Source organism: Streptomyces sp. NPDC036984, assembly GCF_055607665.1.
The window spans coordinates 42,012-97,102 of sequence record NZ_JBVJRL010000013.1 but is presented as its reverse complement, the minus strand read 5'-3'; the positions used below and the strand labels follow the sequence as shown (position 1 = coordinate 97,102).

The 55,091-nt window shown below is 72.7% G+C and carries 53 protein-coding genes, 3 pseudogenes and 1 riboswitch (1 of these 57 only partly in view); of the genes and pseudogenes, 32 read left to right on the top strand and 24 right to left on the bottom strand.

All coding sequences use genetic code 11. The features are described 5' to 3' along the window. The 4 genes from ACZ7DL_RS23490 to ACZ7DL_RS23475 all read right to left on the bottom strand — a co-directional run. Window positions 1-425: the 5' portion of an SMP-30/gluconolactonase/LRE family protein gene (locus ACZ7DL_RS23490; RefSeq protein ID WP_470776675.1), read on the bottom strand. It extends 535 nt beyond the left edge of the window; the window shows 425 of its 960 coding nt (coding positions 1-425); its start codon is at window positions 423-425; the stop codon falls past the left edge of the window. Between the two features lie 128 nt (window positions 426-553). After that, complete coding sequence (locus ACZ7DL_RS23485) at window positions 554-841, bottom strand: helix-turn-helix domain-containing protein (protein ID WP_470776673.1); 288 nt, start codon at window positions 839-841, stop codon at window positions 554-556. Window positions 842-1,030: 189 nt separating this feature from the next. Further along, a complete protein-coding gene (locus ACZ7DL_RS23480) occupies window positions 1,031-2,593 on the bottom strand; it encodes a glycoside hydrolase family 53 protein (RefSeq protein ID WP_470776671.1) in 1,563 nt (520 codons plus the stop codon). 107 nt (window positions 2,594-2,700) lie between these two features. After that, window positions 2,701-4,722: a beta-galactosidase gene (locus ACZ7DL_RS23475; protein ID WP_470776670.1), complete on the bottom strand. Its 2,022-nt coding sequence runs from the start codon at window positions 4,720-4,722 to the stop codon at window positions 2,701-2,703. Window positions 4,723-4,958: 236 nt separating this feature from the next. Between ACZ7DL_RS23475 and ACZ7DL_RS23470 the strand changes: the two genes are divergently transcribed. Genes ACZ7DL_RS23470 through ACZ7DL_RS23455 form a run of 4 tightly spaced genes read left to right on the top strand, consistent with a single transcriptional unit; the run spans window position 4,959 to window position 9,179 of the window. Then, the gene (locus tag ACZ7DL_RS23470) at window positions 4,959-6,275 is read left to right on the top strand and encodes an ABC transporter substrate-binding protein (protein ID WP_470776668.1); all 1,317 of its coding nucleotides are present in this window, start codon (window positions 4,959-4,961) and stop codon (window positions 6,273-6,275) included. After that, window positions 6,272-7,249 carry a carbohydrate ABC transporter permease gene (locus tag ACZ7DL_RS23465; protein WP_470776666.1) on the top strand — a complete coding sequence of 326 codons (978 nt, stop codon included), beginning with the start codon at window positions 6,272-6,274 and terminating at the stop codon, window positions 7,247-7,249. Before ACZ7DL_RS23470 ends, ACZ7DL_RS23465 begins: the two co-directional genes overlap by 4 nt. Then, window positions 7,246-8,151 (top strand): carbohydrate ABC transporter permease, encoded by a 906-nt coding sequence (locus tag ACZ7DL_RS23460; protein WP_470776664.1) that lies wholly within the window; start codon window positions 7,246-7,248, stop codon window positions 8,149-8,151. The genes ACZ7DL_RS23465 and ACZ7DL_RS23460 overlap by 4 nt, the downstream gene beginning before the upstream one ends. Then, window positions 8,148-9,179 carry a LacI family DNA-binding transcriptional regulator gene (locus ACZ7DL_RS23455; RefSeq protein ID WP_470776662.1) on the top strand — a complete coding sequence of 344 codons (1,032 nt, stop codon included), beginning with the start codon at window positions 8,148-8,150 and terminating at the stop codon, window positions 9,177-9,179. The genes ACZ7DL_RS23460 and ACZ7DL_RS23455 overlap by 4 nt, the downstream gene beginning before the upstream one ends. Here the strand turns inward: ACZ7DL_RS23455 and ACZ7DL_RS23450 are convergent. From ACZ7DL_RS23450 to ACZ7DL_RS23440, 3 genes and pseudogenes are all read right to left on the bottom strand, one after another. Next, the gene (locus ACZ7DL_RS23450) at window positions 9,160-9,876 is read right to left on the bottom strand and encodes a hypothetical protein (protein WP_470776660.1); all 717 of its coding nucleotides are present in this window, start codon (window positions 9,874-9,876) and stop codon (window positions 9,160-9,162) included. The genes ACZ7DL_RS23455 and ACZ7DL_RS23450 overlap by 20 nt on opposite strands. A 43-nt stretch (window positions 9,877-9,919) precedes the next feature. Next, a pseudogene (locus ACZ7DL_RS23445) lies at window positions 9,920-10,635 on the bottom strand (response regulator). Then, window positions 10,632-10,835 carry an ATP-binding protein gene (locus tag ACZ7DL_RS23440; protein ID WP_470776658.1) on the bottom strand — a complete coding sequence of 68 codons (204 nt, stop codon included), beginning with the start codon at window positions 10,833-10,835 and terminating at the stop codon, window positions 10,632-10,634. Before ACZ7DL_RS23440 ends, ACZ7DL_RS23445 begins: the two are co-directional and overlap by 4 nt. Before the next feature lie 28 nt (window positions 10,836-10,863). Here ACZ7DL_RS23440 and ACZ7DL_RS23435 point away from each other — a divergent pair, with 28 nt between their 5' ends. From ACZ7DL_RS23435 to ACZ7DL_RS23425, 3 genes are all read left to right on the top strand, one after another. Beyond that, entirely contained in the window at window positions 10,864-11,307 is a 444-nt protein-coding gene (locus ACZ7DL_RS23435) for an ABC transporter permease (protein ID WP_470776656.1), read from the top strand. 58 nt (window positions 11,308-11,365) lie between these two features. Further along, the gene (locus ACZ7DL_RS23430) at window positions 11,366-11,716 is read left to right on the top strand and encodes a VOC family protein (protein ID WP_470776654.1); all 351 of its coding nucleotides are present in this window, start codon (window positions 11,366-11,368) and stop codon (window positions 11,714-11,716) included. Between the two features lie 73 nt (window positions 11,717-11,789). Next, window positions 11,790-12,188 carry a MarR family winged helix-turn-helix transcriptional regulator gene (locus ACZ7DL_RS23425; RefSeq protein WP_470776652.1) on the top strand — a complete coding sequence of 133 codons (399 nt, stop codon included), beginning with the start codon at window positions 11,790-11,792 and terminating at the stop codon, window positions 12,186-12,188. On the opposite strand, the gene pqqB is transcribed toward ACZ7DL_RS23425, so the two are convergent. The 6 genes from pqqB to ACZ7DL_RS23395 all read right to left on the bottom strand — a co-directional run bounded on the left by pqqB (window position 12,185) and on the right by ACZ7DL_RS23395 (window position 16,594). After that, the gene (gene pqqB, locus ACZ7DL_RS23420) at window positions 12,185-13,081 is read right to left on the bottom strand and encodes a pyrroloquinoline quinone biosynthesis protein PqqB (protein WP_470776650.1); all 897 of its coding nucleotides are present in this window, start codon (window positions 13,079-13,081) and stop codon (window positions 12,185-12,187) included. The two genes, ACZ7DL_RS23425 and pqqB, sit on opposite strands and share 4 nt — an antisense overlap. Window positions 13,082-13,225: 144 nt before the next feature. Next, a complete protein-coding gene (locus ACZ7DL_RS23415) occupies window positions 13,226-13,624 on the bottom strand; it encodes an SseB family protein (RefSeq protein ID WP_470776648.1) in 399 nt (132 codons plus the stop codon). Window positions 13,625-13,947: 323 nt separating this feature from the next. Continuing rightward, window positions 13,948-14,499, bottom strand: a complete 552-nt coding sequence (locus ACZ7DL_RS23410) for a cysteine hydrolase family protein (protein ID WP_470776646.1) — start codon at window positions 14,497-14,499, stop codon at window positions 13,948-13,950. Beyond that, the gene (locus tag ACZ7DL_RS23405; RefSeq protein WP_470776644.1) at window positions 14,496-16,001 is read right to left on the bottom strand and encodes a purine-cytosine permease family protein; all 1,506 of its coding nucleotides are present in this window, start codon (window positions 15,999-16,001) and stop codon (window positions 14,496-14,498) included. The genes ACZ7DL_RS23410 and ACZ7DL_RS23405 overlap by 4 nt, the downstream gene beginning before the upstream one ends. A gap of 110 nt (window positions 16,002-16,111) precedes the next feature. After that, complete coding sequence (locus ACZ7DL_RS23400) at window positions 16,112-16,435, bottom strand: DUF2795 domain-containing protein (RefSeq protein WP_470776642.1); 324 nt, start codon at window positions 16,433-16,435, stop codon at window positions 16,112-16,114. A 9-nt stretch (window positions 16,436-16,444) separates the two neighbouring features. After that, on the bottom strand, window positions 16,445-16,594 hold the full coding sequence (locus ACZ7DL_RS23395; protein WP_470776641.1) for a hypothetical protein: 150 nt from the start codon (window positions 16,592-16,594) through the stop codon (window positions 16,445-16,447). Between the two features lie 176 nt (window positions 16,595-16,770). Between ACZ7DL_RS23395 and ACZ7DL_RS23390 the strand changes: the two genes are divergently transcribed. Continuing rightward, complete coding sequence (locus ACZ7DL_RS23390; RefSeq protein WP_470776639.1) at window positions 16,771-16,965, top strand: DUF2795 domain-containing protein; 195 nt, start codon at window positions 16,771-16,773, stop codon at window positions 16,963-16,965. Here the strand turns inward: ACZ7DL_RS23390 and ACZ7DL_RS23385 are convergent. Further along, the gene (locus ACZ7DL_RS23385) at window positions 16,937-18,175 is read right to left on the bottom strand and encodes an MFS transporter (RefSeq protein ID WP_470776637.1); all 1,239 of its coding nucleotides are present in this window, start codon (window positions 18,173-18,175) and stop codon (window positions 16,937-16,939) included. The genes ACZ7DL_RS23390 and ACZ7DL_RS23385 overlap by 29 nt on opposite strands. Window positions 18,176-18,229: 54 nt before the next feature. On the opposite strand from ACZ7DL_RS23385, the gene ACZ7DL_RS23380 reads away from it, so the two are divergent. Beyond that, the gene (locus ACZ7DL_RS23380) at window positions 18,230-19,015 is read left to right on the top strand and encodes an AraC family transcriptional regulator (protein ID WP_470776912.1); all 786 of its coding nucleotides are present in this window, start codon (window positions 18,230-18,232) and stop codon (window positions 19,013-19,015) included. A 21-nt stretch (window positions 19,016-19,036) separates the two neighbouring features. Here ACZ7DL_RS23380 and ACZ7DL_RS23375 read toward each other — a convergent pair whose 3' ends face one another. Together ACZ7DL_RS23375 and ACZ7DL_RS23370 are read right to left on the bottom strand one after the other, a co-directional pair. Further along, window positions 19,037-20,827, bottom strand: a complete 1,791-nt coding sequence (locus tag ACZ7DL_RS23375) for a sigma-70 family RNA polymerase sigma factor (RefSeq protein ID WP_470776635.1) — start codon at window positions 20,825-20,827, stop codon at window positions 19,037-19,039. Between the two features lie 186 nt (window positions 20,828-21,013). Next, entirely contained in the window at window positions 21,014-21,721 is a 708-nt protein-coding gene (locus tag ACZ7DL_RS23370; RefSeq protein WP_470776633.1) for a DUF4232 domain-containing protein, read from the bottom strand. Window positions 21,722-22,048: 327 nt separating this feature from the next. Between ACZ7DL_RS23370 and ACZ7DL_RS23365 the strand changes: the two genes are divergently transcribed. Beyond that, window positions 22,049-23,122 (top strand): NAD(+)/NADH kinase, encoded by a 1,074-nt coding sequence (locus ACZ7DL_RS23365; RefSeq protein WP_470776631.1) that lies wholly within the window; start codon window positions 22,049-22,051, stop codon window positions 23,120-23,122. Between the two features lie 25 nt (window positions 23,123-23,147). On the opposite strand, the gene ACZ7DL_RS23360 is transcribed toward ACZ7DL_RS23365, so the two are convergent. Together ACZ7DL_RS23360 and ACZ7DL_RS23355 are read right to left on the bottom strand one after the other, a co-directional pair. Beyond that, window positions 23,148-23,747, bottom strand: coding sequence for a chloramphenicol phosphotransferase CPT family protein (locus ACZ7DL_RS23360; RefSeq protein ID WP_470776629.1), 600 nt, complete (start codon window positions 23,745-23,747; stop codon window positions 23,148-23,150). Between the two features lie 9 nt (window positions 23,748-23,756). Continuing rightward, entirely contained in the window at window positions 23,757-24,425 is a 669-nt protein-coding gene (locus ACZ7DL_RS23355) for an O-methyltransferase (RefSeq protein ID WP_470776627.1), read from the bottom strand. 107 nt (window positions 24,426-24,532) lie between these two features. On the opposite strand from ACZ7DL_RS23355, the gene ACZ7DL_RS23350 reads away from it, so the two are divergent. Further along, window positions 24,533-25,426 carry a winged helix-turn-helix transcriptional regulator gene (locus tag ACZ7DL_RS23350; RefSeq protein WP_470776625.1) on the top strand — a complete coding sequence of 298 codons (894 nt, stop codon included), beginning with the start codon at window positions 24,533-24,535 and terminating at the stop codon, window positions 25,424-25,426. 245 nt (window positions 25,427-25,671) lie between these two features. Further along, a complete protein-coding gene (locus ACZ7DL_RS23345; RefSeq protein WP_470776624.1) occupies window positions 25,672-26,172 on the top strand; it encodes a peptidylprolyl isomerase in 501 nt (166 codons plus the stop codon). A 62-nt stretch (window positions 26,173-26,234) separates the two neighbouring features. Here the strand turns inward: ACZ7DL_RS23345 and ACZ7DL_RS23340 are convergent, their stop codons facing one another. Next, a complete protein-coding gene (locus tag ACZ7DL_RS23340; protein ID WP_470776622.1) occupies window positions 26,235-27,014 on the bottom strand; it encodes a thioesterase II family protein in 780 nt (259 codons plus the stop codon). Between the two features lie 242 nt (window positions 27,015-27,256). On the opposite strand from ACZ7DL_RS23340, the gene ACZ7DL_RS23335 reads away from it, so the two are divergent. From ACZ7DL_RS23335 to ACZ7DL_RS23320, 4 genes and pseudogenes are all read left to right on the top strand, one after another. After that, the gene (locus tag ACZ7DL_RS23335; RefSeq protein ID WP_470776910.1) at window positions 27,257-27,904 is read left to right on the top strand and encodes a helix-turn-helix transcriptional regulator; all 648 of its coding nucleotides are present in this window, start codon (window positions 27,257-27,259) and stop codon (window positions 27,902-27,904) included. Window positions 27,905-28,003: 99 nt separating this feature from the next. Further along, a pseudogene (locus tag ACZ7DL_RS23330) lies at window positions 28,004-28,212 on the top strand (DSD1 family PLP-dependent enzyme); the annotation flags it as partial. Window positions 28,213-28,294: 82 nt separating this feature from the next. Then, the gene (locus tag ACZ7DL_RS23325; RefSeq protein WP_470776621.1) at window positions 28,295-29,263 is read left to right on the top strand and encodes a threo-3-hydroxy-L-aspartate ammonia-lyase; all 969 of its coding nucleotides are present in this window, start codon (window positions 28,295-28,297) and stop codon (window positions 29,261-29,263) included. Between the two features lie 279 nt (window positions 29,264-29,542). Further along, window positions 29,543-33,325: a CHAT domain-containing protein gene (locus tag ACZ7DL_RS23320; protein ID WP_470776620.1), complete on the top strand. Its 3,783-nt coding sequence runs from the start codon at window positions 29,543-29,545 to the stop codon at window positions 33,323-33,325. Window positions 33,326-33,363: 38 nt separating this feature from the next. Here ACZ7DL_RS23320 and denD read toward each other — a convergent pair whose 3' ends face one another. Then, window positions 33,364-34,365, bottom strand: coding sequence for a D-erythronate dehydrogenase (gene denD / locus ACZ7DL_RS23315; protein ID WP_470776618.1), 1,002 nt, complete (start codon window positions 34,363-34,365; stop codon window positions 33,364-33,366). A 317-nt stretch (window positions 34,366-34,682) separates the two neighbouring features. Between denD and ACZ7DL_RS23310 the strand changes: the two genes are divergently transcribed. The 5 genes from ACZ7DL_RS23310 (at window position 34,683) to ACZ7DL_RS23290 (ending at window position 41,133) form a co-directional block, all read left to right on the top strand. Next, window positions 34,683-35,606, top strand: a complete 924-nt coding sequence (locus tag ACZ7DL_RS23310) for an endonuclease/exonuclease/phosphatase family protein (RefSeq protein WP_470776616.1) — start codon at window positions 34,683-34,685, stop codon at window positions 35,604-35,606. A 158-nt stretch (window positions 35,607-35,764) separates the two neighbouring features. Next, the gene (locus ACZ7DL_RS23305) at window positions 35,765-36,739 is read left to right on the top strand and encodes a trypsin-like serine peptidase (protein ID WP_470776615.1); all 975 of its coding nucleotides are present in this window, start codon (window positions 35,765-35,767) and stop codon (window positions 36,737-36,739) included. A gap of 226 nt (window positions 36,740-36,965) precedes the next feature. Beyond that, entirely contained in the window at window positions 36,966-37,520 is a 555-nt protein-coding gene (locus ACZ7DL_RS23300) for a DoxX family protein (RefSeq protein ID WP_470776614.1), read from the top strand. A 169-nt stretch (window positions 37,521-37,689) separates the two neighbouring features. Then, window positions 37,690-37,913, top strand: a riboswitch (cobalamin riboswitch). A 153-nt stretch (window positions 37,914-38,066) separates the two neighbouring features. Then, on the top strand, window positions 38,067-40,385 hold the full coding sequence (metE, locus tag ACZ7DL_RS23295) for a 5-methyltetrahydropteroyltriglutamate--homocysteine S-methyltransferase (protein WP_470776612.1): 2,319 nt from the start codon (window positions 38,067-38,069) through the stop codon (window positions 40,383-40,385). Window positions 40,386-40,551: 166 nt separating this feature from the next. Continuing rightward, window positions 40,552-41,133, top strand: a complete 582-nt coding sequence (locus ACZ7DL_RS23290) for a histidine phosphatase family protein (protein ID WP_470776610.1) — start codon at window positions 40,552-40,554, stop codon at window positions 41,131-41,133. Between the two features lie 136 nt (window positions 41,134-41,269). On the opposite strand, the gene ACZ7DL_RS23285 is transcribed toward ACZ7DL_RS23290, so the two are convergent. From ACZ7DL_RS23285 to ACZ7DL_RS23270, 4 genes and pseudogenes are all read right to left on the bottom strand, one after another. After that, entirely contained in the window at window positions 41,270-42,019 is a 750-nt protein-coding gene (locus ACZ7DL_RS23285) for a CbtA family protein (protein ID WP_470776609.1), read from the bottom strand. Window positions 42,020-42,041: 22 nt separating this feature from the next. Then, the gene (locus tag ACZ7DL_RS23280; RefSeq protein WP_470776607.1) at window positions 42,042-42,263 is read right to left on the bottom strand and encodes a CbtB domain-containing protein; all 222 of its coding nucleotides are present in this window, start codon (window positions 42,261-42,263) and stop codon (window positions 42,042-42,044) included. A 403-nt stretch (window positions 42,264-42,666) separates the two neighbouring features. Beyond that, the gene (locus ACZ7DL_RS23275) at window positions 42,667-43,752 is read right to left on the bottom strand and encodes an enoyl-CoA hydratase/isomerase family protein (RefSeq protein WP_470776605.1); all 1,086 of its coding nucleotides are present in this window, start codon (window positions 43,750-43,752) and stop codon (window positions 42,667-42,669) included. After that, a pseudogene (locus ACZ7DL_RS23270) lies at window positions 43,749-43,859 on the bottom strand (acyl-CoA dehydrogenase family protein); the annotation flags it as partial. The gene ACZ7DL_RS23275 and the pseudogene ACZ7DL_RS23270, both read right to left, overlap by 4 nt. A 199-nt stretch (window positions 43,860-44,058) precedes the next feature. On the opposite strand from ACZ7DL_RS23270, the gene ACZ7DL_RS23265 reads away from it, so the two are divergent. From ACZ7DL_RS23265 to ACZ7DL_RS23215, 11 genes are all read left to right on the top strand, one after another. Then, window positions 44,059-44,271, top strand: coding sequence for a DUF2997 domain-containing protein (locus ACZ7DL_RS23265; protein WP_470776604.1), 213 nt, complete (start codon window positions 44,059-44,061; stop codon window positions 44,269-44,271). Window positions 44,272-44,278: 7 nt separating this feature from the next. Then, window positions 44,279-44,893 (top strand): 4Fe-4S single cluster domain-containing protein, encoded by a 615-nt coding sequence (locus ACZ7DL_RS23260; RefSeq protein ID WP_470776602.1) that lies wholly within the window; start codon window positions 44,279-44,281, stop codon window positions 44,891-44,893. Then, a complete protein-coding gene (locus ACZ7DL_RS23255; RefSeq protein WP_470776600.1) occupies window positions 44,890-46,431 on the top strand; it encodes an AAA family ATPase in 1,542 nt (513 codons plus the stop codon). Before ACZ7DL_RS23260 ends, ACZ7DL_RS23255 begins: the two co-directional genes overlap by 4 nt. Before the next feature lie 63 nt (window positions 46,432-46,494). After that, complete coding sequence (locus tag ACZ7DL_RS23250; RefSeq protein ID WP_470776598.1) at window positions 46,495-48,966, top strand: hypothetical protein; 2,472 nt, start codon at window positions 46,495-46,497, stop codon at window positions 48,964-48,966. A 53-nt stretch (window positions 48,967-49,019) separates the two neighbouring features. Further along, on the top strand, window positions 49,020-50,636 hold the full coding sequence (locus ACZ7DL_RS23245; protein WP_470776597.1) for an Hsp70 family protein: 1,617 nt from the start codon (window positions 49,020-49,022) through the stop codon (window positions 50,634-50,636). Window positions 50,637-50,646: 10 nt separating this feature from the next. After that, complete coding sequence (locus tag ACZ7DL_RS23240; RefSeq protein ID WP_470776595.1) at window positions 50,647-51,057, top strand: DUF1257 domain-containing protein; 411 nt, start codon at window positions 50,647-50,649, stop codon at window positions 51,055-51,057. Between the two features lie 350 nt (window positions 51,058-51,407). Then, window positions 51,408-51,716 (top strand): hypothetical protein, encoded by a 309-nt coding sequence (locus tag ACZ7DL_RS23235; protein WP_470776593.1) that lies wholly within the window; start codon window positions 51,408-51,410, stop codon window positions 51,714-51,716. Between the two features lie 449 nt (window positions 51,717-52,165). Next, on the top strand, window positions 52,166-52,900 hold the full coding sequence (locus ACZ7DL_RS23230) for a hypothetical protein (RefSeq protein ID WP_470776591.1): 735 nt from the start codon (window positions 52,166-52,168) through the stop codon (window positions 52,898-52,900). 306 nt (window positions 52,901-53,206) lie between these two features. After that, window positions 53,207-53,545, top strand: coding sequence for an antibiotic biosynthesis monooxygenase family protein (locus tag ACZ7DL_RS23225; protein WP_470776590.1), 339 nt, complete (start codon window positions 53,207-53,209; stop codon window positions 53,543-53,545). Continuing rightward, window positions 53,542-54,429, top strand: a complete 888-nt coding sequence (locus tag ACZ7DL_RS23220; protein ID WP_470776589.1) for an NAD(P)-dependent oxidoreductase — start codon at window positions 53,542-53,544, stop codon at window positions 54,427-54,429. The genes ACZ7DL_RS23225 and ACZ7DL_RS23220 overlap by 4 nt, the downstream gene beginning before the upstream one ends. Then, window positions 54,426-55,091 (top strand): amidohydrolase family protein (locus tag ACZ7DL_RS23215; RefSeq protein ID WP_470776588.1); only part of this gene is annotated, 666 nt, incomplete at its 3' end. The genes ACZ7DL_RS23220 and ACZ7DL_RS23215, both read left to right, overlap by 4 nt.

The following is a 55,091-nucleotide window of genomic DNA, read 5'->3' as shown; positions in this document are numbered from 1 at the left end:
GTGTGTTCGACGATGTCCCCGATCCACTGGTCCAGGAGGTAGCGACGGCTGGACACGGTGACGTACACGGTGCCGTCGGGCAGGGCGACGGCGTTGCTGGCGAAGCGGAGCCGCTCCCCCGCCACCGAGTCCGCGAGGACCCGGACGGTGCCGTCGTCCGGGCTCACGCGCAGCAGGCCGCGTGCGGCGTCACACACCAGCAGGTCTCCGTCAGGGAGGAGTTCGAGCCCGAGCGGACGGCCGCCGGTCTCGGCCAGCACCTCCACGCGGGCCGTGAGCGGGTCGTCGAGCCGGTGGACGCGGAGAATGCGCCCGTCCGCCACTCCGGTCAGCACGCGCCCGTGCGCATCGGCGACGACGTCCTCGGGGCCGCGGGCGCCCAGGGAGACATAGTGGAGCGGCACGAGTGCCGTGGCTCGGTCCATATACGGTCCCTTCTCCATGGGGTCGGCCCGTCCTGGCAGCCGGGTCGCGCGCGTACCGGCCCGTCGGGCAGCGCCCCGCTCTGCAGGGGGCACCCGCCGGCGGACTTCCCAGCCCGCGGCCGGCTGCGTCACCACCCCTTCTCGAACATCCGGGCCACCTCGGCGATACGGATCTCGTCGCGGCGGTAGTAGGTGCGGCAGCGGACCCGGCGGGTGCGCAGGACGCCGAGGCGGGTGAGGAAGTCCAGGTGGGCTATGGCGGTCCGGCGGGGCACGCCGAGCTTGGCGGCGACGGCCCGGGCGGTGACACCGGTATCGGCGGGTTCCCGGGGGCGCGAGGCCGGGAAGTGGGCCTCGGGGTCCTTGAGCCATTCCAGGATGGTCTGCCGCATCCGGCCCGAGGGAGTTCCCATCATCCGTCCGCCCTCCGTCCCCGGCCTCCTCGTATGCAGTGTTCCCACTGTGGCGGCGGCGACGCGGTCACGTCCGGGACTCGGCATCCCTTGTCCGGTACCGAACGGCCGTGCGACCGAGGACCGGTGCCGGGGCCCGGAATACGGCGGGGGCCCGGTCGCAGTGTGCGAGCGGGCCCGGGTACGCGGGGTTCAGCGGTGGCTGAACCACGTCATCGAGGAGAGCGCCTTGTCGTCGTAGCCGAACAGGGCCTGGTTCTCCCAGCCGTTGCCGGAGGCGGCGTCGGTCGGGTCCCACCCGTTGCCGGTGACGGCGGTCCAGGTGGCCTCCCAGTAGAAGACGCCGAGACCGCGGCCGTTCGGGACGGCCTCCACGATGCTCGCCACGTCGTTCATCCACTTGGTCTGCCCGGCCGCGGTCGCCGGGTAGCCGGAGACGAGTTCTCCGGTGGTGTCGATCTGGTTGGTGAGCGAGTCGTCGCTGTCCAGGCGGAAGGGGTAGGCCGTCTCGGCGACGAACACCGGCTTGCCGTAGCGGGAGGCCGCGTCGTCCAGGGTGGTCTGGAAGTCGGAGAGCGGGCCGTGCCAGTAGCCGTAGTACGACAGCCCGATCGCGTCGAACTTCACCCCGCCCGCGACCGCGTTGTCGAACCACCACTCGGTGGCGGACCTGTCCCCGCCCCTGGCCAGGTGCAGCGCGACGAGGGTGGACGAGTTGACCGCCTTGACGGCGTTGTAGCCGGAGTTGATCAACCCTGCGAGCTGGGTCCAGTTGTCCGTTGATCCCTCGGACCACAGCATGCCACCATTGATCTCATTGCCCACCTGGACCATGTCGGCGGTGGTGCCTTGAGCCTTCAAGGCGCTCAACACGTCGTACGTGTGGTTGTACACGTCCGTCTTGAGTTGACTGTATGTATGACCCGTCCAAGCGGCCGGCTTGGTCTGCTTGCCCGGGTCGGCCCAGCTGTCCGAGTAGTGGAAGTCGACCAGGAGCTTCATGCCCTGCGCCTTGACGCGCTTGGCCGTCGCGAGGACGTGCGCCTTGTCGTTGAAGCCGTCGGCCGGGTTCACCCACACCTTCAGGCGCGCGTAGTTCATGCCGTACGACTTGAGGATGGAGACGGCGTCGCCGGTGGTGCCGGAGCCGGTCCGGTACACGCCGCCCTTGGCCTCGCTCTTGGCGAGGGAGGAGATGTCGGCGCCATGGATGGATGTACCCGTGGTGCCGGATGTGAAGGTGAGATCGTCAACATTGATCCAGTTGCCGGCCTTGGCATCACTGTTGATGCTGATGGTGCACTGGTTGTTGGTCACCTTGATCGGCGTGACGATCCGGATCCACCCACTGGACGAGATCGGCAGGTCCGTGCGCTGTTCGGAGCTGCCGCAGTTCTTGAGCGCTATGTACGCCGCGTTCTGCCCGCCGCTGGACCGGACCCACGCGGTCAGCGTGTAGTTCCCGTTGGTCAGCCCGGACAGGTACTGGTACGTCTCCACCTTGTAGGCGGAGGACGCGTAGTGGCTGAGGCGGTGACTCCCGCTGTGGCCGCCGGACTCGGTGTACGAGGCGCCGGTGTCGCCGTACTCGGACCAGCCGGCGGGCGTGGCCACGCCCGCACCGTCGGACTCGAAACCGCCGTTGGTGAGGGTGCTCGCGGCCTGGGCGGTCTGGGCGGGCAGGGCGGTGAGGGCGAGCCCGGCCGCGAGCGGCAGCAGCAGGGCTCTGATGGTGCGTCTGGGATGGAACTTCATCGTCCGTCGTCCCTTCGACGTAACTGGGGAGGGGGCCTCCAGTGGGGCTGGAGGAGAACCCCTCCGCCCACGGCTCTCGTGGCACACGCGGGCGGAGGGGAGCCGGCTCAGCCGTCGAGTCGGACGACCCGGACGGCCCCCGCGGGAACCGCCAGGCGGCTCGCGGCGCGTTCGCCCGTCAGCAGCTCGGTGCCGGGCGTGTCCAGCGGCACCTTGGTGTCGCCGGCGGTGTGGTTGATGACGAAGAGGTAGCTCCCCGACTCGCCTCGACGGCGCACGACCTCGACATCGCGCGGCAGGCCGGCACGCGGGGCGAGCCCGGCGTCGTCGGCCGCCCAGCCGATCAGCGCGTCCAGGCCGTGGGCGGCGAGGCGGGTGGAGACGTACCAGGCGGTGCCCCGCCCGAACCGGTGCCGGGTGATGGCCGGCCGGCCCGCGGTGAGCCCGTCGGCGTACGTCCACACGGTCTCGGCTCCGCGCGGGACGACGAACTCCGTCCACACGTCGCCGGTCAGCTCGGAGCCGTCGGGACCGGTCAGCCGCACGCGCTCGTCGCGCAGCAGCGGGGAGAACTCCTCCACGGTCAGGCCGAGGACGTCCCGCAGCGCGCCCGGGTAGGCCCCGTCGTGGACGGCGTCGTGCTCGTCCACGATGCCGGAGAAGTACGACACCACGAGCGTGCCGCCGTTCTCCACGTACTCCCGGACGTTGTCCCCCGCGGTCTGCGTCATCAGGTACTGGGCCGGCACGACCACCAGGTGATAAGCCGACAAGTCGGCTTCCGGGTGGGCGAAGTCGACCGTGAGGTGGCGGTCGTAGAGGGCCTCGTAGAAGGAGTCGGCGCGCTCTCGCGGGTCGTGGTCCTCGCTGGGGTGCCAGGCGAGGTTCTGGGCCCACCAGGACTGCCAGTCCCACAGCATGGCCGCGTCGGCCTGGGTGCGGGTGCCGCGGATCTCGCTCAGCGTGTCGACGGCGGCGCCGAGTTCGACCACCTCGCGCCACACCCGGGTCTCGGTGCCGCCGTGCGGCAGCATCGCCGAGTGGAACTTCTCGGCGCCGCGCCGGGACTGGCGCCACTGGAAGAACATCGCGCCCTCGGAGCCGCGCGCCACGTGCGCGAGGGAGTTGCGGGCCATCTGGCCGGGTGCCTTGGCCGGGTTGCGCGGCTGCCAGTTGACGCCCGAGGTGGAGTGCTCCAGCAGCAGCCAGGGGGCGCCGCCGGCGACCGAGCGGGTGAGGTCGGCGGCCATCGCGAGGTTGACGTGGGTGCGGCGGCCGTCGGTGATCAGGTAGTGGTCGTTGGTGACCAGGTCGACCTCGCGGCCCCAGGCCCAGTAGTCCATGGAGTCGCACTGGCTGAGGGCGGTCATGAAATTGGTGGTGACCGGGACGCCCGGCGAGAGGCGGTGCAGGATGTCCCGCTCGGCGCGGAAGTTCTCCCGGATGGTGGCGTCGGCGAACCGCTTGTAGTCCAGCGCCTGGCCCGGGTTGCCGACGGTCGGGGTGGCCCTGGGCGGGTTGATCTGGGCGAAGTCCGCGTAGCGCTGGCCCCAGAAGGCCGTGCCCCATGCCTCGTTGACCGCGTCGACCGTGCCGTAGGTGTCGGCGAGCCAGCGGCGGAAGTGGGCCGCGCATGAGTCGCAGTAACACGCCGAGACCGGGACGCCGTACTCGTTGTGGACGTGCCACATCGCGAGGGCCGGATGGTCGCCGTAGTGCTGGGCGAGCCGGGTGGTGACGGCCGCGGCGGCGGCGCGGTAGTCGTGGTTGCTGTGGCAGATCGCGCCGCGTGAGCCGAACTCGTAGCGCATGCCCTCGGCGGTGACCGGGAGGGCCTCGGGGTGCGCCCGGTAGAACCACGCGGGCGGCGCCACGGTGGGCGTGCCGAGGTCGACGCGGATGCCGCTCGCGTGCAGCAGATCGATGACCCGGTCGAGCCAGCCGAAGTCGTACTCCCCCGGCGCCGGCTCCAGCAGGGCCCAGGAGAAGATCCCGACGCTCACCATCGTGACGCCGGCCTCGCGCATCAGCCGGACGTCCTCCTGCCAGACGTTTTCCGGCCACTGCTCGGGGTTGTAGTCCCCGCCGAAGGCGAGCCTGGTGAGGTCCCTGGGGCCGGTGTCCGGCATGGATGTCTCCCGTGAAATCGATCATTTGGGAACGTGCACACACAGCGGAGGCGGTGCAAGCCCAACATAACCGCACAGCAACAACCATTGACAAGTGTCCGGGATGTTTCTCTACTGTGAACGCTCACAGAAGCATGGCAGGGACTTCCGTCAGGTGAGCGCCCAGGTCATGTGAACGTGCACATCTGCATGGCAGGTCCCCGCAGCGGGCGGGGACCCAGGTCAGGGGAGAAACCATGCCGCACACGAAGCGCCGCCGCCTCGTGACAACCGCCGTCGCCGTCTCTCTCGGCGCCACCGCCCTCGCCGCCTGCGGTTCCGAGGACGACAGCAAGGCCGAGTCGGGTCCGGTCTCGCTGACGTACTGGACCTGGACACCCGGCATGGACAAGGTCGTGGACCTGTGGAACAAGGGGCCGGGCAAGAAGGACCAGATCACCGTCACGGTGAAGAAGCAGGCGTCCGGCGACACACTGGTCACCAAGATCCTCACCGCGCACAAGGCGGACAAGGCCCCGGACCTGGTGCAGGCCGAGTACCAGGCGCTGCCGACGCTGGTCAGCAATGACGCGCTGGCCGACATATCCGGGGAAGTCGGCGACGCCAAGGGCAAGTTCGCCGAGGGCGTCTGGCAGCAGACCACGCTCGGCACGGACGCGGTCTACGCGGTGCCGCAGGACATCGGCCCGATGATGTTCTACTACCGCGAGGACCTGTTCAAGAAGTACGGCCTGAAGGTCCCCACCACGTGGGAGCAGTTCGCCGAGACGGCTCGCGCGCTGAAGAAGAAGGCGCCGGACAAGTCCCTGACCACTTTCTCCGCAAACGACTCCGGCCTCTTCGCGGGTCTCGCCCAGCAGGCCGGCGCCAAGTGGTGGACCACCTCCGGGGACAAGTGGAAGGTCTCCATCAACGACGCGGCCACCCGGAAGGTCGCCAAGTTCTGGGGCGGGCTGGTCAAGGAAGGTGTCATCGACAACCAGCCCATGTACCAGCCTGCCTGGAACAAGGCGCTGAACACGGGCAAGGAGATCGCCTGGGTCAGCGCCGTGTGGGCGCCGGGCACGCTCACCACGGCCGCGCCGGACACCAAGGGCAAGTGGGCCATGGCCCCGCTCCCCCAGTGGTCGCTGGACCAGGACGTCACCGGCAGCTGGGGCGGCTCCTCCACGGCCGTCACCACCGACTCGGCGCACAAGGAGGCCGCGGCCAAGTTCGCCGCCTGGCTGAACACCGACCACGACGCCCTGAACGCGCTGGCGAAGGAGGGCGGCATCTACCCGGCCTCCACCTCCGCCCAGCTGAGCGGCGCCTTCTCCAACCCGCCGGCGTACTTCTCCAACCAGCCGGACTTCTACACCAGGGCCGCCGACATCGCGAAGACCACGGCGCCCTCCGCGTGGGGCCCGAACGTGAACGTCGCCTACGCGACCTTCAACGACGCCTTCGGCGCCGCCGCCAAGACCAAGTCGGACTTCACCGCCGCCCTGGACAAGATGCAGGACGCCACGGTCGCTGACATGAAGAAGCAGGGCTTCGGAGTCTCTCGGTGACCAGCACGCAAAGCCGGGAGGCATACGGGGTCAAGGGGGCCCCGTATGCCCACCCGTCTCCCACCACCGCCCTCAAGCGAGCGCGCAGCGCGCCCTATGTCTTCCTCCTCCCCGCCACGCTCCTTTTCGCTCTCTTCTTCGCGCTGCCCATCGGGTACGCGGTCTGGCTCAGCTTCCGCAAGGTGCATGTGTCCGGTCTCGGCCTGGGGCCGGGTGCGCGGAGCGAAGTCTGGGCCGGCTTCGAGAACTACACCGACGCCTTCCGGGACAGCGAGCTGCTGAACGGCGCGCTGCGCGTGCTCGGCTACGGCTGCATCGTCGTCCCGGTGATGCTCGGCCTCGCGCTGCTGTTCGCGCTGATGCTGGACTCCGACAAGGTGCGGCTCGCCCCGTTCACCCGGCTCGCGATCTTCCTGCCGTACGCCATCCCGGGCGTGGTCGCTGCGCTGATGTGGGGCTTTCTGTACCTGCCGGACGTCAGCCCGTTCTACTTCGTGCTCGACGAACTGGGCCTGCCGCAGCCGGACCTGCTGGACGGCGGTCCGCTCTATCTCGCCCTGTCGAACATCGCGGTCTGGGGCGGCACCGGGTTCAACATGATCGTCATCTACACCTCGCTCCGGTCCATCCCGGCCGAGGTCTACGAGGCGGCGAAGCTGGACGGCGCCACCCCGCTCCAGATCGCCCTGCGCATCAAGATTCCGATGGTGGCGCCCTCGCTGGTGCTGACCTTCTTCTTCTCGATCATCGCGACGCTCCAGGTGTTCAACGAGCCGACCACCCTCAAGCCGCTCACCAACTCCGTCAACACGAGCTGGAGTCCGCTGATGAAGGTGTACCAGGACGCCTTCCGCCGCGGCGACATCTACTCGGCCGCCGCCGAGGCGACCCTGATCGCGCTGGCCACCCTGGTGCTGTCCTTCGCGTTCCTGCGGGCCGCGAACCGTCGCAACAAGGAGGAGGCAGCAGGATGAGTGCCCTCGCCGTCCGCAAGGCCGCCCCGGCCGCCGGCACCACCCCGGGTACGGCACAGGGCCCGCCGCTGCGCCGCCGCATCACGCTGATCCCGACGCTCACCCTGCTGCTCGGCGCGATCTACACGCTGCTGCCGGTCGCCTGGGTGGTGATCGCCTCCACCAAGTCCGGGCGCGAGCTGTTCTCCACCTTCACCTTCCTGCCCGGCACCGGCTTCGCCGACAACCTCAAGGACCTGAACGCCTACCGGGACGGCGTGTACTGGAAGTGGATGGGCAACTCCGCCCTGTACGCCGGTCTCGGCGCCCTGCTCTCCACGGCCGTCTCGGCGTTCAGCGGCTACGCGCTCGCGACCTACCGCTTCCACGGCCGCGAGACGATGTTCAACGTGCTGCTCGCGGGCGTGCTGATGCCGCCGGTGATCCTCGCGATCCCGCAGTACCTGCTGCTGGCGAAGGCCGACCTCACGGACTCCTACCTGTCCGTGCTGCTGCCGCAGATCCTCTCCCCGTACGGCGTCTACCTCGCCCGGATCTACGCGTCCGCCGCGGTGCCGGCCGATGTGGTGGAGGCCGGGCGGATGGACGGGGCGAGCGAGTGGCGGATCTTCACCCGGATCGCGCTGCCGATGATGATCCCCGGCATGGTCACGGTGTTCCTGTTCCAGTTCGTCGCGATCTGGAACAACTTCCTGCTGCCGTTCATCATGCTCAGCGACGACGAGAAGTTCCCGCTGACGCTGGGTCTGTACACGCTGCTGGAGCAGGGCTCGAACACCCCGGCGCTGTACACCCTGGTGATCACGGGCGCGTTCCTCGCGGTGCTCCCGCTGATCGCTCTCTTCCTGGTCATTCAGCGCTTCTGGAGTCTGGATCTGCTGTCCGGGGCCGTAAAGTCATGACCATGAGCAATACGGGGGGCCGGCGCAAACCGCCGACGATCCACGACGTGGCGCGCGAGGCAGGTGTCTCGCGCGGCACCGTCTCGCGTGTGCTCAACGGCGGCCACTACGTCAGCCCCGCCGCCCAGGAAGCGGTCAACGCCGCCATCCGCAGGACCGGGTACGTCGTGAACCGGCACGCCCGCTCCCTGATCACCGGCCGCTCGGACTCGGTCGGCTTCCTGCTGACCGAGCCGCAGGAGCGGTTCTTCGAGGACCCCAACTTCAACGTCCTGCTGCGCGGCTGCACCCAGGCGCTGGCCGCGCACGACATCCCGCTGCTGCTGATGCTGGCGGGCACGCAGGACGAGCGGCGCCGGATCACGCGGTACATCACCGCCGGGCATGTCGACGGGGTGCTGCTGGTCTCCAGCCACTCCGGCGATCCGGTCGCCGAGGAGCTGCGGGAGGCGGGCGTGCCGCTGGTGGCCTGCGGCAAGCCGATCGGGCTGGGCTCGAAGGTGAGTTACGTGGCCGCCGACGACCGGGACGGCGCCCGGGACATGGTCCGGCATCTGCTGTCGCTGGGCCGGCGCCGGATCGGCGTGGTCACCGGCCCGCCGGACACGCCGGGCGGTGTGGAGCGGCTCGCCGGCTACCGGGAGGTGCTCGCCGAGGCGGGCATCGCGGCCGACGAGCGGCTCATCGTCTCCGGCGACTACAGCCGGGCCAGCGGGGAGGCGGGCGCGGAGCGGCTGCTGGCGCAGGCGCCGGACGTGGATGCCGTGTTCGTCGCCTCCGACCTGATGGCGCAGGGCGTGCTGGCGGCCCTGCACCGGGCCGGGAGGCGGGTGCCGGACGACATCGCCGTCGGCGGCTTCGACGACTCGCCGGCGGCGACCGCCGCCACCCCGGCGCTCACCACCATCCGGCAGCCGTGGGACCGGATCAGCAACGAGATGGTGCGGGTGCTGCTGGCCCAGATCGGCGGTGAGGACCCGGCGGCGGTGATCCTGCCGACGGAGCTGGTCAAGCGCGACTCGACGTGACGTTCGGTGCGCCGAGGCGCACGGCCTGGCATGCGACCTGCGGTGAGGCGCCGTACGGCGCGACGGTGGTCCGCTCGCCGGTGACGGTGCCGTCCAGGCACAGCTGGCCGCCCATGACCCGCAGGTCGAGCGTGAAGGTCACGGATCCGCCCGCCCTCTGCGGGCCGTCGATGCGCTCGTCGAGGTAGCCGAGGCCGCGCAACACGTCCTTGACCTGGCCCGGGGTGGGATCGGGCGTCTTGTCGAGGGCGTCGGTGATCCGGCGGACGTGGACACGGGCCTCGCACTTCTCGACGGCGCCCAGCGGCACCTCCTCGCGGGGGTTCGCCGGGGTCCCGGTGCCGTCCGGGGCCGGCGGGCCGCCCGGGAGCGAGGGAAGGGGTGTGGGAGCGGTCCGTGGTGCCGCGGTCTCGGACGGCTCCGGCGAGGCGGTGGCGGGCGGCTGCGGCACACACGGCTCGGCGAGCGAGTCCAGGAGTTCCATGAACGCGACGAACTCCGGGCCCTCGGACTGCGTACGCGCGGCCACGGGCCGGCTGCCGGCACCGTCGGCTCCCTGGGGCTCGCCGCCCGCCCGGTCGGTGCCGCAGGCGGCGAGGACCAGGGCGCACAGGGCGAGCGGCACGGCGCGGTTGCGGACCCGGGCGCGCCCAACTGCCCGCTGGGCAAAGGTTCTTCTGTTCGAAGTCGGCTGCATGGGTGCAGTCTCGGGGGCGGGCGCCGACCGGGCATGAGTACGGCTACTCAGTTCGCACCCGCGCATCGGGGCGGCGCGGCTGCTCGCCCGGTCGCACCAGCCCCGTCTCGTAGGCGAGAACCACCGCCTGGGCGCGGTCGCGCAGGCCGAGCTTGGCGAAGATGCGGGCGACATGGGATTTGACCGTGGCCTCGCTCAGGGTCAGCTCGGCGGCCAGTTCGCCGTTGGACAGGCCGCGGCCCATCAGCTCCAGCACCTCCCGCTCGCGCGGGGTCAGGGCGGCCAGGTCCGCGGGCACGGCGGGGGGATCTGCTCGGCATCGGCCGCGTACCGCTCGACCAGGCGCCGGGTGATCTGCGGGGCCAGCAGGGAGTCGCCGGTGCCGACGAGGCGTACGGCCGCCGCCAGGTGCTCCGGGGTGACGTCCTTGAGCAGGAAGCCGCTGGCGCCGATCGACAGGGCCGTGTACACGTACCGGTCCAGGTCGAAGGTGGTCAGCATGAGCACCCGGCAGTCGGGGGCGTCGGCCAGGATGCGCCGAGTGGCCTCCAGGCCGTCCATGACCGGCATGCGGATGTCCATGAGGACGACGTCCGGCTTCAGTTCGCGGACCGCGGCGACCGCCTCGGCGCCGTCGGCGGCCTCGCCGGCCACCTCGATGCCCCGGGCGGTGAGGATCAGCCGGAATCCGGTGCGGATCAGCGTCTGGTCGTCGGCGATCAGGACGCGGGGCGCCCGCTCGGGCGCGTCCGGGGTCACGGGCGGTCCAGGGGTATGCGGGCGCGTACGCGGAAGCCGCCGCCGAGTCTGCGCCGGGCGTCCAGGTCACCGCCGTAGACGGCGACCCGCTCGCGCAGGCCGAGCAGTCCGCGCCCGGTGCCCTCGCCGTGCGGTTTCGGCGCGGCCGGTCCGGGGCTGTCCGTCCAGCTGAGCGGGTCGAACAGCGTCACCACCACCATCGTCGGCTCCGCGACAGGCCTCACCCTGATGCTGGCCCTGGTCGCCTCCCTCGGCGTGTTCAACACAGCCGTGCTCAACACCCACGACCGGCGCCGCGACCTCGGCATGCTGGAGTCGATCGGCATGACCCCGCGCCAGGTGACGGTGATGACGGTGACGTCGATGGCGGTGCTCGGCGCGCTGGGATCGCTGCTGGGCGTGCCTCTGGGCATCGCCGCCTACCAGGTGGTGGTTCCGCGCATGGCCGCGGGCGTGGACATCGTCCTGCCCGCGTACATGACGGACGTCTGGCATGCGCCGGTCCTCGCGCCGCCGGCTCTCGCCGGTGTCCTGGTCGCCGTCATGGGCGCCTTGGGTCCCCGCCCGGCGCGCGGCCCGGCGCGCGGTCGCGGAGGTGCTGCACAACGAGTGAGGCCCGGGTGCCGCAACCGGTCAGGATCAAAGAAGCCGCGGCGGGCTACCCCGCCCTAGCGTGTAAGCACCGACGAGGAACCCCGTCGGGCCACGCACCTCAGAAGGAGTGAGTTCCATGACCGCCGGCCTCCAGACGATCATCTACCCCGTCAAGGACCGGGAGCGGGCCAAGGCCCTGTTCACCGCCCTGCTGGGGGTCGAGCCGTACGTCGACGAGCCGTACTACGTCGGTTTCAAGGCCGCGGGGCAGGACGTCGGTCTCGACCCGAACGGGCATGCGCAGGGTCTGACCGGGCCGGTGCCGTTCTGGCACGTCACCGATCTCCGGGAGCGGCTCGCCGTCCTGCTGGAGGCCGGCGCCGAAGTACTCCAGGACGTGCGGGACGTGGGCAACGGACGGCTGATCGCCTCCGTGAAGGATGCCGACGGCAACCTGATGGGGCTGCTCCAGGATCCGGCCGCCTGAGCCTCGTCCGGTCGCTCCCGCCCGCACTAGTTGCACACTCAACGATTGGCCGGTTCGGTGCTACCGTGCGGTTATGGCAGTCAAGACGGCCGACACCCGGCTCGAGGAACGGTGGCGGGACATCCTCTCCGTGCACGCGCGCACGATGTGCGAGATCGACCGCGCGCTGCACCCCCACGGGCTGGGCGCCAGCGACTTCGAGGTGCTGGACATCCTGGCGTCCTCGTCGCCCGGGGAGGGCGACCAGTGCCGGGTGCAGAACCTCGTCGGGCGGGTCCATCTCAGCCAGAGCGCCCTGTCCCGGCTGATCGGCCGGCTGGAGAAGGACGGACTGGTGGAGCGCTCGGTGTGCGCGGAGGACCGGCGCGGGGTGTGGGTGGCGCTCACCCGGAAGGGCCGCGAGCTGCACGCCGAGGTGCTGCCCCTCCAGCGGGCGGTGCTGGAACGCATGCTCGCGGAGCAGGAGCGCTAGAGCACCAGCTCGGTCCCGTCCGGCAGCACCTCGACACCGTGCTCGGCGACATGCGCGCGTGCGGGTGAGGCGGGGTCCAGGAGCGGGTTGGTGTTGTTGAGGTGGGTGTAGACGCGGCGTACGCCGGGGTGGCGGGCCAGCGCGGCGAGGGTGCCGGCCGGCCCGGTCACCGGCAGGTGGCCCATGGCGGCCTGCCCGGCGCCGGAACGCACCGCCGTGCCCATCTCGTCGGCGGCGAAGAACGTGCCGTCCAGCAGCACACAGTCGGCCCCGGCGCACAGCTCCTCCAGGGCGGGGCTCCAGGAGCCGACGCAGGGCGCGTACACCAGCACTCCTCCGCTGGCCAGATCCTCGACGCGGTACGCCGTCACCCACGGACCCGCGGGCGCGGGTGCCTGCGCCGGAACGTACTTCGGGATCTTCGCGCCCATCGGATGGGCGGTCACGACGAGGCCGCCGGCCAGCACGAAGCCACCGTCGGCCAGGCTGTCGACCCACTCCCAGGGCGCGTAGCGGCCCAGCGCGGCGCGGACCGGGGCGAGGACGGCGCGTACCGGCGGCGCGGCGTAGACCTTCAGGCCGGCCGCGCCGCGCAGCTCGCTCAGGCCGGTCACATGGTCGGCCTCGGCGTCGGTGAGGAGCACTCCGCGCAGCGGGGTGTCCCGGGGGCCGGGGCCGGGCCACAGGGCAGGCGTGGCGGCGAGCTGGGTGCGCAGGTCGGGGGAGGCGTTCAGCAGCCACCAGTCACGGCCGTTGCCGGTGACGGCGACACACTCCTGCGCCCGGGACGGCAGCTTGCCGTCCCGGGCGGCGGTGCACAGCGCGCATGCGCAGTTCCACTGTGGGAAGCCGCCCCCGGCGGCAGTACCCAGCAGGACGACCCTCACGGCCATCGGCTCCTTCACGCTCGCCCGGACTTGTCTCCCGCTGGGATCTTCCCTCCGGATGAGCCGGTGACCACCGGCGCCGGAGAGCAGTTCCGGCCGTCCTTGCCCGCGCGGTTCGCCGCCCGTCAGGGGCGTCTCAGGGGCGCCGGATCACCGGGCCAGCAAGGTGCGCACTCCCTGTGACGTGAGGGTCAGCCCGTGGGCGGAGCTGCCGTCGATGGCGAGGGAGAGGTCCTCCTCGGGCCACTGCGCGGCGAGCGCGCCGAGCGGGATCAGGCGGTAGCGCGAGACGAACGGCAGCAGTTCGGCCATCTCGCCCTCCGAGGTGAACACCGGGACGACCGGGTCGCCTCCGGGCTGTTCGAGGACGGGCAGAGCCACCGTCGTGGCGTCGGCACCCTCCCCGTCCACCGCGTCGTCGGGCACCGGGACGAGTACGTCACTGTGCGCGAGGGTGTCCAGGGCGGACTGGTCCTCGGCGTTCACGGCCAGCGCGTCCAGTGCCTGCTGGGCGGGCGTCGGCAGGTGGTCTTGTGCGGGTGTCTCCATGGCAGATCCCCAGGTAGCGGCGGTCGTACAGGCCGCCCGGACGGGCTGGTGCCCGGGCGTGCTCCCGCCTCGCGTACCCGGTGGGGTGCGGGGCATGCGCGAGGAAGACCTCGATCTCCATCGGGGGGTGCGGGGGCGCGCCCGACACGGGGACGCGTCGATGACCGACCGAGCCCCCCCGCTGCGACGGGAATGACGAACCGCCCTGGCTCGGTCAGCCGTTCGGCCGGTGAAGCGGCTGCCGGCTCACCCGAAGCCGAGGGTCGGCTCGGCCGCCCGGGCGAGGATCTTGCTGATCGGCTGGTGCGCGAGCGGGGCCCCGTTCACTGCTCGGCCTGCGCGAGGAGGTCGGCGATGGTGGTGATCCGGACCAGCGGCCGGTACAGCTCCATCACCTGGAGGGCCCTGACGTGGGAGTCGTCGTCCACGCCGGCGCAGGCGTCCGCCACGACCAGCACCTCGGTGCCGGCGTCGGCGGCGGCCAGGGCGGTGGACAGCACACAGCAGTCGGTGCTGACGCCGGCCAGCACCAGACGGCCGTCCGGGCCGACGCGGGCGGCGAGCTCGGGGGTCCACTTGCCGAAGGTGGTGGTGTCCACGACGTGGTCCGCGAGGTCGGCGAACTCGTCGGTCAGCGCCCAGAGTTCGGCATCCGGGGACCGGCGGGCGAAGGGCCACTCGTCGTAGTAGGCGCGCCAGGCGCCGACCGGCCGCTCGGGGGCCAGGAAGCGGGTGAAGGTGACGCGGCCGGCGAAGGCCGGCAGCAGGCTGCGGACGCCCGCCGCCGCGTCGGCGTACCGCGGGGTGGCCCAGGGGCTCGCCGGGTCGGCGAAGACGCGCTGCATGTCGATGACGGTGAGGTGTCCGGCGCTCATGGGTTCAGCACCCCCTCGTCGGGCGCCGGGCTGGGGGCCTGGGCCTCCTGCTTCCGGATCCGGTCCCGGCCCAGCAGCAGCGTGCCGAGGAAGGCGAGCGCCAGGGCGACCAGGACGCCCAGGTTGGCGTAGGCCCAGGCGCCGGTCCTGCCGCCGAGGCCCAGGGGCTCCAGGAGGTAGCCCTGCCAGCTCAGCCAGCTCGCCGCGGAGTTGGTGACCAGGCCCCAGCCGACTGCCGTGGCGGCGAGGGTGAGGAACAGCGGGAGGAGGGGGACGTCGCCGTAGCGGCCGTGCGGGCGGTACAGGTCGCCCTCGTCGTAGTCGCGGCGGCGCAGGGCCAGGTCGGCGAGCATGACACCGGCCCAGGCCGCGATGGGCACGCCGAGCGTGGTGAGGAAGCCCATGAACTGGCCGAGGAAGTTGTCGGCGAAGAACACGATGTAGATCGCGCCGGCGATCATCAGCACGCCGTCGAAGAACGCGGCCAGATAGCGCGGCACGCGCAGGCCTGCCGAGAGCAGGGCCAGGCCGGAGGAGTAGATGTCGAGGACGGCGCCGCCGACCAGGCCGAGGACGGCGACCACGGCGAACGGCACCAGGAACCAGGTCGGCAGGAGCGTCGTCAGCGCGCCGATGGGGTCGGCCGCGATCGCCGTGCTCAGCTTCTCGGAGGAACCGGCCAGCAGCAGGCCGAAGACCAGCAGGACCAGCGGCGCCAGGGAGGCACCGAAGGCGGTCCAGCCGATCACGCCCCGGCTGGAGGAACCGCGGGGCAGATAGCGGGAGTAGTCGGCGGCCGCGTTGACCCAGCCGAGGCCGAAGCCGGTCATCATGAACACCAGCGCGCCGACGAATTCCTGCGCCGAGCCCGCCGGGATGTCCGCCACCGTGCTGCCGTGGATGTGGTCGGCGACCAAGGCGATGTAGACGATCGTGAGCACGCCCGTGATCAGGGTGATCCAGGTCTGGAGCCGCATGATCAGGTCGAAGCCCATGACGCCGCCGACGACGGTCAGTGCGGCCACCACCAGCAGGCCGACCACCTCGGTCTCGGTGCCGCCACCCCAGCCGAGGCGGCTGAAGACGGTCGCGGTCGCCATCGTGGCGAGCGCGGTGAGGACGGTCTCCCAGCCGACGGTGAGCATCCAGGAGATCACGGACGGCAGCCGGTTGCCGCGCACGCCGTACGCGGCCCGGCTGAGGACCATGGTGGGCGCCGAGCCGCGCTTCCCGGCGACCGCGATGCAGCCGCACAGCAGGAACGAGACGACGATGCCGAGCACGCCGGCGGTGAGGGCCTGCCAGAACGAGATGCCGAAGCCCAGCGCGAAGGCGCCGTAGCTGAGGCCGAGGACGGAGACATTGGCCCCGAACCAGGGCCAGAACAGGCTGCGCGGGGTGCCCCGCCGCTCCGCGTCCGCGATCACGTCGAGCCCGTGCGTCTCCACCTGGAGCGAGCGGCCGGTGGCTCCGCCGTCCGGAGAGTCCTGCGGATACGTCATCGCCGAGCCACCTGCCCCACCTGTCCGGACGTGTTCGATCACGCTAGGTCGGCACCCTGGGGGCGTCAAGGCGGCCCGAGGGCGGTGCCGGCCACCCGCGGCTCAGCAGGTCAGCGGTCGAACTCCTCGTGGATCGGGGTCTTCGGCTCCTCCCGCAGATGCTGGGCGAGACCGGGCTTGCCGCCGTGCCGGGCCTGCTCCGCCCGCTGTCCGGCGTCGAGGCCGAGGTCCGAGTCCGGATCCACCCGGACCGACCTCGCCACCTCCGCCTTGCCGGCGTACTCCTCCGCGGGCATGCCGCGCAGGGCCGTGACGACCTCCTCGGAGGCGCCTGCCTCCCGTGCGGCCGAGACCAGCCGGTCCTTGTCGGCCGGGTAGGTCACGTCCTTCACCGCGTCCAGCACCTCGGGGACGCTGGTGTGTGCCGTGCTCATGACGCCTCCCTACGCGTCGTCCGCGTCGTCCGCGTCCGAGTTGTCGTCGGCGGGGTCGGCTCCCTCCGCCTGGGACGGAGTGGTGCGGGGCGGCTGCTCCTCCTCGGGGGCGTCCGCCACCCGCTCGCCCTCGGCCTGGGAAGGGGTGTTCTCGCTCATCGGGTCCTCGCAGACATACCGTGCCGGTTCCGAAGACCCCGAGTACCCGTGCGCCGCGGGACCCATCAGCCGCCGGAATCCTGGAATCCGCTTCTGCCCGGTGGGTACCTGACCAGTCCGGCGCAGCATGCGGCGCCGGTCGCAAGACCGAGACCATCTCACCGCCTGGAGGAACCATGGCGGGTATCACCCCACCTGATCTGCAGAAAGCCCTGTCCGGCGCGGAGTACCCGGCCAACCCCGAGCAGCTTCGGAAGGTCGCCGAGAACAACCACGCGCCCAAGGAGATCACCGAGCGGATCTCCCACCTCGGCAAGAAGAAGTTCGAGAATCCCGCCGAGGTCAGCAAGGCCGTCTTCCAGAACGAGTGACGGCGTCCCGCCCCAGGTGCGCGGCGGCCGGGCCTTCGGGCTCCGGCCGCCGCGCGGGTCCGGACGGGGGGACGCCGGGGCCCGCGGGTTCGGGGAGGGTGCGGAACAGCAGCCAGCTCAGCACCGGCATCAGCACCAGCGGGGCCAGGGCGGTGCGCAGCGACGTGGCGTCGGCGAGTCTGCCGATCAGGGGGCTCGTCAGCCCGCCGATGCTCACGGTCAGTCCGAGGGTGATGCCGCCGGCGGTGCCGATCCGTGAGGGCAGGTAGTCCTGGCCGAGCGTGACCTGGAGGGAGAAGGGGACGTACAGGCCGGCGGAGGTCAGGGCCACGCACAGGTAGAGGGCAGGGCCGGGGACGAACACCACGCCCGCGACCGCCGCCACGGAGAGCAGGTACGACCAGCGGCACACCGTGACCCGGTCCCAGCGCCCGGCGAGCCTGCCGCCCAGCACCGAACCGGCCGCGCCGCCCAGATAGAGCACGAACAGCGCGGCCGTACCGGCGACCGTGCTGCCGCCCAGGCGCTGCGCCGCGTACAGGGACAGGAAGCTGCTCAGGCCGGTGAACACGACCGAGCGGCACACCACGGCCAGCGTCAGCCTCAGGAAGGACGCCCTGTCGTCGGCGCCGGCCGCCGGTGTCGTACCGCGAAGCCGCTGCCACTGGGCGGGTGCGCGCAGGACGGCCAGGTTCAGCGCCGCGCCGGCGAGCGCGGGCAGCACCAGCAGCGGGGTCCAGCGCAGTCCGCCGGTGCCCACGACGGCGGTGACCAGGAGCGGGGCCAGGGCGAAACCCAGGTTGCCGCCCAGCGAGAACCAGGCCATGGCGCTGTGGCTGCCGCCGCCGGCCAGCCGGGCGACGCGGGCGGACTCGGGATGGTAGGCGGCCACGCCGGCCCCGGACAGCGCCACGCAGGCCAGGGTGAGCGCGTACGAGCCGCTGCTCCCGCTCAGCGCGATGCCCAGGCCGGCCAGGAGCGTACTGGCCGGCAGCAGCCAGGGGATCGCCCGGCGGTCGGTGAGCGCGCCGAACAGCGGCTGCGCCACCGAGGAGAGCAGGGAGGCGGCCAGCACGACGCCCGAGGCGGCGGCGTAGCCGTAGGCACGCTCGGCGATGAGGAACGGGATGAGGGACGCCACGGCCCCTTGGTAGACGTCGACGCAGGCATGCCCGACGGACAGCAGGATGATGGATGCTTTCCTTCGCACCCGGCCATGCTCTGGCCCGGCCCGCCTGACGCGCTTTCGATAAACTGCCACATGATGCCGCAGATCCGCCATGATCCGGTCGCCCCCACCCGCACCCAGCGGCTGGCCTCCGGCGCGGGGATATCCGCCCACCGGCACGACGACCATCAGATCGTCTACGCGCGCCGGGGCGTACTGGCCGTCACCACCGACGCGGGAACCTGGATCGCCCCGGCCGACCGCGCCATCTGGGTGCCGGCCGGGACCGTGCACGCCCACCAGGCACACGGCGCGCTCGACCTGCATCTGGTGGGGCTGCCCGCGACCGAGAACCCGCTCGGCCTGGACGCGCCGACCGTGCTCGCCGTCGGCCCGCTGCTGCGCGAACTGATCGTCGCCCACACCCGGGCCCCGGACGACGGCAGTCCCGAACGGGCGCGGCTGCGCGCGGTGTTGCTGGACCAGCTGCGCGCCTCGCCCCAGCAGCCGCTGCACCTGCCGACGCCCGCGTCACCCGTGCTGCGCGCGCTGTGCGACATCCTGCGCGCCGATCCTGCCGACGGCCGCACCCTGGCGGAGCTGGGCCGGGAGGTGGGGGCGAGCGACCGTACCCTCTCCCGGCTGTTCCGCCGCGACCTCGGTATGACGTTCCCGCAGTGGCGCACCCAGATGCGGCTGCACCACGCGCTGGTCCTGCTGGCCGAGAAGACGCCGGTGACGACCGTGGCGCACCGCTGCGGCTGGTCCTCGGCCAGCGCGTTCATCGACGTCTTCCGGCGCACCTTCGGGTACACGCCGGGCAGCGCAGCGGCGGCGGCACGGCCGTACGGCGATCCCGTCGGCCGGGCCGCGCAGCCGTGACAGCCCGTCCGGGGCGGCGGCTCACATCTTGGCGCCGAAGTCCTGCGTCCACCACGGTCCGCCGGAGCCGTTGTGGACGCCCACGCCGATGTTCTTGAACGAGCAGTTGAGGATGTTGGCGCGGTGACCGGGGCTGTTCATCCAGGAGTCCATGACCGCCTGCGGGGTCTGCTGGCCCCGGGCGATGTTCTCCCCGTACGTGGACCAGCGGTAGCCCGCCGCGGTGATGCGCTCGCCGGGGCCGTTGCCGTCCGGGTCCGTGTGGTCGAAGAAGCCGCGGGCGGCCATGTCGTCGGAGAGGCCCTGCGCGGCCCTCTCCAGTTGCGGGTCCTCGGTGACCGGACCGCACCCGGCCGCGGCCCGCTCCTTGTTCACCAGCGCGACCACCTGCGCCACCGTGCCCACGGGGGCCGACTGCGGCTGCGGGGCCCGGGAGGTGCGCACGGGCGCGGGCCGCTCGGCCCGGGGTGTGCTGCTCGTCCGCGCCGGGCGGGGGCTCTTGGAGGCACCCGGCTTCTTCGAGTGCGACGCGGACGGCGACGGGGACGCGGAGGGTGACGCCGAGGTCTCGGCGGCGCTGGGTTCGGCGAGGTCCACGGCGGGCGCGCCGGCGGCCCGCGCGGCGGTCGTGTTCTTGGTCTCCGGTCCCGAGTCGGTGCCGAAGTACCAGAGCCCGCCGCCCGTCAGACAGGCCGCCACCACGGCGCCCCCGACGGCCCGCCGCCGCACGCGCCGGCGCCGACGCGCCTCGCCCCGGGCCGCCGTACGGCGACGAGCGGCCCGCAGCCCGACCGGGGCGTCCGCCCGGGACCCGGCCAAGTCCGCTCCGGAGCCACCCGCGTCCGAGCCCGAGCCGTGCAAGTCCACTCCGTGGGCCCCCGCGTCCGTCCCCGAGCCGTGCATGTCCGCTCCGTGGCTCCCCTCGTCCGGTCCGCCGGTGGCCCCGTCCATGGCCAAGGCCACGGTCTGCGGGTCCGACGGCGGGATCGGGGCGGACGAGCCCGCCGCGGTCACACCGGCCGCCGCGGACCGTGTGGTCGCGAGCAGCACCGGCGACGCCGCGATCAGGGCCAGCCCGGCCAGCAGGCCCTCCGCGGGCAGCAGGCCGCTCCACAGGCCGCCGCAGCGCGCGCACTCCCGGGCGTGCCGGGCTATTCGCTTGCGCCAGAGGGCGGACGGCACGCCGTCCCAGGAGGCGAGCACACCGCGCAACTCCGTGCAGGCGGGGTGCGCGTCGAGTGCCCGTACGACCACCCGGGCCGCCTCCAGGCGCGCCTTCATCCGCTGCACCCGAACGGCGGTGTGCTGCGGCGACACGCCCAGGGCCGCGGCCACCTCGGCCCGGGTCAGCTCACCGGCGCACTCCAGCCACCACAGCGACAGCACCTCCCGGTCGTCCGGCTCCAGCCAGCGTGTGGCACGCGCGGTCTCCTGGCGCTGGCCGGACAACTGGAGCCGGACGATGGTCAGGTCCACGAAGTCGGCGCCCGGATCGGCGAGGTCGCCGGCCTCCTCCACGGCGCCCGGCGCGAGTTGCCGGTCCTGCCAGTGCGCCCGCACCCGGTTCATGGCGATGGCCACGAGCCAGGAGCGGAAGCTCTCCGGGGTGCGCAGGTCGCCGAGCGAGTCGAGGGCCCGGAGCATGGTCTCCTGGACCACGTCGTCGACGTCGACCGAACCGTTCAGGGCCCGCCCCACGATGTTGTACACCAGCGGGAGGTAGGCGCTCACCAGGGCGTCCTGGGCCGCCGGGTCGCCCGCTCGGGCGGCGTTCACCAGTGCCGCCGGATCCACCGTGTGCTGTGTCCTCATCAAACTTCCCTGTCGTCGACGCCGAACGATGCTGTCCGCTGACTGGGAGACCGCTGGGCGCGGTGCCGATAACAGTTCTTCGGAAAGTCGTTCGACGCGAGACTCACAGGGGCGGCACGAGGGCCGCAATGGAGAAGGTCACACGGGCCGGCCCGCCGCGGTACGGCGGACCGGCGGCCGACGCGGTCAGGAGGGCTTGGCCGCCGTCACCGGCGTCACCGTGACCTTGTCGTCGCACTCGGCGAACAGCCCGTCTTCCAGGGCGACTTGGTGTGCTCCGGCGCCGGGCAGGCCGACCACCAGCGTCGGATAGGTCGAGGGCGTCGCGCCGGACGCGCAGTACCCGTCCGCCTCGCCCTGCACCTGCACGAAGGTCAGCTTCACCCAGGCCCTACCGCTCGGCGCGAGCCGTACGGCGGACGCGGTGCCCGTGGGGGTCACCTTGAACGGGATGGAGTGCTGCGGTGAGCCGTTGGCCGCCCCGGCCACCGTCGGGTGGCCGCGCAGCACGCAGGCGGCCCCGGAGACGTTGGTGAACCGCACGATCGCCGCCCCGGTGCCGGTGCCCGGGGGCCGTACGGAGGCCTGGTACGCCGTCGCCTCCAGCGCCTTCACCGTGCAGGGCGGCACGGTGCCCGAGGTGGTGTGCGCGGCCGGGGAGGCAGTGGCGGGCGACGCGGCCGGGGCGTCGCCGGCGGGGCTGGCGGCGGACGTCGTCGAGCTCCCCGGGGAGGCGGCGGCCGGAGAAGCCGAGGACGGCGCGGAGGCCGCGGCGGTCGGCGTCGCCTTGGCTTCGGGTGCTCCGCCGCCCGCCTGGCAGGCCGCCAGGGACAGGGTGGCCGCGATCGTGGCCAGGGCCGCCGCGGTGGCGCGGCCGGTGGGTCGGTGCTGCATGGATTCCCCCGATGTCTTCTGTGCGTGGTGCGTGGTCAGGAAACCGGCACGAGGCCGGTGCTCAGCCGGTGCTCGGCCCGTGCTCGGCCCGTGCTCACCGGTACAGACCGGGCGCAGCGCTCCCGGGTTCCCCTGTGCTTCCGCTGTGACACGGCGGTGACGTGTTCAGGTCCGGACGGGCACAGAAGCCGGGCCGGGCCGGGGATGGATCCGAGGGGAAGAGAGCCGCACGGAGCGGTCCGCGGCGGCGTGGCGCGCGCCGGGCCGGGGCGGTCCGCCGCGAGGATGGCGCTCGGTACGAGCCGACTGGGAGGCGGGTGTACGGATATGACGGTGAACCGTGTCGGCCTGGTCGTGCACGGCGGACGGGCGGAGGCCGTGGCGGCGGCGGGCGCCGTGCACGCGTGGTGCGCCGAGCACGCCGTCGGGTGTGCCGACATCGACGTGTGGCAGGAGGGCGAGCGGCACCACGCCCGGGAGGAGATCGACGCGGCGGGCGATCCGGACCTCATCGTCACCCTGGGCGGTGACGGGACCTTCCTGCGCGGTGCCCGGCTGGCGGCCGAGAACGACGCCCTCGTCCTCGGCGTCGACCTCGGCCGGGTGGGCTTCTTGACGGAGGTCCCCGCCACGGCGGTGCGCGAGGCGCTGGACGCCGTGCGGGAGGAGCGGATCACCGTCGAGAGCCGGATGCTGCTCACCCTGCGGGCGTCGTGCCGGCTGGAGGTGCCGCGGGACATGGAGGAGCTGATGCGGTACGGCCGTGGGCCGCTGCTGCCCCCGCCCCAGGTACGCATGGAGTGCGAGGTGGGTGACGACTGGGGGGTGGCCCTGAACGTGACCGCGCTGAACGACATCGTCGTGGAGAAGCTGGCCAGGGACCGGCAGGTGTCGGTCGGCGTCTATCTGGCGGGCCGGCTCCTCGCGTCCTACTCGGCCGACGCGCTGCTGGTCGCCACGCCGACGGGCTCCACCGCGTACAGCTTCGCCGCCGGCGGTCCGGTCGTCTCGCCGCGCGCCGAGGGGCTCATCTTCACGCCGGTCGCCCCGCACATGGCGTTCAACCGGTCGGTCGTGGCCGCCCCCGACGAGCCGATCGCCCTGAAGGTGCTCGAGCGGTCGGGCCGGGCCGCCGTCAGCATCGACGGCCAGGTGCGCGGTGTCCTCAATCCCGGCGACTGGATCGGCGTGTATGCCGCTCGCCGCCGGCTCAAGGCGGTCCGGCTCGGTCCGATGGACTTCTACAGCCGGCTGCGGGAGCGCATGCACCTCACCGACGCGCCGGCCGCGCTCGCCGACGGGGACGCCGCTCCGCTGTGGCCGGTGACCACACCGCCGCCGGGCGACCTGGCCCACCTGGCGCTGCCCGCGGCGCCCGGCGGCACTCCCCCGCCGTCCTGAGTCGAGGGCTGTCCCGGACCAAGACTCAGAGCGGGGCGCCCAGGGTCCGCCGGAGCTCCTCGAAGGCGGTGGGACGAGGGCGCTCCCGGAGCAGGTCGCGGATGCGCAGGGCGCACTCCCGCGGGGACAGGACGCCGGTGTCGACGTCCAGGTCGTGCGGGCCGTGCGCGTGGACGTGCGGGTACTGGAGGGCGGCGAGCCCCGGCTGCCGGTCCCCGCGCGCGCGTTCCCGGCGCTCCAGTTCCGGCAGCGGACAGCGGACCGCGACCAGGACCGTGTCCCGCGGTTCGAGCAGGCCCAGGAGGTCCAGCAGGCGCCAGCGGCGGCTCAGCGGGTGGTCCACGACGAGGTTGTTGCCCGCCGCGGCCATCCCGGCGACGGCGCGGTGGAAGCCCTTGGCGGTGCGGTCGATCTCGGCCTGGAGGTCCGCGTCGGCGATGGGCCGGCCGCCGCGCATGCTGTGGAAGGCGTCGACGGGCAGATGGAACCAGGTGCCGTCGAGGACGTCGAGCAGGGCCCGGGCGATACTCGACTTGCCGGAGCTGGAGGCGCCGTTGAGCAGGACGACCGTACCCCCGGCGGGTGTGTCGGGGATGCGGGCGTGGGCCGGGTCGTCGGCGGTCATCGGTTCGCCTCAGCCGGTGACCAGCGCGAGGGTGAAGCCGTCGTACCCCTTGGCGCCGACGGTCTGCAAGGTGGTGGCGGTCAGCCGCGGGTGCTCCGCGATGAGTTCGGTGAAGCGGCGCACGCCCTGGACGCGCGGGTCGGTGACGGCCGGGTCGGCGACCGCGCCGTCGCGGACGACGTTGTCGCCGATGATGACGCTGCCGGGCCGGGTGAGCCGCAGCGCCCACTCCAGGTAGTCCGGGTTGCTGGGCTTGTCGGCGTCGATGAAGACCAGGTCGAAGGGGCCGGCGCCCTCGTCGGCCAGCCGGGGCAGGGTGTCCAGGGCCCGGCCGGTGCGGATGTCCGCCACGGCGTCGAGCCCGGCGCGGGCGAGGCTGGCCGCCGCGACGGCCGCGCAGCGCTCGTCGGCCTCCAGGGTGACGAGCCGGCCGTCCGCCGGCAGGGCCCGGGCGAGCCAGATGGTGCTGTAGCCGCCGAGCGTGCCGATCTCCAGGATGCTGCGGGCGCCCTGGATGCGGGCCAGCAGGTGCAGGAGCTTGCCCTGGTTGGGGGCCACCTGGTGCGGCGGCAGCCCCGCCGCCTCGCTGTCCGCGACGGCGTCGAGCAGGGCCGCGTCCTCCTCCACGAGCAGACCGTTGAAGTAGTCGTCGACGGCTTGCCAGGTCTGCTGCACCATGTGCGTTCCCTTTCGATACCCACTACCTTCCCTGAGGGAACCTACTAGAGGCCGGTGGCGGTCCGTCAACGGTTGTCCGCATACCTGTCAGCTCGGGGAGTACGACGATGAGTCCACGGCGTGTGGCCGACGACGCGTGCGGCATCGCGCAGGCCGCGGCGGTGGTGGGCGACTGGTGGAGCCTGCTGGTGCTGCGGGAGGTCGCGCGCGGGCACGTGCGCTTCGACCGGCTGGCGCAGGAACTGGCCGTCTCCCGCAAGGTCCTCGCGGAGCGGCTCCGCACTCTGACCGACCATCAGGTCCTGGAGCGCCGCCGCTACCAGGACCGCCCGCCGCGCCATGAGTACGTGCTGACCGAACAGGGCCGGGGCCTGCTGCCCGTCCTGGTGGCGCTTCAGGACTGGGCCGACCGGTGGCTGCTGGGCGACGGCACGCTCACCGGCGAGGCACCCGACGACGGCGCGGAGGCCCGCCGCGTCGCGGCCCTGGCCGGCGAGCGCGTACCCACGGACCTGCGCCTGCCGGGGACCGACGGGCACCTGCACGACCCCGTGGCCGAGGACGCGCGCGCCACCGTGCTCTTCGCCTACCCGGCCACCGGCGTCCCCGGCCTCCCGGCCGGCCTGGCCGCGCCGCCCGTCCCGGGCGGCTCCGGGTGCACGCTGGAGAACCGGCAGTTCCGCGCCGCCTGGCCGCGGTTCGCCGCGGCCGGGGTCGCCGTGCGCGGGGTGAGCACCCAGTCGCCGCCGGAGCAGGCCGCGTTCGCGCGGGCCGAGGAGCTGCCTTTCCCGCTGCTGTCGGACGGCCGGCTCCAGCTCACCGCGGCGCTGCGGCTGCCGGCCTTCCGCGCCGGACAGGACTTGCGCATCAAGCGGCTCATCCTGGTCGTCGGCCCGGACCGGACGGTACGCCACACGCTCTTCCCCGTCAGCGACATCCCCGCCGCCGTCGACCGGGCCCTCGCCCTCGCCACGGCGTCGGGGCCGGACCGGGCCGGCTGAGGCGGCCGTGCGCGGGGCCCGGTATTGCCCGCGAAAAGCGTGCGGGAGACCGCGGGCCGGGGCCGGAGATGACCCGGATGGCCGTTCGAACCCCGGGGCGCTGAGCACCGGGTGTGCCCCCTGTGGTCGTATATTCCATGGTGCGCTTGAGCGTCTCGTCGTCCGTGGTCCTCGATCGCACCGGAGAACGGCCGCCAGGGCCGTACCGTAACGTGGGCAAGCCCCACCGGAATAAGGAGATTTTGATGTCGTCAGTCGAGCTCAACACCAACTTCGGACGCATCGTGCTGGAACTCAACGACGCCGAGGCGCCCAAGACCGTCGAGAACTTCCTGGCGTATGTGCGCAGCGGCCACTACGACGGCACGATTTTCCACCGGGTAATTAACGGCTTTATGATCCAGGGCGGCGGTTTCACCCCGGACATGCGCCAGAAGCCCACCATGGCGCCGATCCAGAATGAGGCCGACAACGGCCTGAAGAACAACAACTACACCGTGGCGATGGCGCGGACGAGCGACCCGCACTCCGCGACGGCCCAGTTCTTCGTCAACGTTTCGGACAACGCCTTCCTCAACTTCTCGTCGAAGACCCCGAACGGCTGGGGCTACACCGTGTTCGGCCGGGTCACCGAGGGTCAGGACGTCGTCGACTCCATCAAGGGAGTCAAGACGGGCAGCCTGCAGGGACACCAGGACGTCCCCACGGAGTCCGTGGTCATCGAGTCCGCCAAGGTTCTCGGCTGACGCACACCGCCGGGGCGGCACCGGTCCGTCGGTGCCGCCCGCGTCGCGTCCCGTTCACCGGCTCAGACCGCCGCTCCATCGGTGAGGCCGAGCCGTCGTAGCGTGGCCTCGATCCGGGCCAGCACGGCCTGCTGCTGCGCCACCAGATAGAAGTGGGCTCCGGGGTAGACATGGAGCTCGAACGGGCCGTCGGTCTCCTCGGACCAGGAGCGGGCCTCGTCGGGGGTCAACCGGGGGTCGGCGTCGCCGGTCATCATGACCACGGGACAGCTCAACCCGGGCCCGGGCGTGCGCTCATAGGTCTCCACCGCGTGATAGTCGGCCCGCAGCGCGGGCAGGATCAGCTCCAGCATCTCCTCGTCCTGGAGCAGGGCGGCGTCGGTGCCGTCCAGCTTGGTGAGCTCCTCGATCAGCCGCGTGTCGTCGCCCGCGTAGAGCGTCTCGGTCCGCCGGTCGGACGGAGACCGGCGGCCGGAGGCGAAGAACACCGCGGGCGGCCGCCCGGCGGCCTCCAGCAGCCGGGCCAGCTCGAAGCCGACCATGGCGCCCATGCTGTGCCCGAACAGGGCCAGCGGCGTGTCCTCCCGCTCGTCCAGCGCGCGGAACACCCCGTGCGCGAGTTCCTGGACGGAGCCCGCCACGGGGTCCTCCCTGCGGTCCTGGCGGCCCGGGTACTGCGCCGCGAGCACGTCGACCGTCGGCGACAGGGCCTTGGAGACGGAGAAGAAGAAGCTCGCGGAGCCGCCGGCGTGCGGCAGGCAGAGCAGCCTCGGCGCACCCGGCGCCGCCTGATGGAAGCTGCGCAGCCACATCTGGTGCTCTGCGCTGGACCGGTCGGCCATGTGTCCCCCTCGGTGGAACGTGCTGTGTGCGAAGTGTGCTGGTACCGACCGTACTTGGACCTCGACGCCCGGAGGAGGGCGGCCTGGCGCGGCCGGCCGGGGGAGGCACTGGACAGTGGCCGCCCACGCTCCTTAGACTCACCGTCTAGAGATAGACAAGAAATCAAAGGTGCGCGGGAGAGACCCGGGAGAGGCCCATGGACGACCTCGCACATGGTGCGGACGCGGACAGCGCGGACGCCATGGACGCGGACGGCGCGGACGCGGACGGCGCGGACGAGCACCTCATCCGGGAGGCAGAGAAGATCGCCGTCGCGCTGGGCCGCATGTTCCCCGGCCTGTGCGAGGTGGTGCTGCACGACCTGCGGGACCCGGACCAGGCCATCCGCGCGATCGAGAACAACCTGTCGGGACGTCAGGTCGGTGACTCCGCAACGGAGTTGGGCCTCGCACGGATCGCCGATCCGGAGTACCCCAGCGTCATCCAGAACTATCCCAACCGGTTCCCCGACGGCCGCCCGGCGAAGAGCACGTCCATCGGCATCAAGAACGCCGCCGGCGAGTACATCGCGGCACTGTGCCTGAACCTCGACGTGTCCGTGCTCTCCCCGGTGACCCTCGCCCTGTCGAACCTCGTGGCCACGGACACCGACCACCGCGATCAACCCCTGGAGGCCCTGCGGGACCGCACCGCGCGCGAGCTGCGCGAAGCGGTGGAGGCCCGGGCCGCCGAGCGCGCCACCACTCCCCGCTCCCTGAGCCGGGAGGACAAGAAGGCGCTCGTACGACAGCTCCAGCGCGACGGCTACTTCGACTCGCGCGACGCCGCGCAGACCATCGCGGACCTGCTCGGCGTCTCCCGGGCGACGGTCTACAACTACGCGAAGTGAAGGGCCACGCGACCATGGGCACCGCCCCCTCCCCCGCCACCCGGACCCTGGCCGGCCCCGACACCCCGTTCGCCGTGGTGGACGTGGACAGTACGCGGCGCGGGCCAGGAGCACGGCACCCTCACCGCGCGCGACGGCGCCCCGCTGCCCGAAAACTACCCGTCGGCACCCGCCTGCGCGTCCTGCCCAACCATGCCTGCGCCACGGCCGCCCAGCACCACGGCTACCACGTCATCGACGGCTCCCGAGCCGCCGCAGCCTCCGCGCCCTCGATCGAGGCGTACTGGCCGCGCATCACCGGCTGGTGACCCGCACAGCCGTCGGTCCACCCTCCTTCCGCCCTCCTCCCGCCCTCCTCCCGCCCTCCTCCCACCCCTCCAAGGACACCCCATGGCCACCGCACTGCCCGTTTCCTTCGACGACGTCCGCGAGGCCGCCGAGCGCCTCAAGGGCGTCGTCCACCGCACACCCGTCCTCACCTCCCGCACCCTGAACTCCCTGGTCGGCGCCGAGGTGTTCATCAAAGCCGAGAACTTCCAGCGGATCGGGGCCTTCAAGTTCCGCGGCGCCTACAACGCCGCCTCCCGCCTCCCCGCCGACCAGCTGGCGAAGGGCATCGCCGCGTACTCCTCCGGCAACCACGCCCAGGCCACCGCGCTGGCCGCCCGCGAACTGGGCACCAAGGCCGTCATTCTGATGCCCGAGGACGCACCCCGGTCCAAGCTGGAGGCGACCACCGGCTACGGCGCGGAGGTCGTCACCTACGACCGCTACACCCAGGACCGCTCCGCCCTCGGGCAGGCCCTGGCCGCAGACCGCGGCCTGGCCCTGATCCCGCCCTACGACCACCCCCACGTGATCGCCGGCCAGGGCACCGCCGCGCTCGAACTCCTCGAGGACACCGGCCCGTTGGACGCGCTCATCGTGCCCGTGGGGGGTGGCGGTCTCATCGCCGGCAGCGCCGTCGCCGCCACGGCCCTGCACCCCGGCATCCGGGTCATCGGCGTCGAGCCGGCGGCGGGCGACGACACCAAGCGCTCCCTGGAGCAGGGCGCACGCGTCACCATCCCGGTCCCCCGGACCATCGCCGACGGCCAGGCCCTGGACACCCCCGGCGAGATCACCTTCCCCATCAACCAGCGGCTGCTCGACGCGATCGCCCTCGTCAGCGATGCCGAGATCATCACCGCGATGCGCTTCGCCTTCGAGCGCCTGAAGATCGTCCTGGAGCCGAGCGGCGCCACGCCCCTGGCCGCCCTCCTGGCCGGTCATGTCGCCGACCCCCCGCGCCGGATCGGCATCATCGCGTCCGGCGGCAACATCGGCGTCGACCGCTTCGCCGAACTCGTCACCCGCTGAGCCCTTCACCGGAAGGCGGCGGACGACGGTGAGGCACTCGACCTCGCCCCCCGCGGCGCGGTCCACGGAGGCGGCACCCGCATCATGGGGGCCCGGACCCCCGCACCTCCGTCGTCGACGCCCCGGCGCACCCATGACCACCGGGCTGCGCCGCCCGCGGCGGCCCCGGACCGGAGGGGTAGAGCACGCCCCGCAGCGCCCGGGGCCGGAATCCCGGGCGCTGCGGCCGCCGCCGTGGCGTGACGCCCTGGTGGTCAACCGGCCCTCGGGGCGTGCATCATGCGGGGACGAGGCAGGCGTACGGCGGGGGAGCCGATGGTCAGCGAGGTGCGGCGGGACGAGGACGGCGCCGGGGCGGCGGAACGGCAACAGGAGCTGGCCGAAAGCCTCCGGGAGGCCTACCGGCTGCTGGACACCCCCACGGGCCGGCCGCCCGCCGAGGCGCTGGGCCCGGTGATCAACCGGCTGGGCCGCCTGGAGACCGCGTTGGCGGAGCACGGTGAGGAATTCTCCGGCTGCTTCATCGTCCTGGGTCTCCTGCTCGGCGCGTCCTGCCTGGCGAGGAGCGAGTATCCCTCGGCCGGTACCGGTTCCCCGGAGCGGGCGGCAGCGCTGCAGCGCCTGCGGTGGGCGGATCGTCACGGGCCGCCCACCGACCTGCTCGCCATACAGGCCCGCATGATGCTGGTCTTCCTGCTCGCGCCCTGGGCCCTGCCCCGCCCCGACGGCGCCAGCACCGTCCTGCGGAATGCGCTGCTCACCACCGACCACTCGGAAGACCTGCTGACCGAGTCGTTGCGCCGGGATCTCAGCGAGGCCCAGGAGGTCGTCGACCGGATCGCCGCGGCCCCGCTCGGCGCGGAGCTCCAGCAGCGGACCGCGAGGGTCAAGCGGGTCATCGGACGGATGCTGGGCTCCGGGGCCGTCCGCTCGGACTCGACGGCCGAACCGACGGCGCCTGCCGCCGAGGCAGTGGCCACGGGCGGGGCCGCAGCCGGTGGCGGGCAGGCCGGCGGGGACGCGGACGATCCCGAGAGCGCGCTGCTCGACGCCGTACGCGGCCTGGTGGCGCTGGCCGGCGCACGCAGCACGGCGACGTTCACCCGCATTCTGGTCTGGCTGACCGTGGAGTTGCGGGGACGGACCGGCAACCACAGGGGCGTGCTGGGGCTGGACGCGCAGGCCACGGCGCTGCTGGATCGGGCCGCCGCGGGCAGCGCAGCCGGCGCGGACGGCCTGCGCCGTGCCGCCGGCCTGGCACTGCGGGCCCTGCACGCGCTGCCACCGGACACACCCGAACGGGCCCGGGTCGCCAGACTCCACGCCTACCTGCTGGTCATGGCGGAGGAACGGGAGCCCGGATCGGTCGACTTCCGCACCGCCGAGCGGCCCACCCCGGACCCGGCCGACGACAGCGGCAACCGTCTCGGCGACTGGCCGGCCGGCCTGCTCCTGGCTCCCGGTCTGGCCGCCCGTCTCGACAGCGCCGTACGGGACTACGCCGCCGAGCGCGGTGTGCGCGAGCGGCGCCACGCGGCCCGCCTCGACCGCTTCCTGGCCTACCGGACCGGCGATACCGGCTACCTGGACGACGCGGCCGCCCTGCTCCAGGAGGCGATCGACGCGATCCCGGACTCCTGGTGGGTCACGGATCTACGGGTGGAACTGGCCGAGATCCAGGAGCAGGCCGCCTCGTACAGCGGCAGCTTCCACGACGCGGACAGCTCCCTGGCCACCACGCGCGAGCTGGACGCGGCCCTGCGGCACGACGGCTCCCTGCCGCTCGAGGCGCCGTTCACCCTGAAACTGCTGCTGTCCACCGCGGACCGCGAGCTGCGCCATGCGCAGCGCACCGGAGACCACGAGGCCCTGCCGCGCCTGGCCGAGGAACTGCGCGCCCGGCAGGCCGCTCTGCCGCCGGACAGCGAGTGGCGCGGCAAGCTGGCGGAGCGGCTGCACCGGCTGGACGAGCTGGGCGCGGACGGGCGGCAGGCGACCGGGCCCGAGGAGCACCGGCAGTTCGAAGGCGAGTACGCCGCCGAGCGGGCGGCCCTGGCCCGCTCGGTCACCAGAGTGCTGCGTGAATTCGAAGCGCCGGAGGCGTATCACCAGCAGGAGTACGACCGGCGGGCCGCGCTCGGCCTGCGGCTGTACCTCTCCGTGCTGCGCGGCGAGCAGGACCCGGCGGTGCTGGACGGCGCCATCACCGAGCTGACCCGCGCCCGCGCGCTGCTCGCCGAGGGACGCGGCGGAACGCGCCGTGTGTACGTCCTGGGGAAGCTGGCCGAGGCCCACCTCCTGCGCGGCAACCGCGGTGGCCCGCGTCCCGCCGAGGACGGCTGGGCGTACGTGGAGATCACGCGCGAGGCGCTGGACGAACTGGCCGCCGACGTGCTGCTCCAGGCCGGCGCCGACCACGGCCTGTCCGCGGCCCTCAACGGCGACGTGCTGTCGGCGCGGCTGGCGTTCGCCGCCCTGCTCATGCGCCGGCCGGCCGAGGCGGTGGCCGCTCTGGAGAAGGGGCGCGCCCTGGTGCTTCAGGCCACCGCCGCTTCCCGGAGCATTCCCGAGCTCCTGGACGCCGCCGGTCAGCCCGGACTGGCCCGGCGGTGGCGGGCGCAGGTCCCGGTGAACCCGCTGCGGCCGGAGACCGGCGGGGTACCGCACGCCTCGACCGGCGCCCCGCCGATCCCCAGCGCCCTGCGGCGCGACGCCCTGGCCGCGCTGGGGGTCCGTCCCCGCCCCGGGCAGGGCCCGGGCACCCGCCAGTTGACCGGCGCGGCGGACGTGGCGGCGCTCACCGAGGGCCTCACCCTCTCGGGCACGGACGCGTTGGTCTACCTGATGCCGGCCGAGCCCCTGCCCTCCCACTCGTTCCCCGGCCACGCGCTGATCCTGCGTCCCGGCGCCGAGCCCGCCATGCTGCCGCTGCCGGAGTTGATCGATCCGGGCTGCGCGCCGCTGGAGCGGTACCTCGACGCCGCGGCGCGGCGTTCCCAGGCGCTCGCCGACCCGCGCATGCACGGGTCGTGGAAGGCCGCCCACGACGCGCACTGGCAGGTCGTACTGCGCGAGTTGTGCGACTGGGCCTGGCCGGCGGTGATGGAGCCGGTGCTCGCGGCGGTGCGCCCGCAGCCGGCCACCGAGCGGTCACCGGCCCGGCCGCCGCGGATCGTGCTGGTGCCGTGCGGCCGGCTCGGCGTCGTCCCGTGGCACGCCGCACGGACCGAACGTGCCGACGCCCACGGCCACCGGTACGCCTGCCAGGAAGCCGTCATCAGCTACGCCCCGTCCGGCACGCAGTTCCTCGCCGCGGCCGGCCGGCGGCGGATGTCCCCCGCCGACGGGCGGCAGGTGCTCGTCGCCGACCCGGAGCTCACCCTGCCGTGGGCCGAGGTGGAGGCGGCCACACTGCGCGCCTCCTGCTACCCCGGCGCCCTCCGGTACGGCGAGTTCCTCACCAGTGCCGACGCACCGGACGCGGCCGGGACGCCGGCGGAGCTGCTCGATGTGCTGCCCGGCGGTGCGTCGCCGGCGTCCGTGGTGCACCTGGCCTGTCACGCCTGGGCCGCGCCGCGCCCCACCGACTCCGCGCTGCGGCTGGCCGGCCCGCCCGGCGGCGGTCGGGACGCCGGCCGGCTCACCGTGGCCGGCATCCTCGACGGTGCCGCCGGTGTCCGGCCGGACACCGCCGGACCGCTGGTGGTGCTCAGCGCCTGCGAGACCGACCTGAGCACGGGCCACCACGACGAGGCGCTGACCCTCGCCACCGCGCTGGTCACGAGCGGCGCGGCCGATGTCGTGGGGTCCCGGTGGGCGGTGCGCGACGGTCCGACCGCCGTGATGATGGCCGTCTTCCACCACCATCTCACCGCCGGCGGGCTGACCCCGCCCGACGCCCTGCGCGCCGCCCAGCTGTGGATGCTCGACCCCGGCCGCGAGCTCCCGCTGTCCCTGGACGAGCCGCTCCGCCGGGAGGCCGCCCGCGCCGACCTCCACCAGCTCCAACACTGGGCGGCCTTCACCCACCAGGGCAACCCGGCGCCCGGGACGGCGGATTGAGACGGGGCTTCACCGCGGCCCTCTGCGCACACCGCTCGCTATCGGCCGCCCGGATGGTCGGTGAGGTGGTCTTGCAGCACCGACAGGAAGCTCGGGTCGGGCTCCAGGCCGAGGGCGGCGGCGCGCCGGTTGTCGAAGACGGCCGGCCAGGAGCCCATGATGGCCTCGACGGCCGGGTCGGGTGCGATGGTCACCAGGTCGGCGACGGTGTCGCCGGCCACCTGCCGCAGGGTGGTGAGCATCTGCGCGACGGAGACCGTGAGTGCGGGAAGGTTGACCGGCACGAGTCCCTCCAGCCGGCCCGGCCCGACGCCGCGCTCGGCTTGCGCGATGCGGAGCAGCCCCTGGACGGTGCGTCGCGGTGAGGCCAGGGCCACGCGCAGGCCGGGCCGCACCGGGCAGGCCACCGGGATGCCGCCGAGCGGCTCACGGATGACGGACGACAGGAAGCCGGAGGCGGCGGCGTTCGGCCGGCCCGGCCTTACCACGACGGTCATCAGGCGTGCGACGCGTCCGTCGATGAAGCCGCGCCGGGTGCAGTCGGTGATCAGGTGCTCGCAGACGAGCTTCTGCGTCCCGTAACTCGACCGGGGCAGGGGTACGGTCGACTCGCTGACCACCGGTGGCGGGGGCAGGGCCGGATCGGCACCGTAGACCGCGAGGCTGCTGGAGAACACCACCCGCGGCACCGGTCCGCCGGCTGCCGACTGTGCCCGGGCGGCGTCGAGCAGGGCGCGGGTGGTGTCCACGTTGGCGCGCATGCCGAGGTCGAAGTCCGCTTCGCACTCGGCGGACACGGCGGCGGCGAGATGGAACAGCACGTCGACCGGTTCCGCGAACACGTCATCCAGACGCTCGGTCAGATCGCCCCGCAGCACGTCCACCAGAGGGTCGGCCACCGCAGGGGAATCAGGCCGTACGACCCGGTCGGCGAGCACCAGGCGTTCGATCCGTGCACCGCCGAACGTCCGGGTGCGCAGCAGTGCGCCGGTCAGCCGCGATCCCAGAAAACCGAACGCGCCCGTGACGACCACTCTCACGTGTGACCTCCTCGCCCGCTGCCGGGGCCCGGCCTTGTGCAGGGCTGCGGCGCTGTTCCGCACGTCCCGGCCGGACCCGCACGTCCTCCCGCCGATCCGGCAGCGGCGGCGAACTACCCACACCGGCACCCCGGGCAAACGCCTGTCACCTGTCGGCACACGCGGACTCCCGGCCCCGTTGCGGACGTCCCGTGCGTGCCTTACGGTACGCCGCGTCAAACTCGTGTCCGCTGGGGGGAATTGACACGACACCGCATGGGCAGCGCGCCGGGTGCGGTCCCCCTCGTGCGGCTCCGGTTCGTGATCTGGAGGGCTCAGTGGACCGCAGGACCCGCCGGCCCGCTCACCGCGCGCCGGCCACCGCCTTACTCGCCGCCGCCGCCGTCGCATGGGGCGCCACCGTGGCACTCGGCGCGGTGTCGCCGAGCGCGGCCGCGGCGGACGGGGCGCCCGGCACCGGATCCGCCGCGGTTGCGCCGCCGTCTCCGCGGGTGCCGCTGCGGGTGGCGACCTACAACATCCACGCCGGTGCCGGCGAGGACGACGTCTTCGACCTCGACCGCACGGCGGCGGCGATCCGGGACCTCGACGCCGACGTGATCGGCCTCCAGGAGGTCGACGTGCACTGGGGCGCCCGGAGCGGCTTCGCCGACGAGGCCCGGGAGTTGGCCGGGCGCCTGCACATGCGGGTCTTCTTCGCGCCGATCTACGACCTCCCGCCGGCCACGCCGGGCGGGGAACGGCGGCGGTACGGTGTCGCCGTCCTGAGCCGCCACCGGATGTTCGCCGCGCAGAACCACGAGATCACCCGGCTGTCCACCCAGACACCCGACCCGGTGCCCGCCCCCGCGCCCGGCTTCGCCGAGGTGACGGTCAAGGTCCGCGGTACCTGCGTGCACGTGTACGCGACCCACCTGGACTACCGCACGGACCCCTCGGTCCGGCGCGCCCAGGTCGACGACATGCTGGGCGTCCTGGCCGAGGACTCCGGCCCGAAGGTCCTCCTCGGCGACTTCAACGCCGAACCGGCCGCCCCCGAACTGGCGAAGCTGTGGGGCCCCTTGACCGATGCCGCCCCGAACGGCGGCAGGACCTACCCGGCGACCGATCCGGTCAAGCGCATCGACCTGGTGACCGTCTCACCGGAGGTGACCGTCACCGGTGCACACGAGCCCGAGTCCACGGCCTCCGACCACCGCCCGGTGGTGGCAGACCTCCTGCTGCGGCACCGCGGCCGGTGACAGAGGCGGGGACGGCGCCCACCAGAACCTTCTTTACATGCTCCTGACAACCCACGGTTTCCGTGGCACGCTGCCTCACGCACGTCCATCCGCACCGCTCTTCGTTCCCCCACCCTGTCCGGACCCGACCAGTCCGGGCACGGCAGAAGGAGACCTGTGTGAGACGCCATCGCACTGCCGCGGGCATTCTGCTGGCCGTCGGAGCCCTGTTCACCGGCGGCCTCGTGCACGCCGGGGCCGCGAACGCCACGACGGCTTCCGGGCCGTCGGCCGTGGCCCACTCCCCCTCTGCGGCCGAGCAGCACAAGGCCCGCACCTTCTGGACCCCCGAACGCATGCGCAGCGCCACCCCCCTCGACCTGTTGCTGACCAGGAGGGCGGCCGAGAGCCTCAAGTCCCCGAAGGCCCATGGACGTTCCACCGCCGTCGCACCCACCCCCGCCCTCGCCTCCTTCCCGCAGGCCGGTGGCCCGTGGACCGGCGGCGGCGCCGTCGCGACGACCTCGGGCCGGGTGTTCTTCACCTTCCAGGGGCGCACCGCCTCCTGCACCGGCAACGCAGTGACCAGCCAGAACGCCAGCACCGTCATCACGGCCGGCCACTGTGTGAAGTACCAGGGCAGCTGGCACACCAACTGGGTCTTCGTACCGGCGTACAACAACGGCAACGCGCCGTACGGCCAGTGGAGTGCGGCCAAGACGCTCACGACCCCGCAGTGGGAGGCGAGCGAGGACATCAACTACGACGTCGGCGCCGCGGTCGTCGCCCCGCTGAACGGCAGGACGCTCACCTCGGTCGTCGGCGCGCAGGGCATCCAGTTCAACGGCGGCTACAACAAGCCGATGTACTCCTTCGGCTTCCCCGCCGCATCGCCGTACGACGGCACGAAGCTCATCTACTGCAGCGGCAACAGCTCGAAGGACTTCCTCTTCTCCCAGGATCACAGCCTCGGGTGCAACATGACGGGCGGATCCAGCGGCGGCCCCTGGTTCACCGGCTTCACCGAGGCGACCGGCACCGGGCTCCAGGTCTCCGTGAACAGCTTCGGCTACACGTTCCTGCCGAACCGGATGTTCGGTCCGTACTTCGGTGACGTGATCAAGGCCCTGTACGACAAGGCCCAGGCGTCGTAGCGTCCGCCCGGTCCGCGGACCGGGCACAGCGGCAGCCGCGTCACGCCGGGCGCGCGCTGCCGCAGTCCGGTCCTCCGCCCGATGTGCGAGGTCACTGCCGGTGCGGAAGGATCGGTAGGGGCGGCAGGGGCCCCACGGCCGGGCGCAGGTCGACCGCCGACCGGTGAGCCGGAAGCCCGGACAGGCCGGCCGACGCCCGTTTCGGCGTCCGTACCGGAGCACTCACATGACGAAGCGCACCACGGACCGGCCGGCGAATCCCGCGCGACCGGCAGCAGGACAGGGCCCCGGGCCGGGAGCGGCCGCCGGCGACTGGGGTCTGCTGCTCATCAGGCTGACCTTCGGGCTGCTCATGGCCGCACACGGCGCCCAGAAGCTCTTCGGCCTGTTCGGCGGGCCGGGTCTGACGGCCACCGGCCGGGGCCTCGCCGACCTGGGCTTTCACCCGGGGAAGGTGTTCGCCGTGATCGGCGGCCTCTCCGAGTTCCTCGGCGGCCTCGGCCTCGCCGTCGGACTGTTCACCCCCCTCGCCGCCGCCGCGCTGATCGGCGTGATGATCAACGCCATGGTGACCGTCACCGCGGCCCACGGGCTGTGGGACGGGGACGGCGGCGTCGAGTACAACGTCTGCATCGCCGTCGTCGCCCTGGCCGTCGCCGCTCTCGGACCGGGCCGGCTGGCCCTCGACCGGTTCTTCCGCTGGGGCACCGGCGGCTGGCCCGAAGCCGCCCTCGCACTGGGGCTCGGGGGTGTCGGTGCGGCGATAACGCTCGGTCTGTGACGGCCCGTTCTCGCACGGTCGGCCTCACGGCCTGTGACCGCACGGAACGGCGAAGTCACCGGGCCCCGGGGGTCGTCGGGCCGCGATCGGTTCGCCCCGAGCCCGTTCCGTGTCCCACGTCACCCTCCGAACACCGCACGTGACCGGACGCCATCCCGAGCGGCCCCGTAGGCTGGCCCGTGCAGCTGGTTCGCCCCGTCCGCCAGGCGGGATGCGTCGTAAGAGGGAACCCGGTGGAATTCCGGGACTGCCCCGCAGCGGTGAGCGGGAACGACCGCCGTCATACGCACTGGGTCCGACGTACAGGGCCCGGGAAGCGACGGCCAGTAGGTGTCCTCATGTCGTGAGGACGTGCCCGCGAGTCCGAAGACCTGCCAACTGCCCGCGCGCGCATCACTCGTGCGCGGACATCCCGGTGACCTCGAGGGCGGGTCGGCGTACACACCGAGCGGACGGCCACAGGCTGCTGCCGTGCGGTTCGTCACCCCTTCGCGCTCTCGTCCCGTCCCCGGGATCTCAGGGATTCATCTCGCGAAGGAGATCTCCGTGACCACCAAGTCCGCAGCCGCGGCAGCCCGGGCCACCGTGTACGGCTACCCCCGCCAGGGCCGGCACCGGGAACTGAAGAAGGCCGTCGAGGGCTACTGGAAGGGCCGCGTGAGCGCCGACGCCCTGCGCGCCACCGCCGCCGAACTGCGCCGCTCGAACTGGCGGCAGCTCGCCGCGGCCGGCATCCGTGACGTGCCGACCGGCGACTTCTCGTACTACGACCACGTCCTGGACACCACCGTCATGGTCGGTGCGATCCCGGCCCGCCACCGGGCGGCCGTCGAAGCGAACACCCTGGACGGCTACTTCGCGATGGCGCGCGGCACGCAGGACGTGGCGCCGCTGGAGATGACGAAGTGGTTCGACACCAACTACCACTATCTGGTGCCGGAACTCGGCCCGGGCACGGTGTTCAGCCCCGACTCGGGCAAGCAGGTCGCGGAGCTGAGGGAGGCGCTCGCCCTGGGCCTGACCGCCCGTCCCGTCCTCGTCGGGCCCGTCACCTACCTGCTGCTCGCCAAGCCCGCCCCGGGCGTGGCCGCCGGCTTCGACCCGCTCACCCTGCTCGACCGGCTGCTGCCCGCATACGCCGAGGTCCTCGCCGACCTGCGCGCGGCCGGCGCCGAGTGGGTGCAGCTCGACGAGCCGGCCCTGGTCCAGGACCGCACCCCGGCCGAACTGAACGCGGCCGCCCGCGCCTACCGGGATCTCGGCGCCCTCACCGACCGGCCGAAGCTGCTGGTGGCCTCCTACTTCGACCGGCTCGGCGAGGCTCTGCACGTGCTGGCCAAGGCTCCGGTCGAGGGCCTGGCCCTGGACTTCACCGAGGCGGCTGCCGCCAACCTCGAGGACCTCGCCGCCGTGGGCGGTCTGCCCGGCAAGCGTCTGGTCGCGGGTGTCGTCAACGGCCGCAACATCTGGGTCAACGACCTGGAGAAGTCCCTCGCCACGCTCGGCACCCTGCTGGGGCTGGCGGACCGGGTGGACGTGGCCGCCTCCTGCTCCCTCCTCCACGTGCCGCTCGACACCACGGTGGAACGCGACATCGAGCCGCAGATCCTGCGCTGGCTCGCCTTCGCCCGGCAGAAGACCCGGGAGATCGTCACGCTCGCCAAGGGCCTCGCCCGGGGAACCGACGCGATCGCCGCCGAACTGGCCGCCAATCGGGCGGATCTGGCCTCCCGCGCCGGCTCGCCGATCACCCACGATCCGGCCGTCCGGGCCCGCGCCGCGGCAGTGACCGGGGCCGACGCCCGCCGCTCCCAGCCGTACGCCGAGCGCACCGCCGCCCAGCGCGCGCTCCTCGGCCTGCCGCTGCTGCCGACCACGACCATCGGCTCCTTCCCGCAGACGGGCGAACTGCGCACCGCCCGCGCCGATCTGCGCACGGGCCGGATCGGCCAGGCCGGCTACGAGGAGCGCGTCCAGGCCGAGATCCGGGAGGTGATCGGCTTCCAGGAGAAGGCCGGCCTGGACGTCCTGGTGCACGGCGAGGCCGAACGCAACGACATGGTCCAGTACTTCGCCGAGCAGCTGACCGGCTGCCTCGCCACCCAGCACGGCTGGGTCCAGTCCTACGGCACCCGTTACGTCCGCCCGCCGATCCTCGCCGGCGACATCGCGCGCCCCGAGCCGATGACGGTGCGCTGGACGACGTACGCCCAGTCGCTCACGGACCGGCCGGTCAAGGGCATGCTCACCGGCCCGGTCACCATGCTCGCCTGGTCCTTCGTCCGCGACGACCAGCCCCTCGGCGACACCGCCCGGCAGGTCGCGCTCGCGCTGCGCGACGAAGTGAACGACCTGGAGGCGGCCGGTACGTCGGTGATCCAGGTGGACGAGCCCGCGCTGCGCGAGACACTGCCGCTGCGCGCCGCTGACCGGCCCGGCTACCTGGAGTGGGCCACGGAGGCGTTCCGCCTCACCACCGGCGGGGTGCGCCCCGACACCCAGATCCACACCCACATGTGCTACGCGGAGTTCGGCGACATCGTCCAGGCCATCGACGCCCTCGACGCCGACGTGATCAGCCTGGAGGCCGCCCGCTCGCACATGCAGGTCGCGCGTGAGCTGGCCGCGCACGGCTACCCGCGCGAGGCCGGGCCGGGTGTCTACGACATCCACTCCCCACGCGTGCCGAGCGCCGAGGAAGCGGCCGGGCTGCTGCGCACCGGTCTTCAGGCGATCCCCGCCGAGCGGCTGTGGGTCAACCCCGACTGCGGCCTCAAGACCCGCGGCTGGCCCGAGACACGTGCCTCGCTGGAGAACCTGGTGGCGGCGGCCCGCATGATCCGCGAGGAACTGTCGGGCTCCTGACGGCACTTGGCCGTCGCCCGCACCACCGGCCGGTCCGGCCCCCTCGCCTCGTACGAGGGGGCCGGACCGGCGCGGTGTGCGCAGACGAGCGGCGGAAGTAGCATCCACAGCATTCGCACCATGCGCCGATGCGCACGCTCACGACGACAGCAGCAGGAGTGACCGCGTGACCAGCCGAGTTCTACTCGTCTCCCCCGCCATGAGCGTGTCGCTGCGACAGGCCCGTTTCGACGACGGCGGCTCTCTGGACGACGGTGGCATGGCACAGGCCCGGTCGGCGGCCGGGGCGCTGCCCGCCGCTGCCCGGGTACTCGTCTCCCCCAGTGTGCGCTGCCGGGAGACGGCGGCGGCGCTGGGTCTCGACGGCGTGCCGGTGCCGGAGCTGGCGGGTCTCGACGTGGGCCGCTGGCGAGGCCGCACCCTGGACGAGGTGGGGGCCGCCGAGCCGGAGGCGGTGGGCCGCTGGCTCACCGACCCCGGCTGCGCGCCCCATGGCGGTGAGTCGGTGCGGGAGCTGTGCGAGCGGGTCGCGGGCCGGCTGGCGGACGCCCGAGTCCTGGAGGGCCGTACGCTCGCGGTGGTCGAGCCGGATGTGGTGCGGGCGGCGGTCGTCGCCGCGCTGGGCCTGCCCGCCGCGGTGTTCTGGCGCCTCGATGTGCAGCCGCTGACCGTGACCGAACTCAGTGGCCGGGCCGGGCGGTGGAACCTGCGCCTGGGGCGTCCGCCGGCCGGGCCGGAGGCCGGCTAGGCGCCGGTCCGCCGGTCTACCGGTCTACCGATCAGCCGGTTTCCCGGCCATGCCGTGATCCGGTGCGCAGGGGTGTCCGGAGAACGCCAGAGGGCCCCCGGATGGTTCCGAGAGGCCCTCTGTCGGCGTGAAGGAGTCAGTGCGCGGCGGGAACCGCTCGCCCGGCGGCCGCCGCCGGCTTGGGGTTCAGCAGCCGCTCGGCCAGTTCGCCGAAGGCGAGGCCGAATCCGCCCCACAGCACGGTCTGGATGCCCAGCGCGGACAGCCGGAACCGCCACAGCAGGGTGGCCGGGAAGTCCCTCGGCACCTCGTTGACGACGGGCAGGAACTGGTAGGCCAGGCCGATCACGACGGCGAAGGCGGCCACTGCGACGACCGTCGCCCACCAGGTGCCCAGGCCGGGCGCGAGCCGCTTGCCCAGGATGGTGGCGGCGACCGCGAGGAGGACGCTGAGCACCATCATCAGGAAGTACAGGGTGGTCCGCTTGCCGATGGTGTCGGGGTCGCCGACCGACGGCGGATTGGCCGGGTACTTCAGGAACGGCACGACGTACACGGTGAGCAGCGCGCAGCCCGACAGCAGCAGTGCCGTGGCCCGCGGGCCGAACCGGCCCGTGCGGCCGAGGGCGAAGCAGAAGGCGAGCGCGGCGATGCCGCCGAAGGCGACCCCGTAGACGAGGACGCCGGTGGCGAGGCCGGCGGTGGACTGGACGGAGCGGGAGACGACTTCCGCCCCGTGCTCGTGGGAGTGGGCGTCCTCGAAGCCGATCGCCTTGTCGACGCTCGGTTCACCGAGGACATAGGCCACGATCAGGGCGAGCACGCCGGCCACGAGGCCGGCGAGCATGCCCCGCACGAGAAGGTTCCGTACGGTTGCGGAGTTCATGGGCGTGCGGCGTCCCCTCGCGTCAGTGGCAGGGGAAGCCGAGCAGGTGGCGTGCGTCGTGCACCCATTCGTGGACGTCCGTGCCGTTGAACACGGAGGTGGCGCCCTGCTCGGCGCCGACGAAGTACAGCAGGACCAGCATCAGGATGCCGAAGAAGAGCGCCCAGGGAGCAATCGCCTTCAGCGGGAGCTTGGCGGGAACGACGGGGGTAGTGGCTGTCGGCTGGGCGACGGTCTGCGCCATGGCAGAACCTCCTCTGGGAGTTCGCGTCCCATCTCGGTGGTGCACAGGACGACGGCCACGGGTCTGACTCACGAGCACCCCGAGGGGACCGCATACAGTGGCGCGACCGTGCCGGATTCCCACCGGCTTCCGTCTCGCCGTCGTCGATATCGGACAGACCGTACCGCGTGGCGCGGGCCCGGCCAAGACCGCGTCCACCCGGGGTGATCTTCCTCTCCCGCCGGGCGGGGCGGTACGGGCTCGTGAGTCAGCGGTGGCGGAATTCCACCGGTCGGTCACCGACGCGGGCGCGCACGCGCTTTCCCGCCGGCGGTCCCGAACCCCTCGTGGGGCATGCGCCGTTCCGAGCGCACGCCTTCCGCCGGCCTGGTCTCGAAGGGCCGCCCCACCGCTGCCTCCGCCGTCATGGCCACCGGCCTCCCGGCTCCCCGGCGGTGCCGGGCCCGGCCGGCCCCGGTTCCCGGTCGCCGAGCGGGGCGAAGAAGCGTTCCACGTCGGCGTCGGTGACCTCGGCCAGGGTCGCGGGCGACCAGCGCGGTGTGCGGTCCTTGTCGACGACCTGGGCGCGGATGCCCTCCACCAGGTCGGGCGTGCTCAGGGCGGCGCAGGAGACCCGGTACTCCTGGTCGAGGACGCGCTCCAGGCGGCCGAGACTCCGGGCGCGGCGCAGGGCGGCGAGGGTCACTTTGAGGGCGGTGGGCGACCTGCCGAGCAGGGTCTCGGCCGCCTCCTTCGCGTCCGGGCCGCCGTGGGCCTGCAGCCGCTGCACGATCTCCTCGACCGTCCCGGCCGCGTAGCAGGCGTCGATCCACTCCCGCCGCTCGGCCAACTCCCCTTGCGGCGCCGGCCGTACGTGACGCGCGATGACGTCCGGTACGGGCATGGCGGCGAGGTCGGCCACGAAGCCGGGGAGGGCGGCGGCGGGTACGTAGTGGTCGGCGAGGCCGCAGAGCAGCGCGTCGCCGGCGCCGATCTGCGCGCCGGTCAGGGCGAGGTGGGTGCCGAGTTCGCCCGGGGCGAGGGCGAGCAGCCAGGTGCCGCCGACGTCGGGGACGAAGCCGATGCCGGTCTCGGGCATGGCGATCCGCGAACGGTCGGAGACGATCCGCACGCTGCCGTGGGCGGAGACGCCGACACCGCCGCCCATCACGATGCCGTCCATGACGGCGACGTAGGGCTTGGGGTAGCGGGCGATACGGGCGTTGAGGTGGTACTCGTCGCGCCAGAAGGCGGCCGAGGCGGTGCCGTCGCCGTCGCGGGCGTCGTCGTGGATGACGCGGATGTCACCGCCGGCGCACAGGCCGCGCTCCCCCGCGCCGGCGATGACGACGGTCTCCACGGCCGGATCGCTCTCCCACGCGGTCAGGGCCGCGCCGATGCTGCGGACCATGGCGTGGTTCAGGGCGTTGAGCGCCCCAGGCCGGTTGAGGGTGATGTACGCGGCCCGCCCTTCGGTGTGCAGCAGCACGGGCGCTTCGGTGCCGGTCATCCGAAGGCCTCCGTCAGGCCACGGGCCACGATGACGTGCATGATCTCGTCGGTTCCTTCCAGGATCCGGTGTACCCGCGGGTCGCGGACGATCTTTTCGATGCCGTACGGCGGCGTCGGTGGTGAACCGTTTCGCCACCGTGTACGGACATAGTGCCTGTGGGCCGCGGGTTTCCACGACCTCCCCGTCGGGCGCCCCGACCGGCTCGCCTCACGAGCCCGCAGGTGAGCGGCCTGCCGGATGGATGTGGTGACGTGCCTCGCCGCGCGGAGATATATTGCCGGTGATTCGTGGTTGGGGCCTGACGTGGGGGGCGAGTTGGCCGACGAGATCCTCGAAGTGACGGTCAGACCGGACGGCCGTGTCGAGTTGCATGTGCAGGGCATGGAGGGCATGAGCTGCCTGGCCGAGACGGAGGAACTGGTCTCCCGGCTCGGCGGCGACGTGGAGTCCCAGGAACTCACGGCCGAGGCCTACGTGGAGACCGCCGAGGAACACCACGACCAGCTCTGGCAGTAGACCGGCGATGGCGACAGTACGGGGGCATTCCGTCACCGGGCCCCGGTGGCGGATTCATTCGACGCTGGCCCGTAGCACGGCGAACGGGCCGGGTGTGCGGTTCGTGGTGTGGAGCCAGGGGTGCAGTCTGGCGTGCACCGGCTGCTTCAATCCGGGCACGCATCCCGTCCGCCCCGGGGACCTGGCCCGGGAAGCCGGCGTACGGCCGGTCGCGGACGTGGTCGGGGAAGTGCTCCGCACCGACGGCATCGAGGGCGTGACCCTGACCGGTGGCGAGCCGCTGGAGCAGGCGGAGGCGACCGGGGCGTTCTGTGCGGAGATACGGCGCCGCAGCGACCTCGGCATCATCGTGCTGACGGGATTCACCCGCGCCGAGGTGGAGGGCGACGCGCGCCGTGCGGCGGCGGTCGCCGACGCGGATCTGGTCGTCGCCGGACGGTACAACGCACGGCTGCACCTGGGCGCGGGGCTGCGCGGGTCGGCCAACAAGGAGTACTGGGCGCTGACGGGTCGGTACACCGCCGCCGACCTCGCCGACGTGCCCGAGGCGGAGCTGGTGGTCGGGGCGGACGGCTCGATCACGCTGACGGGGATGCACGACTGGGAGGGCGGTCCGCGGTGACCATCGAGAACGACATCGGCCTGTACCTGCGGGCCCGGGTCCCGCTGCTGGTGCTGGTCACCGTGGAGGAACAGCGGGCGCTCACCGTACTGGAGACGGTGCGTGCGGCACGGGACGCCTCCGCCGACCTCGTCAGCTGGGACATCGCCGACGGTTTCCGGTCGGCGGCCGGCCGCAGCATGCCGCAGGCGCCGACGCCCGAGAAGGCGCTGGAGAAGATCGGCGAGCTGGTGAAGGCCTCGCCGCAGAAGCGCGACCTGTACGTGCTGAAGGATTTCCACGAGTTCTGGTCGAAGAGCCCGCTGGTGCGGCGCAAGGTCCGCAACCTGGCCCACGAACTCGTGTACACCGGATCCTCGCTGGTGGTCACCACGCCCGTGCGTGACATACCCCGGGAACTCAACGACGACGCCGTGGTCCTCGACCTGCCGCTGCCGGACGCGGACGCCCTGCGCGCCGAACTGGAACGGATGATCAGCTCCACCGGCGGCATCCGCTGCGAGCTGACCGTCCACGGCCGTGCCCGGCTCGCCCAGGCGGCGCTGGGTCTCACCTCCACCCAGGCCCGGCGGGCCTTCGCCAAGGCGATCGTGCGCGACCAGGTGCTGGACGACCGGGACATCGGCGCCGTACTGGCCGAGAAGAAGGCCGTCATCCGCGCCTCCCGGGCCCTGGAGTTCACCGCGCCCGAGGAGACGCCGGACGACATCGGCGGGCTGGACGCGCTCAAACGCTGGCTCACGCTGCGCGAGCGGGCCTTCGGCGACGAGGCCGCGCAGTACGGGCTTCCCGCGCCGAAGGGTCTCGCACTCATCGGCATCCCGGGCACCGGAAAGAGCCTGACCGCCAAGATGATCAGCGGCATGTGGCGGCTGCCGCTGCTCCGCCTGGACGTCGGTGCGGTCTTCGGATCCCTGGTCGGCGAGTCCGAGGAGCGGGTCCGCCAGGCGCTGAACCTGGCGGAGACGGTGGCGCCGTGTGTGCTGTGGATCGATGAGCTGGAGAAGTCGTTCGCCGCCGGCGGGGGCGGTGACTCGGGGACCTCGCAGCGCGTGCTGGGCACACTCCTCACCTGGATGCAGGAGAAGACCAAACCGGTGTTCGTCGTCGCCACGGCCAACGACGTGACCGCGCTGCCGCCGGAGATGCTGCGCCGCGGCCGCTTCGACGAGGTGTTCTTCCTCGACCTGCCGACCGAGGCCGAGCGCCGCGAGATCCTCCACGTCCATCTGCGCAAACGGCGCCGCGATCCGAACCGGTTCGACATGGCGCAGCTGGCCCGGCTGTCCGACGGCTGCGTGGGCGCGGAGCTGGAGCAGGCCGTCGTCGACGCGATGTACCGGGCGTTCGCCGAGGACCGGGACATCACCACAGGTGACGTCGCCGACGCGATCGCGCGGCTGGTGCCGCTCAGCCGGTCCCAGCGGGAGTCGATCGAGAACCTGCGGGCCTGGCTGCGCGACGGGCGGGCACAGTCCGCTTCCTTCGCCGAGGCCGAACGGGCGGCCGAGGCGCAGGTCCGCCTGGAACTGGCGTGACGAGAGACAAGTGACGGAGTACGGCCCGTGCGACGGGCCGGTAACGGGGGGAGCAGGCCGGTGGTGAGTGCCTGGCGGGCCGAGCGCCGGCTGCGGGCGTCCGCGCGCGGGGACGCGGTGTCGGGCTGGGGATTCTGGGCCCGCCGGGCCTGGCGGCGGCTCAGTGCGGCCGCGCTGGAGGACGGCGATCCGCAGGTCGTGGCCGTCCTCGCGCGGACCGCGCGGGAGGACGGGCATCCGCGGCAGCAGGCGGCCGGCGAGGTGCTCGCCGCGCGCTGGGCCACCACGCGTGATCCGGAGCTGTGCCAACTCGTCCTCGACACCGAGGCGTTGGCGCCGGGTGGCCTGCCCCGGCTGCTGACCGCCGCGCTGCACGGGCGGTTGCCGGAACTGTGGCCGTGGGAACTTGCCGACGCCGCCGACCAGTTGCTGGCCGACCCGGATCCGCTGATCCGGCACGGCGCGGAGGCGGCTTGTACGACGGCCACCGGGAAGTTGTCGGAGGCGCTGTGGCGACGGACGGCCCGAACCTTCGTGCCTTCCGGCCGCGGGCCCGCCGGCGCGCACTTCCCCGAGGACCTCCCCCCGCTGGCGTCCTTGCTGCTGCGCAATCCGGTACCCCCCGAAGGCAAGGTGCTGAGCATCCTCTGGGCCGCCTGGCTGCGCGTCCCCGACGAGCGGCTGCTGACCGCCCTGTCGGCGTGGCACGAGCCGGCGCCGAAGGAGCCGGAGCGGGGCGCGAGTCTCGTCGTACTCGAACCCACCGCCTCGCACCTGACCGAGCCGGCCGCCCGGGACGCCCTGTTCACGGCGGCCGTACGCACCGACCACCCGATCGGGGACCTGGCCCGCCGCAAGATCCTCGCGGGGCTGCCGCCGGAGCAGGCGGAGGCGCTGTGTGACGCGGCGTTGTCCGAGCCGGCGCTGGTGCCGCTCTGCGTCGAGAAGCGCCTCGCGCCCAGGGATCCCGTGCGGCGGGTGGTGTTCTTCCTGCTGACCCGCCAGCTGGAGCAGTACCGCGGCATGGACCCCGACGGACGGCTGCTGGAACTGGCCTACGCCGCCGCCACCCAGGAGACGCGCCAGAAGCTCCAGCAGGCCATGCGCGCCACCGGTGGTCTCGACCTGATGCGGGTGCTGGTCGGCAGTGACCCGCGGTCCCGGATACCGGCGCTGGAGGAGCCCGAACTGGACTACCTGTCCCGTCAGCTGGCGGAGCGCGGGGAGTGGCGCCGGCTGTGGGGCATGGTGCAGGAGGTGGCCCCGGCCGCCGGGCTGAAGCTGATGGGTCTCTTCGAGGACTGGGTGCCGCGCGACGACGACGGCCGCCGGGTCTTCGAGATGATGCGCCGGGCCGACCCCGAGTGGGCGCGCGGATCGCTGCGGGGGTTCGGGCAGTGGTGGCCGGACGTGGCCCGCAGCAGCCGCATCCAGTTCCACGGCCGGGTCAACGACGTCTCGTTCGCCCCCGACGGCCCGTTTCTGGCGATCGCGGGGACCGATCAGGTCGCCGGTGTCGTCGACCTGACGCAGGGACGGCTGGTCGAGCGCTACGACTGCTTCCGCTCCTCGGTCGGGTTCATCGTGCACACCGGCGGCGGTGCCTTCGTCGCCGCGGAGCGCACCAACAACGGGCAGACCCCCTGCCGGCTGGTGCGCTGCTCCGGCGGCGGCGGGCAGGTGCTGTACGAGGAGGCCGGGCCGTTCACCGCGCTCACCCTGCGGGGCACGGACGGCTCGTTCGCCGCCGGCACGCGCGGCGGTGAGATCCTGCTGGGCGCGCCGGACGGCGGCGTGGAGGCGGTCTCCGTGCAGAAGCTCGGGCTGGACCCGCAGCGGGACTGGCCCCGCGCGGTGACCGCGCACCTGGACTCCGGCCGGCTGGCGGTCCTGGCCCGGGAGCTGGCCGTCACGAACGGCTCCGCCACCGAGCTGCTGGCCGGGGGCGACGGCGGGATGATCGTCGGCCGGGCGGTGTTCACCGGCTCCGACTCACTGGTCGTGGCGAGCAAGCGCGGCACCATCCAGCAACTGAGCTGCGTGGGCCGCTCCCTGGTGCCCGGAGCCGTCAACGCCGGCCTGATCCGCGGTCTGGAGGCCCTCCCGGGCCGGGGCGAGGTGGCCCTCGTCGACGAGCGGGGGCGGATCGTCGTACTGAACTCCCGGACGCTGGAGCAGAAGTGGGCGTCCGAGCCGGAGAGCCACGGGGCCGCGGTCACCAGCGCGCACCTGTCGCCCAGGGGCGAGTTCCTCGCCGTCGGGTACGACGCGGGCTACACGGACCTCTACGACCTGCGGACCTGGGCGCTGCCCACCCTGATGACCAAGCCCCTGGTGACGTCCGTGCCCGCGGACCTGGGCGTCGTGGCCGGGGCCAAGGCCGCCTTGGATCTGCCCCCGGCGGCACGGCCGGTGGTCGACCTTCTGCACGCCCTGCTCGAGTACCGCTTCCGCTTCGACATCGAGCTGGGCGACCTCGGTGATCCCGGGGAGCTCGCGGCCCTGACCGCTTGTGAGTACGACATCAGCCTGTGAGGCCGGTGAAGCCTTACGACAGCACGACCAGCGACGAGGAGTCACGAGACCCCATGACCACCCGCATCGGCATCGACTTCGGCACCGCCAACACCGTGGTCGCCGGCTGGGACCACGCCCTGGACCGGGGTGAGCCCATCCCCCTGGAGGGGCTCGACCTGCTGCGCGACGGCAGCGGGGGCGTACGTCAGCGGGTCGTGCCCTCCCTGATCGCGTTCGCCGCGGACGGCGAGCGGCGCTGGACGGGCGCCGCCGTCGCCCAGGACGCGGCGTTCCTGGACGACCCGGCGGTGGCCGTCTTCCAGTCCACCAAGAGCAGTGTCACCGGGCAGTCGATCGACATCCCGCGCGCCGTCGGCGACCGCCGGATCAGCAACCGGGACGCGGCCACCCAGTTCCTCGGCGACGTGATGGCCGCGGCCTCCCTCGCCGTCGGCACGGACGACCTGGAGATCGTGGCGACCGCTCCGGTGGAGTCCTTCGACACCTACCGGGACTGGCTGGTGCGGGAGGTCGGCGAGACGGCGGGGCTCAGCAGGCTGCGCGTGGTGGACGAGGCGACCGCGGCCGCGGTCGGCTACAGCGCCCGGCTCAGCCCCGGGGACGCCTTCATGGTCTTCGACTTCGGCGCCGGCACGCTGGACATCTCCGTGGTACGGGTGCAGGAGCCGTCCGAGACCGGCGGCGGGGCGGGCGTACGGGCCATCGCCAAGGCGGGAGCCGACCTCGGCGGCAATCACATCGACGCGCTCATCGCCCAGCACGCCGCCGACACCACCGGCGTGCCGCTCGGCGACACGGCGGCCTACAACCGCGTCTTCCGGCGGCTGCTGCGCTCCGCCGAGGCGGCCAAGACCGCGCTCACCCAGGCCGCGACCGCGGTGGTCGAGGCGACCGACCCGGAGACCGGCGAGTCGTACCGTATGGACCTCTCCCGCGGTGACTTCGAGGCGCTGCTGCGGGAGCGGGACGTGCTGGGGCGGGTGGGCCGGGCGCTGCGCAAGGCCCTCGACGGCGCGGCCGCGGCCGGCTACCCGGCCGAGGAGATCTCCCAGGTGTTCCTGGTCGGCGGCTCCAGTCTCATTCCGGCCGTCCAGGAACTGCTGCGCTGGCAGTTCTCGCCGGAGGTGCTGCGGGTGGACCGCCCGCTGGAGGCGGTGGCCGCCGGGGCCGCCGGCATCGCGGGCGGCTACGAGCTGCACGACCACATCCAGCACGACTACGCCATCCGCCACGTCAACCGCGACACCGGCGCCTACGAGTTCGAGACGCTGGTCCGCGCGGGCAGCGAGTACCCGACGCCGGACCCGATCCGCACCCTCACCATCAAGGCCATCCGGGACGGGCAGCGCAATCTGGGCCTGGCCGTCTACGAACTGGCCCACGCAACCTACCGGGACGCGGGAGCCGACCTGGAGATCGTCTTCGACGCCGACGGCGGTGCCCGAGCCGTCGGGGTGACCGCCCAGCACCGGCAGGAGAAGTCCCAGCTGTGGCTCAACGAGGACAACCCGACCTTCCTGGAGGCCCAGCCACCCGCCCGCGCGGGTGCCGACCGGTTCCGGTGCGACTTCCGGATCGACGCGCACAAGCGCCTCACCGTCTCCGCCTTCGACCTGGAACGCCGTGTCTGGGTCCTCGACCGGCAACCCATCGTGCGCCTCGCCTGAAGGAGTCCCCATGTCCCACTACACCCGCGTCCGCACCTCGCTGAAGGACCAGGAGACGCTCGTCCGCGCCCTGAAGAAGCTCGGCTTCGAGCACGTCGAGAGCCACGACGAGCCGCAGACGCTCTACGGCTACCAGGGCGACCGCCGCAGCCAGCAGGCCGAGGTGATCATCCGGCGCAAGTACGTCGGCTCCGCGAGCAACGACCTCGGCTTCGCCCGCACCACCGACGGCGGTTTCCAGGCCGTCATCAGCGACTACGACCGGCACCGGTACGACGCGGCCTGGCTGCGCCGGCTGACACAGACGTACGGCCACGAGAGCGCGCTGGCCTTCGCCGAGGAGCACGGCTACGAGGTCCTCACGGAGGAGACCGACACAGCCGGCAACGTCCACCTGACGCTGCGCCGCAGCGTGCTCTGAGACGCAACGGCCGGACCGTCCCGCCGACCGGCCGCCCGCCCGGCCAAGAGCGGGACCCGGCCGACCACCGGCTCCCCTACGCGCGGGACCCGGATCGAGCGGCAGCTCCTGCGGCCGACCCGGGAACGCGTGCGCCGGCTGGAGAAGCAGTCCCTCACCCGGCTGCGGGCGCCGGAGACGGGCGAGCGGCTGCTGGGCCGGGCGAGCCGACGCAGCCGTCGCTCCGCGGAAGCCCCGACCAGCGCGTGATCCACATCACGATGGCGAACAGTGAAATCCGGGCAACCCTTTGCGGACGCTGCGGGTCACCTGTGCGTAAGTTTTCGGCCATCCCTGTCTCCGAGGTTCGCATGACGCTCCGCCGCTCCCTGGCTCTCACCGCCGCGACGGCCGCCATGGCGCCAGCCGTCCTGCCGGTGTCGCCGGCCGCCTACGCGTCCGACGGCGACAGCGTTGCAGCCACGGTCAGCGAGTCGGCCGCCACGAACGGCACGAACGACCAGTCTCCGGCCGCGGGCGACCAGGCCACGGCCCCGGATGACCGATCCGCGGCCGGCGCCGACGAGGCCGGTCACGACAGCTCCTACCTGTTCGACGTCCTCGCGGCCGGTTCCGCCCCCCGGGCACCCGGTGATGCCGAGCCCCGGGACGGCAGGTAGCCGCTGCCGCAGCGGCCGTCCGGCAACACGAGGATCCAGCCCGAGGGGCATCCGGCCGAGACCGGTTCCGGGTTCACCTTTCCCCTGCTCGCCCCGGCCGGTGGCGCCGCGGTGGCCGTCGGTGCCGGCGCCGTGTTCGCGGTGCGGCGCCGCGGGACCAGGTCGCGAAGCCTGAGCACGTCTGCTCGGCGTTCGAGTTCGGCCTCCGGTGTTTCAGCGCCGCCACGGCATTTCCGCCCGCACACGGTGAATACCCGAACAGGGGCGTCACCTTGACCAGCTCCGAGTGAGAGGAGATCTCCACACCTTCCGCGGTGCCCGATGTTCCCCCGGGCCGGCTTCCGGCCCGCCGTCCGGCTCCGCGACGCACCCGCCCACCAGCGGCGTGTGCCTCCCCGGCCCAGCGCCGCCCCGGTGCGGCATATCCGCAACTCACGTCTAGGACTCTCATGCGTCTCCCCTCCCCCGCCCTCAAGATGCTCGCCGTCGCGGCCCTCCCGCTGGCCCTGGCCGCCTGCTCCTCCGGCTCCGACACGTCCACCTCCGGCGGTGCCGCCTCCGCCAAGTCGGCCGAGCCCAAGGACCCCAACGCGGGACTGCTGACCGGTACCCGGCTGAAGAAGGCCCTGGCTCCCGCGTCGTTCTTCCCGTCCGGGTTCGCCATCGACCCGAGCGGCAGCCGGGACACCGGCGACGAGTTCCAGGCTCCGGCCACCAAGAGCGCCGCCAAGCCGCACTGCGCCGACCTCGGCGCCACGGGCTGGATCGGTCTCACCGGGATCGACGGGGTGTCGTTCGCGCAGAACTCCTACATGAACGCCGACCAGACCGCCGAACTCGACCAGGAGATCGACGTCTACCGCGGCTCGACCGCGGCGGAGGTCATGAAGGGCCTGGCGAAGGTCGTCGCCGCGTGCCCGAGCTACCCGGACTCCGACATCGGCGGCAAGGTCAAGGTCACCGGCGCCGCGACGAAGGGCCTCGGGGACGAGGCGTACACCATCACGCTCACCAACCCCGCGTGGGAGGACGGCACCACCCTGGTCGCCGTCCGCGTGGACACCGCCGTGGTGAGCGTGCTGTCGACGTACGGCGGCGAGAACGGCGCCGCGGGCGCGCAGAAGCTGGCGGCCCACCTCGCGTCGTCCCTCAAGGACGCGACCAAGACCGCGAAGCAGGGCTGACCGCCCGTCGGCGGCGGGGCGGTGTCTCCGCCCCGCCGGCTCTTCGGGCCGGGAGTACACCGGCTGTCTTCTTTCGAGTGACCAGGTCCGCGCGAAACGGGTCCGTCCGGGATGTGACCCGTTCGTGGTAGGCCGTCCGCACCTCGCCGTCGGGTGACGGAACGGCCGCGCACTCACCCGAAGCGAGTAATGACGGAACGTGAACCCCTTGTGCCCACTGGGGCCTCCCCCATTCGGAGTTGCAGCCGTCCGGGGGACATGAGTCCGTGGGATGCGTGTCCTGCCGGATCTCACTCAGGAGGAGCCATGGGCACCAACCACAAGGGCCGATCGGCCGACAAGCTGGGCGTCGTCTTCGCCGTTCGGGTGATCGAGGGCGGCGAGCAGGGGTTCCTGGATCTGTACGAGCAGCTCCGGAAGTCCGTGGCCAGCACCCCCGGCCACATCATCGAGCGGCTCGGTGAACCCGCCGACGACTCCCGTCAGTGGGTGATCACCAGCGAGTGGCAGAGCGCCGAGCACTTCTTCGCCTGGCAGCAGAGCGAGGAGCACCGCGAGTTGGTGGCCCCGCTGCGCCAGTGGGTCGACCAGCGGCAGTCGCTGCGGTTCCGGGTGATCAAGGAGACCAAGGGGGTGTCGTCATGACGCGCCCCATGCGCAGCCCCGTCGCCGTCCTCGGTCTCGGCGCGATGGGCACCGGCCTGGCCGGTCGCCTCCTCGACCAGGGCATACAGGTCCGGGTCTGGAACCGAACGCCGGAACGGACCGCACCGCTCGCCGAGGCCGGCGCCTACGTCGCCTCCCACCCCGCCGACGCCGTCGCGGGCACGAGCGCCGCCATCTGCGCCGTGGCCGACGGCGAGGCCCTCGGCGCCGTACTGCACGGAACGGGCGGCGTGCTGGCCACGGACCCCTACCCCGGCGTCCTGATCTGCGCCAGCACCGTCTCCCCCGACGAAGTCGTGCAGATCGCCGGGGACGTCCCCAAGGTCCTCGACGTCGGCATGCTCGGCAACCGCGACCACGCCCGCGACGGCGAGCTCCGGCTCTTCGTCGGCGGCCAGGAAGCGGCGTTCAGCACCGCGCGCCCGCTGCTGGAGACGCTGGCCAAGGAAGTCGTCCATCTGGGCGCACTCGGTTCCGGCATGCGGATGAAACTGCTCCTCAACCTGCTGATGGGCATCGAGGTGCAGGCCCTGGCCGAGGCGAGCGAGCTGGCGGCCGCCTGCGGACTCGACCGTCAGCTGGTCCTCAAGACCATCGCGGGCAGCGGATTCGCCTCGCCGGTCATGGCGTTCAAGTCGCGGCGCCTGGCCGCCGGGCGCTTCGAGGAGCCGGACTTCCGGCTGCGGCTGATGGCGAAAGACCTCATGCTCGCTTCCAAGCAGGCAGCAGCAGTGGGCCTGAGTCTGCCGTTGGCGACCGCCGCGGCGGAGACCCACGTCCGCGCCACCGAGCAAGGACTGGGTGACCAGGACTGTGCCGCGGTCGTCCGCGCACTCGCACCGAAACCGGGAACCGACACGTGATCATCGACATCCACGGGCACCTGTCCCCGCCCGAGGCGGCCAAGCGCTTCCCCATGCCCCCCAGCCTGACCGACGTCGACGGCATGCTCGCCGCTCGCGCCGAGGCCGGGATCGACCTCACCATCATCGGCAGCCCCGTCGGGGCCGGTGCGATGGCGCGGGTACCGGGCGTCGACAACTACGCGCAACCACGCGACCGGCTGCGCGGCTTCCACGCCTGGATGTCAGGCCTGATCCGCACGTTCCCGGACCAGTTGCGCGGGTACGTCTACGCGAACCCGTTCGGGGACGACGATCACCTCGAAGGGGTGCGGGAGACGCTGGCGGACCCCGCCTTCGTCGGCCTGATCACCACGTCCAGTGTCCATGGGGAGCTGCTCGGCTCACCACGCGCCGACTCCTTCTTCGCGCTGGCCGCGGAGGCGGGGGTTCCGGTCCTGGTGCACGCCCCGGCCGAACCGGTCGGCACGGAACGGGTCGACGAGATCGGCTTCGTGGAGCAGATCGGCCGGTTCGACGACGTCACCCTGGGCATGGCCCACGTCGCGTTCGCGGGATGGCTGGACAAGTACCCCGGTCTGCGGCTGATCGGCGCGACCGGCGGCGGCGCGATGGCGCTGCTGCCGGAGCGCCTGCAGACCGCGGCGCTCCGGCGCAGGTAC

Coding starts and splice junctions, on each gene's coding strand:
- ACZ7DL_RS23485 (WP_470776673.1), bottom strand. CDS start 841: ATGATGGGAACTCCCTCGGGCCGGATGCGGCAGACCATCCTGGAATGG.
- ACZ7DL_RS23480 (WP_470776671.1), bottom strand. CDS start 2,593: ATGAAGTTCCATCCCAGACGCACCATCAGAGCCCTGCTGCTGCCGCTC.
- ACZ7DL_RS23475 (WP_470776670.1), bottom strand. CDS start 4,722: ATGCCGGACACCGGCCCCAGGGACCTCACCAGGCTCGCCTTCGGCGGG.
- ACZ7DL_RS23470 (WP_470776668.1), top strand. CDS start 4,959: ATGCCGCACACGAAGCGCCGCCGCCTCGTGACAACCGCCGTCGCCGTC.
- ACZ7DL_RS23460 (WP_470776664.1), top strand. CDS start 7,246: ATGAGTGCCCTCGCCGTCCGCAAGGCCGCCCCGGCCGCCGGCACCACC.
- ACZ7DL_RS23455 (WP_470776662.1), top strand. CDS start 8,148: ATGACCATGAGCAATACGGGGGGCCGGCGCAAACCGCCGACGATCCAC.
- ACZ7DL_RS23450 (WP_470776660.1), bottom strand. CDS start 9,876: ATGCAGCCGACTTCGAACAGAAGAACCTTTGCCCAGCGGGCAGTTGGG.
- ACZ7DL_RS23440 (WP_470776658.1), bottom strand. CDS start 10,835: ATGGTGGTGGTGACGCTGTTCGACCCGCTCAGCTGGACGGACAGCCCC.
- ACZ7DL_RS23435 (WP_470776656.1), top strand. CDS start 10,864: ATGCTGGCCCTGGTCGCCTCCCTCGGCGTGTTCAACACAGCCGTGCTC.
- ACZ7DL_RS23430 (WP_470776654.1), top strand. CDS start 11,366: ATGACCGCCGGCCTCCAGACGATCATCTACCCCGTCAAGGACCGGGAG.
- ACZ7DL_RS23425 (WP_470776652.1), top strand. CDS start 11,790: ATGGCAGTCAAGACGGCCGACACCCGGCTCGAGGAACGGTGGCGGGAC.
- pqqB (WP_470776650.1), bottom strand. CDS start 13,081: ATGGCCGTGAGGGTCGTCCTGCTGGGTACTGCCGCCGGGGGCGGCTTC.
- ACZ7DL_RS23415 (WP_470776648.1), bottom strand. CDS start 13,624: ATGGAGACACCCGCACAAGACCACCTGCCGACGCCCGCCCAGCAGGCA.
- ACZ7DL_RS23410 (WP_470776646.1), bottom strand. CDS start 14,499: ATGAGCGCCGGACACCTCACCGTCATCGACATGCAGCGCGTCTTCGCC.
- ACZ7DL_RS23405 (WP_470776644.1), bottom strand. CDS start 16,001: ATGACGTATCCGCAGGACTCTCCGGACGGCGGAGCCACCGGCCGCTCG.
- ACZ7DL_RS23400 (WP_470776642.1), bottom strand. CDS start 16,435: ATGAGCACGGCACACACCAGCGTCCCCGAGGTGCTGGACGCGGTGAAG.
- ACZ7DL_RS23395 (WP_470776641.1), bottom strand. CDS start 16,594: ATGAGCGAGAACACCCCTTCCCAGGCCGAGGGCGAGCGGGTGGCGGAC.
- ACZ7DL_RS23390 (WP_470776639.1), top strand. CDS start 16,771: ATGGCGGGTATCACCCCACCTGATCTGCAGAAAGCCCTGTCCGGCGCG.
- ACZ7DL_RS23380 (WP_470776912.1), top strand. CDS start 18,230: ATGCCGCAGATCCGCCATGATCCGGTCGCCCCCACCCGCACCCAGCGG.
- ACZ7DL_RS23375 (WP_470776635.1), bottom strand. CDS start 20,827: ATGAGGACACAGCACACGGTGGATCCGGCGGCACTGGTGAACGCCGCC.
- ACZ7DL_RS23370 (WP_470776633.1), bottom strand. CDS start 21,721: ATGCAGCACCGACCCACCGGCCGCGCCACCGCGGCGGCCCTGGCCACG.
- ACZ7DL_RS23365 (WP_470776631.1), top strand. CDS start 22,049: ATGACGGTGAACCGTGTCGGCCTGGTCGTGCACGGCGGACGGGCGGAG.
- ACZ7DL_RS23360 (WP_470776629.1), bottom strand. CDS start 23,747: ATGACCGCCGACGACCCGGCCCACGCCCGCATCCCCGACACACCCGCC.
- ACZ7DL_RS23355 (WP_470776627.1), bottom strand. CDS start 24,425: ATGGTGCAGCAGACCTGGCAAGCCGTCGACGACTACTTCAACGGTCTG.
- ACZ7DL_RS23350 (WP_470776625.1), top strand. CDS start 24,533: ATGAGTCCACGGCGTGTGGCCGACGACGCGTGCGGCATCGCGCAGGCC.
- ACZ7DL_RS23345 (WP_470776624.1), top strand. CDS start 25,672: ATGTCGTCAGTCGAGCTCAACACCAACTTCGGACGCATCGTGCTGGAA.
- ACZ7DL_RS23340 (WP_470776622.1), bottom strand. CDS start 27,014: ATGGCCGACCGGTCCAGCGCAGAGCACCAGATGTGGCTGCGCAGCTTC.
- ACZ7DL_RS23335 (WP_470776910.1), top strand. CDS start 27,257: ATGGACGCGGACGGCGCGGACGCGGACGGCGCGGACGAGCACCTCATC.
- ACZ7DL_RS23325 (WP_470776621.1), top strand. CDS start 28,295: ATGGCCACCGCACTGCCCGTTTCCTTCGACGACGTCCGCGAGGCCGCC.
- ACZ7DL_RS23320 (WP_470776620.1), top strand. CDS start 29,543: ATGCGGGGACGAGGCAGGCGTACGGCGGGGGAGCCGATGGTCAGCGAG.
- ACZ7DL_RS23300 (WP_470776614.1), top strand. CDS start 36,966: ATGACGAAGCGCACCACGGACCGGCCGGCGAATCCCGCGCGACCGGCA.
- ACZ7DL_RS23285 (WP_470776609.1), bottom strand. CDS start 42,019: ATGAACTCCGCAACCGTACGGAACCTTCTCGTGCGGGGCATGCTCGCC.
- ACZ7DL_RS23280 (WP_470776607.1), bottom strand. CDS start 42,263: ATGGCGCAGACCGTCGCCCAGCCGACAGCCACTACCCCCGTCGTTCCC.
- ACZ7DL_RS23275 (WP_470776605.1), bottom strand. CDS start 43,752: ATGACCGGCACCGAAGCGCCCGTGCTGCTGCACACCGAAGGGCGGGCC.
- ACZ7DL_RS23260 (WP_470776602.1), top strand. CDS start 44,279: ATGGCGACAGTACGGGGGCATTCCGTCACCGGGCCCCGGTGGCGGATT.
- ACZ7DL_RS23245 (WP_470776597.1), top strand. CDS start 49,020: ATGACCACCCGCATCGGCATCGACTTCGGCACCGCCAACACCGTGGTC.
- ACZ7DL_RS23240 (WP_470776595.1), top strand. CDS start 50,647: ATGTCCCACTACACCCGCGTCCGCACCTCGCTGAAGGACCAGGAGACG.
- ACZ7DL_RS23235 (WP_470776593.1), top strand. CDS start 51,408: ATGACGCTCCGCCGCTCCCTGGCTCTCACCGCCGCGACGGCCGCCATG.
- ACZ7DL_RS23230 (WP_470776591.1), top strand. CDS start 52,166: ATGCGTCTCCCCTCCCCCGCCCTCAAGATGCTCGCCGTCGCGGCCCTC.
- ACZ7DL_RS23225 (WP_470776590.1), top strand. CDS start 53,207: ATGGGCACCAACCACAAGGGCCGATCGGCCGACAAGCTGGGCGTCGTC.
- ACZ7DL_RS23220 (WP_470776589.1), top strand. CDS start 53,542: ATGACGCGCCCCATGCGCAGCCCCGTCGCCGTCCTCGGTCTCGGCGCG.